At 62.2% G+C, this 57,671-nt stretch carries 29 protein-coding genes (2 of these 29 only partly in view); 15 read left to right on the top strand and 14 right to left on the bottom strand.

Translation table 11 applies throughout. The annotated features are described in order from the left end of the window. The 7 genes in view from FHW37_RS05240 to FHW37_RS05210 are tightly spaced (at most 35 nt apart) and all read right to left on the bottom strand, a layout consistent with a single transcriptional unit that may run on beyond the window. Window positions 1–1,373, bottom strand: the 5' portion of a protein-coding gene (locus FHW37_RS05240; protein WP_246690671.1) for an ABC transporter ATP-binding protein. Its footprint begins 469 nt before the window's first position; the window shows 1,373 of its 1,842 coding nt (coding positions 1–1,373); its start codon is at window positions 1,371–1,373; its stop codon lies off the left edge, out of view. Window positions 1,374–1,376: 3 nt separating this feature from the next. Next, window positions 1,377–2,315, bottom strand: a complete 939-nt coding sequence (locus tag FHW37_RS05235) for an ABC transporter permease (protein ID WP_145633414.1) — start codon at window positions 2,313–2,315, stop codon at window positions 1,377–1,379. Next, the gene (locus FHW37_RS05230) at window positions 2,315–3,289 is read right to left on the bottom strand and encodes an ABC transporter permease (protein WP_145633411.1); all 975 of its coding nucleotides are present in this window, start codon (window positions 3,287–3,289) and stop codon (window positions 2,315–2,317) included. The genes FHW37_RS05235 and FHW37_RS05230 overlap by 1 nt, the downstream gene beginning before the upstream one ends. A gap of 35 nt (window positions 3,290–3,324) precedes the next feature. Then, a complete protein-coding gene (locus FHW37_RS05225; protein ID WP_145633408.1) occupies window positions 3,325–4,266 on the bottom strand; it encodes a nucleoside hydrolase in 942 nt (313 codons plus the stop codon). Further along, window positions 4,263–5,222 (bottom strand): nucleoside hydrolase, encoded by a 960-nt coding sequence (locus FHW37_RS05220; RefSeq protein ID WP_145633405.1) that lies wholly within the window; start codon window positions 5,220–5,222, stop codon window positions 4,263–4,265. The genes FHW37_RS05225 and FHW37_RS05220 overlap by 4 nt, the downstream gene beginning before the upstream one ends. 34 nt (window positions 5,223–5,256) lie before the next feature. Beyond that, the gene (locus FHW37_RS05215) at window positions 5,257–6,138 is read right to left on the bottom strand and encodes a dihydrodipicolinate synthase family protein (protein ID WP_145633402.1); all 882 of its coding nucleotides are present in this window, start codon (window positions 6,136–6,138) and stop codon (window positions 5,257–5,259) included. Between the two features lie 24 nt (window positions 6,139–6,162). Next, entirely contained in the window at window positions 6,163–7,725 is a 1,563-nt protein-coding gene (locus tag FHW37_RS05210) for an ABC transporter substrate-binding protein (RefSeq protein ID WP_145633399.1), read from the bottom strand. 131 nt (window positions 7,726–7,856) lie between these two features. Here FHW37_RS05210 and FHW37_RS05205 point away from each other — a divergent pair, with 131 nt between their 5' ends. Then, a complete protein-coding gene (locus FHW37_RS05205) occupies window positions 7,857–8,765 on the top strand; it encodes a LysR substrate-binding domain-containing protein (RefSeq protein ID WP_145633396.1) in 909 nt (302 codons plus the stop codon). A 33-nt stretch (window positions 8,766–8,798) separates the two neighbouring features. On the opposite strand, the gene FHW37_RS05200 is transcribed toward FHW37_RS05205, so the two are convergent. Further along, window positions 8,799–10,769: an ABC transporter ATP-binding protein/permease gene (locus tag FHW37_RS05200; protein WP_145633870.1), complete on the bottom strand. Its 1,971-nt coding sequence runs from the start codon at window positions 10,767–10,769 to the stop codon at window positions 8,799–8,801. A gap of 646 nt (window positions 10,770–11,415) precedes the next feature. Here FHW37_RS05200 and proV point away from each other — a divergent pair. The 4 genes from proV to FHW37_RS05180 all read left to right on the top strand — a co-directional run bounded on the left by proV (window position 11,416) and on the right by FHW37_RS05180 (window position 14,929). Then, window positions 11,416–12,648, top strand: coding sequence for a glycine betaine/L-proline ABC transporter ATP-binding protein ProV (gene proV / locus FHW37_RS05195; RefSeq protein ID WP_145633393.1), 1,233 nt, complete (start codon window positions 11,416–11,418; stop codon window positions 12,646–12,648). 90 nt (window positions 12,649–12,738) lie between these two features. Then, window positions 12,739–13,629: an ABC transporter permease gene (locus FHW37_RS05190; RefSeq protein ID WP_145633390.1), complete on the top strand. Its 891-nt coding sequence runs from the start codon at window positions 12,739–12,741 to the stop codon at window positions 13,627–13,629. A 65-nt stretch (window positions 13,630–13,694) separates the two neighbouring features. Then, window positions 13,695–14,594, top strand: a complete 900-nt coding sequence (locus tag FHW37_RS05185) for a glycine betaine ABC transporter substrate-binding protein (RefSeq protein WP_145633387.1) — start codon at window positions 13,695–13,697, stop codon at window positions 14,592–14,594. 59 nt (window positions 14,595–14,653) lie between these two features. After that, entirely contained in the window at window positions 14,654–14,929 is a 276-nt protein-coding gene (locus FHW37_RS05180) for a helix-turn-helix domain-containing protein (protein ID WP_145633384.1), read from the top strand. 53 nt (window positions 14,930–14,982) lie between these two features. Here FHW37_RS05180 and FHW37_RS05175 read toward each other — a convergent pair whose 3' ends face one another. The 4 genes from FHW37_RS05175 to FHW37_RS05160 are packed head-to-tail and all read right to left on the bottom strand — an operon-like array spanning window position 14,983 to window position 20,831. Continuing rightward, the gene (locus FHW37_RS05175; protein ID WP_246690670.1) at window positions 14,983–17,157 is read right to left on the bottom strand and encodes a site-2 protease family protein; all 2,175 of its coding nucleotides are present in this window, start codon (window positions 17,155–17,157) and stop codon (window positions 14,983–14,985) included. Further along, on the bottom strand, window positions 17,154–18,563 hold the full coding sequence (locus FHW37_RS05170; RefSeq protein WP_145633381.1) for an efflux RND transporter periplasmic adaptor subunit: 1,410 nt from the start codon (window positions 18,561–18,563) through the stop codon (window positions 17,154–17,156). The genes FHW37_RS05175 and FHW37_RS05170 overlap by 4 nt, the downstream gene beginning before the upstream one ends. A gap of 3 nt (window positions 18,564–18,566) precedes the next feature. Next, a complete protein-coding gene (locus FHW37_RS05165; RefSeq protein ID WP_145633379.1) occupies window positions 18,567–19,322 on the bottom strand; it encodes an efflux RND transporter periplasmic adaptor subunit in 756 nt (251 codons plus the stop codon). A gap of 42 nt (window positions 19,323–19,364) precedes the next feature. After that, window positions 19,365–20,831: a TolC family protein gene (locus FHW37_RS05160; RefSeq protein WP_145633376.1), complete on the bottom strand. Its 1,467-nt coding sequence runs from the start codon at window positions 20,829–20,831 to the stop codon at window positions 19,365–19,367. A gap of 528 nt (window positions 20,832–21,359) precedes the next feature. On the opposite strand from FHW37_RS05160, the gene FHW37_RS05155 reads away from it, so the two are divergent. Continuing rightward, window positions 21,360–46,247, top strand: a complete 24,888-nt coding sequence (locus FHW37_RS05155; protein WP_186458149.1) for an Ig-like domain-containing protein — start codon at window positions 21,360–21,362, stop codon at window positions 46,245–46,247. A gap of 6 nt (window positions 46,248–46,253) precedes the next feature. Further along, window positions 46,254–46,550: a hypothetical protein gene (locus FHW37_RS05150; RefSeq protein WP_145633370.1), complete on the top strand. Its 297-nt coding sequence runs from the start codon at window positions 46,254–46,256 to the stop codon at window positions 46,548–46,550. Between the two features lie 84 nt (window positions 46,551–46,634). On the opposite strand, the gene FHW37_RS05145 is transcribed toward FHW37_RS05150, so the two are convergent. Next, window positions 46,635–49,424 (bottom strand): bifunctional aconitate hydratase 2/2-methylisocitrate dehydratase, encoded by a 2,790-nt coding sequence (locus FHW37_RS05145; RefSeq protein ID WP_145633368.1) that lies wholly within the window; start codon window positions 49,422–49,424, stop codon window positions 46,635–46,637. Between the two features lie 364 nt (window positions 49,425–49,788). Next, the gene (gene phnF / locus FHW37_RS05140; protein WP_145633366.1) at window positions 49,789–50,547 is read right to left on the bottom strand and encodes a phosphonate metabolism transcriptional regulator PhnF; all 759 of its coding nucleotides are present in this window, start codon (window positions 50,545–50,547) and stop codon (window positions 49,789–49,791) included. 236 nt (window positions 50,548–50,783) lie between these two features. On the opposite strand from phnF, the gene FHW37_RS05135 reads away from it, so the two are divergent. The 8 genes from FHW37_RS05135 to FHW37_RS05100 form a co-directional block, all read left to right on the top strand. Further along, window positions 50,784–52,031 carry an extracellular solute-binding protein gene (locus FHW37_RS05135; protein WP_145633363.1) on the top strand — a complete coding sequence of 416 codons (1,248 nt, stop codon included), beginning with the start codon at window positions 50,784–50,786 and terminating at the stop codon, window positions 52,029–52,031. Next, window positions 52,000–52,920 (top strand): carbohydrate ABC transporter permease, encoded by a 921-nt coding sequence (locus tag FHW37_RS05130; RefSeq protein WP_186458148.1) that lies wholly within the window; start codon window positions 52,000–52,002, stop codon window positions 52,918–52,920. Before FHW37_RS05135 ends, FHW37_RS05130 begins: the two co-directional genes overlap by 32 nt. Beyond that, window positions 52,917–53,753 (top strand): carbohydrate ABC transporter permease, encoded by an 837-nt coding sequence (locus FHW37_RS05125; protein ID WP_145633358.1) that lies wholly within the window; start codon window positions 52,917–52,919, stop codon window positions 53,751–53,753. Before FHW37_RS05130 ends, FHW37_RS05125 begins: the two co-directional genes overlap by 4 nt. A gap of 6 nt (window positions 53,754–53,759) precedes the next feature. Continuing rightward, on the top strand, window positions 53,760–54,566 hold the full coding sequence (locus FHW37_RS05120) for a PfkB family carbohydrate kinase (protein ID WP_145633355.1): 807 nt from the start codon (window positions 53,760–53,762) through the stop codon (window positions 54,564–54,566). A 217-nt stretch (window positions 54,567–54,783) separates the two neighbouring features. Then, complete coding sequence (phnG, locus tag FHW37_RS05115; RefSeq protein WP_145633352.1) at window positions 54,784–55,242, top strand: phosphonate C-P lyase system protein PhnG; 459 nt, start codon at window positions 54,784–54,786, stop codon at window positions 55,240–55,242. A 2-nt stretch (window positions 55,243–55,244) separates the two neighbouring features. After that, window positions 55,245–55,814 carry a phosphonate C-P lyase system protein PhnH gene (gene phnH, locus FHW37_RS05110; RefSeq protein WP_145633349.1) on the top strand — a complete coding sequence of 190 codons (570 nt, stop codon included), beginning with the start codon at window positions 55,245–55,247 and terminating at the stop codon, window positions 55,812–55,814. Next, complete coding sequence (locus tag FHW37_RS05105) at window positions 55,814–56,902, top strand: carbon-phosphorus lyase complex subunit PhnI (protein WP_145633346.1); 1,089 nt, start codon at window positions 55,814–55,816, stop codon at window positions 56,900–56,902. Before phnH ends, FHW37_RS05105 begins: the two co-directional genes overlap by 1 nt. Next, window positions 56,899–57,671: the 5' portion of an alpha-D-ribose 1-methylphosphonate 5-phosphate C-P-lyase PhnJ gene (locus FHW37_RS05100; protein WP_145633343.1), read on the top strand. Its footprint extends 139 nt past the window's final position; the window shows 773 of its 912 coding nt (coding positions 1–773); its start codon is at window positions 56,899–56,901; the stop codon falls past the right edge of the window. Before FHW37_RS05105 ends, FHW37_RS05100 begins: the two co-directional genes overlap by 4 nt.

Below are 57,671 nucleotides of genomic sequence, written 5' to 3'. Positions count from 1 at the left end.
TCCCCCATCGAGGCCGATAGCCCAACACGCTCCAGAAGCTCACCGACACGGTTTTTCGCTTCGGAGGCGCGTACGAGGCCATGGGTGATCATCGGTTCGGCAATCGCCTGGCCGACGCGGATACGCGGATTGAGACTTTCGAACGGATCCTGGAAGATCATCTGCGCTTCGCGGCGGATATCGGCGAGCTCACTCTTGCCGGCATCCAGCACGTTCTTGCCGTCGATACGGATATCGCCCGAAAGTGCCGGCGTCAGCCGGATGATCGAACGGCCGGTCGTCGACTTTCCGCAACCGCTTTCGCCGACGAGCGAAAGGGTCTCGCCCTGGCGCAATTCCAGAGACACGCCCTCGACCGCATGAATGCGGCCGATCGTCTTGCGCAGAAAACCGCGCTTGATCGGGAAACGGGTCACGAGGTTATCCACCTTCAGGATCGGCGGCTGATCGCGCTTGATCGTGTCCTCGGTCGGCTTCGGCGGTGCAATTTCGCCGGTTGCCATGTCCACATGCGGAAAGCGCAGCGGCCGGTCCTTGCCGGTCATCGAGCCGAGCTGTGGCACAGCCGACAGAAGCGCCCGCGTATACGGATGTTTTGCGCCGGCAAAGAGGTTTTGCGTCGTATCGGTCTCGACCTGCTCGCCACGGAACATCACGACCGTACGGTCGGAAATTTCGGCAACGACACCCATGTCGTGGGTGATGAAGAGGACGGACATGCCCTCCTCTTCCTGCAGCGTCTTGATCAGTTCAAGGATCTGCGCCTGGATCGTCACGTCGAGCGCCGTGGTCGGCTCGTCGGCGATCAGCAGTTTCGGATCGCAGGCAAGTGCGATGGCGATGACCACACGCTGGCGCATGCCGCCGGAAAAATTCATCGGGTATTCGGCAAGGCGCGATTTCGCCGAAGGAATCCGCACCTTTTCAAGCAGCCGGACGGCTTCCGCTTCCGCCTGCGTTTGCGACATGCCGCGATGCTGAACGAGCACCTCAGTGATCTGCGCGCCGATCTTGAGAACAGGATTGAGCGAGGTCATCGGCTCCTGAAAAATCATGCCGATGCGGTTGCCGCGGATTTTCTGCATGGCATCGAGCGGCAGCGACAGGAGATTCTGTCCTTCGAAGTCGATCGTGCCGGTAATCCGCGAATTGCCGGGCGACAGGAGGCGCATGATCGACATGGCCGTGACGCTCTTGCCGGAACCGGATTCGCCAACCACGGCGACCGTTTCCTTCGGGCCGATATCGAAGCTGATATCGTTGACGACATTGCGCCACTCGCCGCCGACACGAAACGCCGTCGAGACGTTCTGGAGCGAGAGGATGGGTTTGTTAACGGTGTTGATCATCGTCTTGTTCATCGTATCGGTCATGGCTCAGCCCTCCCGGCGCGGATTGAGGATATCGCGCAGGGCATCGCCGATCAGGTTGATCGCAACGATGAGCAGAAGCAGCGCGAGGCCCGGGAAGAAGCTGATCCAGTAATCGCCGGACAGCAGGTATTCGAAGCCATTGGAGATCAGGAGACCGAGCGACGGCTCCGTCACAGGCAGGCCGATGCCGAGGAAGGACAAGGTGGCTTCCAGCATGATCGCATAGGCGACACGCATGGTAACGACGACGATCAGCGGCGGCAGGCAGTTGGGCAGGATATGGCGGAAGAGGACGCTACGGTCGGGCAGTGCCATCGAACGGGCGGCATCCACATAGGCACGCTTGCGCTCCACCAGTGCCGAGCCGCGGATGGTACGGGCGTAATAGGCCCATTGCGTCACCACCAGCGCCAGGATGATCTTGTCGACGCCCTGGCCGAGAATGGCGAGGAAGATGAGCGCGATCAGGATGGCGGGAAAGCTGAGCTGGATATCGACGATACGCATCAGCACCGAGTCAAGCCGGCCGCCGACATAGGCGCTCATCAGGCCGAGAGAGGCGCCGATCACAAGGGCGATCAGCGCGCTGGTGATGCCGACGAGAAGGCTGGTGCGCAGGCCGTAAAGGATGGCGCTCAGGAGATCGCGGCCCTGGTCGTCGGTGCCGAGCAGATAGACGCTTCCACCCATGCTCTGCGATCCCGGCGCGAGGCGACCGTCCATGATGTCGAGCTGTGCGAGGTCATAAGGGTTCTGCGGCGCGATCAGCGGCGCGAACAATGCCGCCAGAAGAAAGATCGTGACGATGACGAGCCCGACGACAGCCAGCTTGTCATGCAGTAGCGCCGAAAGCATCTGACGGAACGGCGAGCGCGAGGCGGTCTTGGCCGCGCCACCCTGCCCGGCATGCACCGAGCTCGTGGTTGCAGTATCCTTGCTCATCACGAATTTCCTTCAAGGCGAACGCGGGGATCGACGATCGAGTAGAGGATGTCGACCAGGAGATTGATGACCGAGAACATCACGACCGTGATCATCAGGTAGGCGAGGATGATCGGGCGATCGAGAACGCCGATGGCATCGATGATCAGCTTGCCCATGCCCGGCCAGGCGAAGATCGTCTCGGTCACGACCGCAAAGGCGATGACGGAGCCGAGTTCGAGGCCGATCACGGTGATCAGCGGGATCAGTGTGTTCTTCAGAACGTGGACGGTGACGATCCGCCGCTCGGTCAGCCCCTTGGCGCGGGCGAAGCGGACGAAATCGAGCTGCATCGTTTCCATCACGCCGGCGCGGGTGAGCCGGATGACGAGCGAGATCTTGAACAGCGCCAGATTGAACGCCGGCAGCAGCAGGTGTGACAGACCATCGAGTGTCAGGAAGCTGACGGGAACACCGAAGAGCGGCACGGTCTCGCCGCGGCCCGATGCCGGCAGCCAGCCGAGCTTGACGCTGAACAGCATGACCATAACGAGGCCGATCCAGAATGTCGGCAGGCTGAAACCGAGGATCGAGAAGGTCATGATCGACTTGGAAACGAGCCCCTTCGGCTTCAATCCGGCATAAACGCCGAGCGGAATGCCGATAACGAGCGCCATGATCAGGGCGACGAAGGCAAGCTCCAGCGTTGCCGGCATGCGGCGAAGGATGAGCGTCAGCGCCGGCTGGTTGAAGACGAAGGAATTGCCGAGATCACCGGTGAGCGCGCGCGACAGGAACAGCCAGTATTGCTCCCAGACCGGCTTGTCCAACCCGAAGGACTGGATGACCTGAAGCCGCTCCGCCGGCGTCGCCGTCGGGCTCAACAGCACGTCGACCGGGTTGCCGACGAGGTAGAGCCCCGCGAAAACCAGTACGGACATGACGAAAAGCGTAAGCACGGTCTGGAGCGACCGGCTGAGCAAATATCCGCCCATGAATTTCAACCTCCCTGCGGTTGGCCGCCGATCCGCTATGGCCCGTGACGGGCGATGCGTTCGATCAGCAGCGCGATGAACCCGGCCTCGTCGACGTCGGTGACGACGGTGGCGTTCGGCTCGCGGTCCATCTTCTGGTAAAAGTCGGCATAGGTGTAGCCCTTGGTAAAGCCCGTCACCTGGACGCCGACGAAAGCCTTGCGGCTGGTGAACAGTTGCGGCCGGATCAGCCACGCGATCGTCGTCGCGTCGTGGATCGGCCCGCCCGGCCTGCCGAAGCGTTTCACATCGCTACGGTCGAAGGTCGTGAAGAGATTGTAGAGCGCCTCGCCCGCCGCGCCGCCTGCGCGAAAACGATCGAAATGCTCCGGCGTGAACAGCGCCTGAAAGGTCATGTCGAGTGGCATGACGACGATCGGCACGCCGGAGCGATAGACGATCTCGGCCGCATCGGGATCGGCATAGATGTTGAATTCGGCCCAGGGCGTGCGGTGGCCAAGGGCTTCAAAGGCGCCGCCCATCGAGACGATCTGGCCGATACCACGCGCTACATCAGGATGCTGGATCAGCGCCAGCGCCACATTCGTCAACGGACCGATGGCGCAGATGGTGATCGTTTCACCGGAGCGAACCGCTTCGCGCGCCGAGCGGACGATGAAGTGAACCGCATGCTCTTCCGAGACAGTGACATCGCCGGGGCGAACGAGATTGTCGTCGAAGGCGCCGATCCTGGCGTATTTGCCATAAACCTGTTCACGCACCAGCGGACCGGCAGCGCCGGCGTGAACCGGCACATCACGACGGCCACTCAGGCCGACAAGCTTGCAGGCATTGGCAACCGTATCACGCAAGGCGACATTGCCGGCCACGATCGACAGACCCAGAACGTCGAGTTCAGGCGATGCCAGCGCCATGAAGATGGCGGCGGCATCGTCCACGCCCGGATCAGCATCGATGATGACCTTATGGCGCATCACGCAACAACCTCTTCGGCATAACGCGACAGCCGCGCGAGGAAGAAGGCGATGACACCCTCGGCATCGACTTTGGTGACGATATCGGCATTCGGCTCAAGACCGCTCTTGCCGTACCAGTCGGCAATCGTCTGGCCCATACAGAGCTCGCTTTCATACTCGACGAAAACGCGGGCCTTCTGCGTTTCGAAGAGATGCGGCGCGAGGATATAGGCCATGACCAGAGGATCGTGCAGCGGGCCGCCGCGCGAACCATAACGGCGCACATCATTGCGGTCCCAGAAGGCCATCAGCTCGGCAAGCGTTTCGGAAATCCGGCCGCTGACACGGGCAAACTCTGCCACGTGCTCGGGCTTGAGCATGACCTGATGGGTTGCATCCAGAGCCAGGGCGACGATCGGAATGCCGCTCGAAAAGACCACATGGGCCGCATGGGGATCGGCCAGAACATTGAATTCCGAGGTCATCGTGCGGTTGCCCGCTTCGCGATAAGCGCCGCCCATCATGACGATCCGCTCGACGCCCTCGGCAATCTGAGGGTTCATGCGCAATGCGACGGCAAGGTTGGTCATCGGGCCGAGGCAGCAGAGCGTGATCTTCTCGCCGGTTTCCGCCGCGTTCGACAGAGCCTCGATCAGAAAGTCGACAGCAGAGAGCGTTTCCGCCGTCTTTTTCGGCTCCGGCAGCATGGTGTTGCCAAGTCCGCTCTTGCCGTGAAACTGGCCATAGATCGGTTCGCGCAGCATCGGCCGGAAACAGCCAGCGTAAACCGGCACGTCGGTGCGGTTGCCCAGTTCGCAGACCTGCAGAGCATTGCGAACGGTGCGCTCCAGAGGCTGGTTGCCACAGACCGGGGTAATGCCGCGAATATCGAGTTCCGGCGATACGAATGCGGTCAGAAGCGCAATCGTGTCGTCAATACCGGGGTCGCAGTCGACAATGATCGGAATGGGCTTCATGCTGAAATGCCTTCGATATGTGGGGAAATAAGGTTCAAAGAGCGCCGACGTCGCGCAAGACGGCGGCAATCTCGGCACGCGCGGCATCTGTGAGCGGGATCTGAGGTGCGATCGGCGGGCCGACCTTGAAACCTTGCAGATCGAGTGCAGTCTTGATGCAGGCCGCAATCGAATATTTCGCGAAGATCTCGTTGACCCGCCACATCGGCCGCTGCAGCTCCATCGCGCGCGCCCAGTCGCCCGCTTTTGCAGCCTCGTAGAGGGCAATGCTCTGCTTCGGCACGATGCAGGCCGGCCCCGCCATCCAGCCGACGCCGCCGATCATCATCACGCAGGTCGGAATATGCGCGGAGGCTGCAAACACCTCCATCCGGCCACGGGTCCGTTCGATGATGGAAAGAAGGCGCCCGGTATTGGTCGAGGCATCCTTGATGTAGCGAATGTTGTCGATCAGGCTCAGCCGCTCGATGACGGGCAGCGAGAGATCCGAGCGCTGGAACTGCGGATTGGTGTAAAGTACAACCGGCCTGCCCTTCGCGGCCTTGGCGATTGCCGTGAAATAGCTTTCCACGCCCTCATCCGAGATCGGAAAATAGGCTTCCAGGATCGCCAGAATGCCATCGGCACCGGCCTCGACCATATATTCCGTCTGCTCGACCGCATCGGCAGTCGAGGTCGACGCCACGCCGGCGATCACGGGAACCCGGTCGCGATTGGCCGCAATTACCGTGTCAACGACGTGGCGTCTTTGCTCCTGGGAGAGATAGGCAAATTCGCCGGTGCTGCCGAGCGGCGCTAGGCCATGCACGCCCGAACCGATCAGGTGATCGACCAGTTCGGTCAGCACGGGCCTGTTGATCTCGCCGGACGCATCGACCGGCGAGACGAGATAGGGAAAGACGCCGCGGAAGGACATGGCTGGCTCCTCCTTGCGCCCGGATCAGTTCAACTTCACGTAATAGGGAAGCGTGTAGCCGTCTGAGCGACCGGGATAGGAGAGATCCTTCTTCACCGCCCAGGTATTGGCGAGATAGAAGACCGGGATGACGCCCAGATCGGTCATCGCAATCTCGGTCGCCTTCTTCAGAAGCTCCTCGCGCTTGCCGTCATCCAGCGTCGAGCGGGCGTCGTTGAGCGCCTTGTCGAATTCCGGGTTGGAATAACGGCCACGATTGCCCTGCCCTGCCTTCTCCCCAAAAGTCTCGAGAATGGGGCCGAGAACGCCGGATGCTTCACCGGTTTCCACAGCTGCACCACCCATGATGAGGCTGAATTCGAGGTTCGAGGCGCGAGTGAAGAAGACGCTACCCGGAAGGGTCGCAACCTCGGTCTTGATGCCGATGCGGCTGAAGAACTGGCCGATCGCCTGCGCAACCTTGCTATCGTTCGGATAACGGTCGTTCGAGGCGTGGAAGGTCAGCGAGAAGCCGTTCGGATAACCCGCCTTGGCGAGCAGTTCCTTGGCCTTGTTCGGGTCATAGGCATCGACCTTGATCGACGGATCGTAGCCGAAATAGCCTTCCGGCACGAGCTGACCGGCAGGCACGCCCTGGCCGTCCATGATGCGATCGACGATCGCCTCGCGGTTGAGCGACATGGACAAGGCGCGGCGGACGTCGGCCTTCAGCAGCGGGTTCTTGCCATCGGGACCCTTGGCAAACGGGCTTTCCTCGCGCGCCTGGTCCATATGCAGATACATGATGCGGTTGCCGGCGACATTCACGACCTTCAGCTGGTCGGAGGCCTGCATCTTGCGGGTGTCGGCGGTCGGGATGCTCTCGATCATGTCGACATCACCAGCCAACATGGCCGCTACACGAGCGCTGGCATTCTTGAATACCTTGAAGGTCACCTTGTCCCAGCTGGCCTTTTCACCCCAGTAATCGTCATTGCGGGCGACGACGACATTGTCGTCGGGCGTCCAGGAGGTGAACTTGAACGGGCCGGTGCCGATGACACCCTTGCCGGCATTCATCTCTTCGGTCGTAACGGCTTCATCCTTGGCCGGCAGGATGGCGATGCGGCTCAGGTTGTTGAGCAGAAGCGGCGTTGGACCTGCGGTCTTGATGTGGACGGTCAGAGGATCGACGGCGGTGACCTCAGTGATCGCCTTGACATAGGCGGCAAACGAGCTCGGGCTGTTCTTCGAGGCGAGCGGTACGCGCTTGATGCTGGCGACAACATCTGCCGCGGTGAAATCGCTGCCGTCATGGAACTTGACGTTCGGCCGCAGCTTGAATTCCCAGGTCGTGTCGTCGATCGTCTTCCACGACAGAGCCAGCGCCGGCTGGATACGCTGCTTGTCGTCCTGATTGACGAGACCATCGAAAATATTGCGCGCCATCGCGCTATTGGGGCCGACGACGTAGAATTGCGGGTCCATCGACGTCGTCGATGCAGCAAGACCGACCGTCAGGTCCTTGGCATAAGCCGCGCCGATACCAGCAAACGGTACGGCGAAAACGGACGCAGCGAGCACAGCCGCGCACTTGACGAATTTCATGATGAAGCTCCTCCAGGTTCTGCAAAATTCGCGCTCTCCCCGCGAACCTGGTTGCGTGATATCGCTTTTATTAGGAGAAGAAAAATTGCATTTGGTATTCAATTCATGCCTAAATGTTATGGAGGAGAACAATGCGGCTCAAACCGAGGCAGGTCGAAGCTTTCAGGGCTGTGATGATGGCGGGTGGCATCACCTCTGCTGCCGAGGCAATGAACATCACCCAGCCGGCCGTCAGCCGCCTTATCCGCGACCTCGAAGACATCGTTAAACTGCAGCTGTTTGACCGGCAAGGGACGCGGCTCGTACCGACTGCCGAGGCAACACGTTTGTATCGCGAAGTGGAAAGGCTCTATCTCGGGCTCGACCAGATCGCCCAGGCGGCGGATGATATCCGCGAGCACAAGAACACGGTGTTGCGGATCGGCAGCGTCACATCGCTGGTGCGGCCTTACCTGCAGCAGGCCATAACCGACATATTGGGTGAACGGCTGGACGTGCCTCTGGTGATCGATGTCGAGAATAGCCGCTATATCTGGGATATGGTGGAGCAGAACCGCTACGATCTCGGTCTGGTTTTCAGCTCCTCCCGCATGGCGGACAAGAATGCCACCCTTCTCTTCAGCTCGGATGCCGTGGCAGCAATGCCGAGAGGTCACCGGCTTGCATCACGCGCCATCATCACGCCGTCCGATCTTCTCGATGAGCGCGTGCTGATCCCGGGCCGCAACTCGCCTTTGAGATTGGCGCTCGACCGCGCCTTTTCCCGTGAAGACCGGTTGCCGGTGAGCACGATGGAAACCTCCATGCTGAACAGCTGCTGCTTCGCTGCGTCGGGCGTTGGTATCGGCATTGTCGATCGGATCAGCATTCATTCCGCCGGTGCGGATGTTGTTGCAATTCCTTTCGAGCCCCGGATCGAGGTTTCATACTATGCCATTCGCCCGACCAGCGCGCACCGTATCGCCGTCCTGGACGAACTGATCGGCCGCCTGCAGGAGATCATACAGTCCTTGCTGCGTGACAACAGCCCGAAGCCCTGAAAGGGTGCTCCGCACCCCGCGCAAGCGATTGTCCTACTTCTCCCTGACCGGCCTGGATGCCTTTCCGACCATGCGCCTCAACAGTGAGCGCCCTGCCTTTCTTCCCGGCATCAGCTCGATATCGCTCACGAGTTTCGCCCCGCCATCGCGGCGTTCGAGTGTGATCTTGCGGCTGTGAAACGCCTCCAGTTCGGCTCTATGCGCAACACTGACGATTGTTGCGTCTGGCAATTCGCGGGTCACGGTTTCCATCATTGCATCCTGACTCTTGTCGTCCAGCGCTGCGGTCGCCTCGTCCATGACGATGATGTCCGGATCGTGAAGGAGCAGTCGCGCGAAGGTAAGCCTCTGTTTCTCACCACCGGAAAGGGTCTGATCCCAGGGCGCCTCTTCCTCGATTTTTTCCTTGAGATGACCCAGCCCCACCTTGTCGAGGGCGGCTCCAATCTCCTCCGCTGACCAGTCATCGGCATCACGAGGATAGGCGACAGCCCTGCGAAGCGAGCCCGAGGGAATATAGGGACGTTGCGGCAGCATGAACATGCGACTGCCTTCCCGAAAATTCACGCTTCCGCCACCCCATGGCCAGAGGCCGGCAATCGCCCGAACCAGCGTGCTTTTGCCGGAACCGGATTCGCCCGCAACCAGAACCCGCTCGCCCTGCTTGATCTCGACCTCCGTCTCCTTGACCACCGCAGTGCCATCGCCGAGCGATACGGATACATCGTTGAGGCTAAGCATCGCGTCGCCGCTGGTTTCGCCGCGCGTGATCCGCCCAAGCGTATCGCTCTGTTCGGCACGCTCCAGCCCATCGAGCGACATCATCAAGGAGGCGACGCGACGAGCGCTGGCATTCCAGTCGGCGAGACGGGGATAGTTGTCGACCAGCCAGCCGAATGCGGCCTGCACGATGGTAAAGGCCGATGCGGCCTGCATCACCTGACCGAGAGACATGCTGCCATCCAGAAATTTCGGCGCGCATAGCAGCACCGGCACAACAGGCGCGATCAGCATGGACGCGGTCGAGACCAGTGAAGTGCGCATATATTGGTGGGCAAGCAGGCGCCACTGACGCCTGACATTGCCGAACCGCCGATCGAGATCGTTGCGCTCTTCCTCCTCGCCACCGAGGAGAGCAATGCTTTCGCCATTCTCGCGAACGCGGGTGAGCGTATAGCGAAACTCCGCTTCGACCTGGTTCTTGACCTCGGACACCTGAACGAAGTTTCGGCCGATGAAGGCGATCGAACTCGACGTGATGCCGGCATAGCAGATCGCTGCGACCACGAGAAAACCCGGGATTGTTACATAGGTGCCGGCGATCGGAAGCGTCAGCGCACCACCGATGGTCCACAGGACAAGAATGAACGTCGAAGCGGAGACGAATGCCGAAATGACGCCGGCGACGAAATCCACGGGAGATTCGGTTGCGATCCGCATGTCCTCCGAAAGACGCGCCTCCGGGTTCTGGTGGTCGCCACCGATCAGATTGAGCTGGTAATAGCGGCCATTGGCCAGCCAGCGGCCGATCAGCGATCGTGTCAGCCAGGACCGCCAGCGGCGCTGGATCAGCATTCGGACATAGACCTGGAAGGTGACCAGAGCGACGCTCCCAAGCACAAGTGGCGGAAACAGGGAGGCGAGATGATAGACCGTTGATGCGTTGCGCTGCTCGATCGCGTCAAAAAGACTGCGGTTCCAGACATTGATGCCATATTGAAAACCGACATTCATGCCGATGAGAGCCAGGAGCCCGATGGAGCATGGCCAGGCGAACCCGTCTCCACGGCGGCTCCAGTAGCCGCGTGCGCTGATCCAGAACCGTTTCAGCAGATAGCGCTTGCGGGCCTTTTCTGCTTCTTCCGGAGAAAGCCTGGCGTCTGGCTCGATGACATCCGGCGGAGGAGGCTCGGCGGCATCATCACCTGTTTCGGGGCGGGCACTCTTCGTACCCTCTTGCTCGGTAGCATCAACCGGCTTCGGCTTCATTTCGGTATCGATCATGAGCGCTTGAACGGACTTGTGATCGAAAGGTTTCACCGAAGGCGTTTCATCTCGTCTGACGATGAGAGGCGTGGCCATCAATCCTTTCTTAAAGCTCACTCTTTGCCCGGCAGCTTTCTTCTAAAACCCTTGATGCATATCTCACGAAGCGGATCGAAACGTAGCCGACGACCGGCAAAAAACTGCCATCACGATTATCAAAAATGGCGCAAACAGGATATTCTTTGCCGGTGATGCTCGACGTCGTTTCGGCCTATCACAAAAAAATCATGACGACTTCAAATCTGCGAAAACCACCGTGTGGCAAGGCCTAACGCAAGACACAGCACTGCCGGACACACGCCGGAAACCTTGCGAAATATGTTTTTTTATGGACAAATTGGGCTCTGGCCCATAGATAGGCCCTACATTTCCTACCGGATCTCACTCGAACCGGGCATTTGACGCGATGATACGCCGTCAACCGGACCGGCTGCCAACACCCCGTCTTCGGCAGCCGAATTTTACAATCGCCGGCATTGGTTTGTCGCAAATGAAACAGAGAGCGGATGCTCGCCGATCGCTTGGCCTTCTGGCCAGCTGAGACTTTCGGCTGCACCGAGCGAAGAAGGAGAATGCCCTCGCCACGTGCTGGGCTGATTGATGTATGGCTTTTCAAACTGAAAATGACGCGTCGGCAAAACCGGCTTCGACCAAGATCAGTCTCAAGAACGTCTACAAGATTTTCGGCGAAAGGCCTGACAAGGCCATGGACATGATCCGCGCCGGCAAGACGAAATCTGAAATCCACGCCGCCACCGGATGCTCGGTCGGCGTCAACAATGCCAGCTTCGACATCAAGGCGGGCGAGATCTTCGTCATCATGGGCCTGTCGGGCTCGGGCAAATCCACCCTTTTGCGCCTTCTGAACCGTCTGATCGAACCGAGTGCAGGCTCGATCGAAATCGATGGCACGGACATAACCCGGATGTCGCGCCGCGAGCTGATCCAGGTCCGTCGCCGCGATATCAGCATGGTCTTCCAGTCTTTTGCGCTTCTGCCCAATCGCACCGTTCTCAACAATGCCGCCTTCGGCCTCGAGGTCGCCGGCATCGGCGAGGCAGAACGCAGGCAGAAGGCGCTGGATGCCTTGAAAGCCGTCGGCCTCGACGGTTATGCCGACAGCCATCCGGACCAGCTTTCCGGCGGCATGAAACAGCGTGTCGGGCTTGCCCGCGCTCTCGCCAGCGAGCCGACCATCCTTCTGATGGACGAAGCGTTTTCGGCGCTCGACCCGTTGATCCGCACAGAAATGCAGGACGAGCTCGTGCGCCTGCAGGCCGAACAGAGCCGTACGATCGTCTTCGTCAGCCATGATCTCGACGAGGCAATGCGGATCGGCGACCGGATCTGCATCATGCAGAACGGCAATGTCATCCAGGTCGGCACGCCGGACGAAATCGTCTCAAGCCCGGCCAACGACTACGTTCGTTCCTTCTTCCGCAATGTCGATGTCAGCCAGGTGTTCAAGGCCGGCGACGTCGCTCGCAAGACCCAGATCACCATCATCGAGCGTCAGGGCACGACTGCAGCCGCAGCACTTGAACGGATGAAGAATTTCGACCGCGAATATGCGATCATCCTTGGCCGCGACAAGCGTTACCACGGCGTTGTCAGCCAGACCTCGCTCATCGAGAAATTGCGCGCTCGAACCGAAGATCCCTATCGCGGCGCATTCCTTTCGGAAATCGAGCCGGTTCCCGCCGACGAACCGCTGTCGAATATTCTCGGCAAGGTCGCGGCCAGCCCCTGGCCGGTGCCGGTCATCGACGATGACAAGCGCTATCTCGGCTCGATCAGCAAATCGACGCTGCTCGAAACGCTCGACCGCGCCAGCTGATCCTCTTCCCCCTTGTTACCATGTTGCAGCGCTTTGGCGCGCCATTTGGCGTGCAGCGCTGTGGCCGGCCTGAAAACACCGGAGACAGACATGAACTTCGATATTGGTGACGGCGTCGATACCGCCGTCAATTACGTCCTCGACAATTTTTCGCCCGTTCTCGACTTCATCGCTGCCGTGATCGGCTTCGTGACCAGTACGATCCTGGATGCGCTTGCCGCTCTTCCGATGCCGGTCGGCATTGCCATCTTCGTCCTCCTGTCCCTCTGGCGCGTCGGCTTCGGATTTGCCGTGCTGACGGGTCTGGCGCTCTGGCTCGTCGACCATATGGGTCTCTGGGCTGCGATGATGGAAACCTTGTCACTCGTCATCGCCTCGACATTGATGGCGATGATCATCGGCCTACCGCTCGGCATTGCCATGGCCCGCAAGGATTCGGTCGCCACCGTCGTCCGCCCCATCCTCGACTTGATGCAGACCATGCCGGCCTTCGTTTACCTCATTCCGGCCGCGATGTTTTTTGGCCTCGGCGCCGTGCCGGGCGCGATAGCAACGGTGATCTTTTCCATGCCGCCCGTTGTGCGGCTGACCAATCTCGGCATCCGTCAGGTGCATAACGAGTTCATCGAGGCCGGCAATGCCTTTGGCTGCACCGGCACGCAACTTCTCTTCAAGATTCAGCTGCCGAATGCCCTGCCCTCGATCATGGCCGGTATCAACCAGACGATCATGCTGTCCCTCTCCATGGTGGTGATCGCCTCGATGATTGGCGCCGGCGGCATCGGCAATACCGTTCTGACCGGCATCCAGCGTCTCGATGTCGGCACCGGCTTCGAAGGTGGTCTTGCCGTCGTCATCCTCGCCGTCATCCTCGACCGCATCACCCAGTCCCTGGGGCAGAAAACCACAAAGCGCACCGCCCTCTGGGCAACGCTTTTCAGGAAGAACGAGCGCGAAGAACTGGCGACGGCAAACGCCTGACCCCTCTCGCGCCGATCCATGCGGGTGCTGAACCCGCGAACCCGAACTCCCAAGAAGGAGAAACCATGTTCAAGACACGTTCATCGTCCCGCCGGGCAACACTGGCGGCAGGCATCGGCCTCGCCGCGGCACTGGTCGTCGGCTCCGCCGCGCCGAGTTTTGCCGAAGATGCCAAGCCGGTAAAGATCGGCTGGGCCGCCTGGTCGGATGCCGAATTCGTCACCAAGCTCGCCGCCAAGCTGATCAACGACCAGCTCGGCCAGAAAGTCGAGCTGGTACAGACCGACGTTGCGCCGCTCTATCAGGGCGTCAGCCGTGGCGATCTCGACGCGATGATGATGGCATGGCTGCCGCAGACCCATGCGGATTATTTCGCCAAGGTGAAGAACCGCGTCGAGACACTCGGCACCGTCTATGACGGGGCAAAGCTCGGCTGGGTCGTTCCGGCCTCCATTCCGGAAAGCGAAATCTCGTCCATCGAGGATCTGAAGAAGCCGGAAGTGCAGAAGAAGCTCGCCGGCACGGTTCAGGGCATCGATCCGGGTGCGGGCCTGACGCGGCTGTCCGAAAAGGCGCTGAAGGATTACGGCCTGTCCGATTACAAGCTGCAGATCTCCAGCGAAGCCGGCATGCTGACCACGGTCGACAGGGCCATGCGCGGCGAAAAATGGTTCGTCGCGACTTCCTGGAGCCCCCACTGGATGTTCGGCAAATACAAGCTCCGTTACCTCGCCGACCCGAAGAAATCGCTCGGTGAAGCCGAACATGTCGACATCCTCGCCCGCAAGGATTTCAAGACCGAGAACCCGAAGGTCGCCGGCTTCCTGTCGCGCATGAAACTGCCGATCGCCGATCTCGAGGCGGCGATGTTCGACGCGCAGCAGACCTCCTACGACGAGGCGATTGCGAAATACATCAAGGCCCATCCGGACCAGATCAATGACTGGATCGGCGACAAGAGCTGATCTGATCCGGCCTTCTGCGCAACCGCGTCAGGGGGCCGGACCACTGGAAGGAATCCCCGATGAATGGAAATGGTAACTCGCCCATGCTGTTTGACCAGGACACGCTCGGCGGCCGCATCTCGCTTGCCCGCGACGCCTGTTCCCTGTCGATCGACGATGCGGCAGAGATGACCGGCGTCAACCGTGAAGTCTGGTGCGCATGGGAGAATGACCGCAGCGATCCGGGCGTCTCTCATATCGACAATGTCGCGGCGTCACTGAAGGTCAGCCTGTTATGGCTGGCAATCGGACGCGGCCCCGGACCGGAATGGCCGGAAGATAATCTGCTTGGGTAAAACGTGATGGCGCAGTCTTGGCTGCGCCGTCTCTATCCGGCAGCGGCAAGGCCTCAGAACCCTGCCTCGCGGAAGAGCACGGTCAACACACGACGCCAGGCCTGTTCGGCAAAACTGATGCCCTTGGCATCGAGCATCATCACGCCCTGCAGCGACCGTCCCGGCAAGCCGTTCGTTTCACTGACGTGCGCCATAACCGCATATTGCGCCGCGACTGGCGCAAGCCTCTGACGCTTGCCACCGGACACGGCATGCACGGCGATCGCACCGTGATATTGCGAGGTAAGCTGCGGCACGTCGATTTCCTGAGCGCCGGATTCGGCGATAGCCGCCAAAGTGACGGGAAATCTCGGCAGCGACAGGTCGTCGGGGATGAACCAGCCGGGCGCTTCGACGGCAATCCGGCCGCTGTCATTGCCCGCCACATAACCGCGCGCCACCGAACCCGTGCCGGCGGACAGGAAGGCGATCTGCTCGTTGCGCCCGACCCATTGGCCGGGCAGGATTTCGGGATTGATATCGGTGATCACGCCATCGAATGGGGCAGTGACCACCAGCGCCGACTTGCGCTCCGCCAGCCCTTCGGCGCGGGCTTTCAGGCTGCCGAGCTCGCTTTCAATAATGCTTCTTTGCGCCAGATCGTCCGGATTGGCGGCGATGCGGGCGAGACGCGAACGGGCAAGCTCGGCCTCGACCTCGGCAATTCTCAGCTCCTCGTCGATCTCCGGCGCATCGATCGCAAACAGGACGTCGCCGGCTCTTACTTTCTGGCCGACAAAGATCCCGACGCTTTCGATCCGGCCGGGCTCATGCGGATAAAGCCGCACGAATTGCTGCGGATAGATCACCGCCGGCGCCGAAACGCGTGTCGAGATCGGCAGGAAAGCGAGGAGCACCAGAAGGGCAAAGACCGAGCCGGTCAGATAGAGGCGGCGGCTTTTCAGGATATCGCTGCGCATGGCCCACCACTCCTTCATTTCGGACAGGACAGGACGAACAAGGAAGAAACCGATCTCGACCATGAACAGCAGGATGCCGACGAGCTTGATGGTGAAGTGATAGACCAGAAGCGCGATGCCGAGATAAAGCGTCAGCCGGTAGATCGCGGTCGCGACGGCATAGACCGTCAGGATCACGTCAAGCCGGGCCGGAAAAATTTCAGGCGCGGAATAACCGGGGCGGAACAGGAATTCCCTTAAGCGCCAGCGCATGTGCCGGAACGCCCGCGGCTGCAGGTTTTCAACGCCGAGCAGGTCGGCCAGGATATAATAGCCGTCGAACCGCATGAACGGATTGAGGTTGACGAACAGGCTCAGCACCACGCCGGTTGCGGCGAGCACGAAAAGCGCGCTACGCAGCGGGCCGTCGGGCACGAACGCCCACAAGGTCAGCGCGTACGCGGCCACCGTCAATTCGGCCAGCATGCCGGCGGAATCGATACGTAGCCGCTGCCAGCGCGACTTCAGCTTCCAGGCATCGCTGACATCCGTATAGAGAAGCGGCACCATGACCATGAAGGCGACGCCCATGGTCGGGATGCGGCAGCCGAACCGGTGCGCGACGAAGGCATGCCCGAGTTCGTGAAGGCATTTGATGAAAACGATCGACAGGACCGAGACGGCGGCACCTTCCAGCGAGAAGACGAAGGGAAACGTGCCGATAAAGGCATCCCATTGCCGCGAGACGAGATAGAGGCCGAGCAGGCCGACGAGCGCGGTCACCCACCAGAACAGCCGCCCGAACAGGAAAGAGACATGCGGCCAGGCATGGCGGATGAACCGTTCGGGCCTGACGAGCGGGATCTTGAAGAAGAGGTAATTGTGAATGAGCCGCATGAACCACGGGTGATGCGGCTGCGCCTTGTGATGCAAGGCCCGCCAGTTGCCGCGGGTCGGCTGCACGAGAAGCAGGTTATGCTCCAGCATCCGCGCAATCGTGCCGATATCCTCGATCGACAGGCTGTTGCCGAACCGCGCATCGACCGACTTCATGAGATTGCCGACCGTGCGGCTGGAATTCCAGAAGCTCAGTACCTGGAACATTTCATAGGTGATGCGGAAGAAACGGTTGCGGATCGGATCGAAGACGACCCAGGTCGGGGCTCCGGAATAACTCGCGCCGACCCGCATGATCTGCAGATCTTCCCGCAGCGCCGGCAGGGGCGCGTCGGCGGGCTGGCCGACCATCATCGGCTGGGCGGCCGCGGTGGCTTGGGCAGCGGCGGTCATAATCCGAACCGTTGGCGCAGAACGGAGATGGGCTTGCGGAACAGGTAATAGGCGAGAAACACGTTTTCGCCACTGATCTGCGCCGTGCCGCGAATGCCGAGCCGCATATGGTCCGGCACATTGTCGAGCGTCGCGTAAATGCGATAGGCGAGCACGTCGCCCTCGATCATCCGCGCCTCAAAAGAAGCGGCAACGACCTTGGCGCTGGCCGGATTGAGCGGGTCGGAATCGAGAAAGGCTCGCACCTTGGCACCCTGTGCAACCGCGATCGCATCGGCAACCGGCACGTCGATGCGAAGCTGCATGCGGCTTGGATCGGCAACTTCCATGACCCGCTCGCCTGTCGTCACCGGCCGGCCCACCCAGTCGCGGCGATCGGTATAGATCGCGATGCCATCCGATGGCGCAACAACCCTGGAACGCTCCAGCATGTCGCGGGCATAATCGCGTTTGGCGGCGGCGACCGTGAGCTCGCTGCGGCTCACCGCAAGATTGGCCCGGAGCTTCGGATCACCGACAGCACCCTGTGTCACCTGCATCAGCTTTGCTTCGGCAACACGCACATCCTGTTCGGCGACGGCGAGCTCGTTGCGAAGCATGACGTCCGACATGGTGAGGAGCGGCTCGCCCTTGCGCACCGCCTGGTCGGGATTGACGGCGATGCTGTCGATCACGCCATCCATCGGGGCCGCAATGATTCTGGGCGCGATCGGTGCAACTTCGACCGGCGCCAGCACCGTCATCGGCACGGGATAGAAGCCGAGCGCGATGGTGGCGATGGCGGCTGCGGCAATCAAAGGCTTCACCTTGATACGCCGCTTCAGCTTGCCTTCGCCGGCCAATGCCGCCCAGGCATGGGCATAGGTTTCAGACAGTCGCCGGCCGATCAGCAGATCCTGTTCGCCCCAGGGAATTTCACGGGCAAGCAGCATGCCGCCGAACACGATGCCGTTGCGCAACCGGAACGGCAGCCAGGCGAAGAAGCGAAACGGATAGGTCTTGTGCTCGGGATCGTCCGGCGGGCAGAAGGCGGGCAAAGCGAAATCGCAAGGCGCGCCAAAACCCTTCTCTGCGCCGAGCGAACGGGTCATCGCCTCGATCCAGCGGATTCGCGGCGCATTGCGATCGACACTGCCGATTGATGTGACCGCCTTGACAGTGAACCGTTCACCCCGCCCCGCAAGTACGAAGGCCTGGCGGCATTTGGCGATGCGGATCGTTTCGTTGGCGATCAGGAAGGCGAGCTCTCCGACCGTTGCAGCCTGCCGCGCTTCGGCCTCCAGCCGAAGGAGAAGGTCATAGGCCCGGGCAACGGCCGCATCCTGAGCAGGAGTTGCCGGCCCAGATGCGGTTCCCGCCCCAAGCCCTTGCGACGGGCGAAGCGATGGCTTGATATTCTGTTCCATGCCTCAACCTCCGGGAACCGGGTTGAAGGCGGTCGGCCCGCTCATGCCGGGAAGAATGCCGGTCGTATCGCCGAGAAAACGCCCGGTCACCTTGACCGTCTGGCTGACCGGATCGACGACAGCGGCAATGCGGGAGACTTCCGCCTGCTTCGTCCCACCGGTCTCGTCGATGGTGACGGCAAACCGGCTACCGGGTTTCAGCCAGCGCAGCCAGTTGGAGGGCAGCAGGATCTCGATCTCGAGGTCGCCTTCGCTGACAATCTGCATCAGCGGCTGATTGGGTTCGGGAATTTCATGCTCATGGGCGCGCATGAAGGCGATCCGTCCGTCGAACGGCGCCTTGATGACACAGCGCGACATCTTGCTCTTATAGGCTTCCAGCTCGCCCGCCGCCTGATCGCTCTTGGCTTTCGACAGATCCACCTCGAAAGCGCCGACCGCCTTGGAGCGGGCGAGGCGTGCATTGTTTTCCTGGGTGATGGTTTCCGCCCTGAGCATCGCTTCGGCGGATTTCACCTGGGCGGCGAGATCGCCGCAATCAAAGGCGGCAAGCACGTCGCCCTTGGCAAATCTCTGCCCTTCGCGGAAGGGCAGAGACGCGATCGGAAAACTCAGGTCCGTTCCGATCATCGCTTCATTGGCGGCCTTCACGATGCCGCGCAAAGTCTCATGGTTCGCTTGCGCCCGCGCCGGACCGGGATCCGCCGCGAGGGCCAGGAATGCCGCAAGGACAAGACCCGTTACATGACATGTCTGCATGTCGCACTCCTTCCTTAAAGCCGGTAGCCCGAAGGCTTCCGGTTACTTGGTCGCGACCAGTTCGACCTTTGCCGGCCCGCCGGCATCGGTCCACATCGTGCGCAGCCGCGCGGCGATCTCGTCGACGCCGCCACTGCTTGTCAGCCCCGCCGGAAAGGGATCGACCCCGAGCGAGGCATAGATATTGGCATAGGCATTCTGCAGGTCCGCATAGGCCATATCGAGCTTGGCATCGGCCAGAAGCGCGTTCATTTCCTCGCGAATGAGGATCTGTTCGCTGGTCTTCTGGGCATTCGTTTCGGCCCGCACCTGTTTCAGGATCCGATGCGAGACATTGGAAAGCGCCATGGCCGTGCCATAGGACTTGTTGAGATGGGCATAGCGGATGCGGCTGATATGCACCTGCGTCATGATCGCCATGGCGACCGAGAGCGCACGCGCATCCAGAACCTGAGCCTGGGCATCGATCTTCTTTTCGATCGCCGGCATGGCGGCGAGCTTCATGGCGTTAAAGCTGACCTTGGCGCCCCAGTTGAGCCACTCGTTCGTGTCGATGAACTCGTTTGAATCGTAGTTGGCACCGGCATAGAGATTAAAACCGGGAAGAATGTCGAGAAGCGCGGCATTGACCTCCTTGTCATTGATCCGTTCTCGATAGGCGACCTCGCGCATTTCCGGCCGGTTCTGCACCGCGATGCGGAACATTTCCGGCATGTTGTCCGGCACGTTGAGCTTGGTGGAAAGCCGTGTCGGTACTGTCAGCGTGAAATCGGTACCGGGCTTGACGTTCATCAGCGCCGAAAGCTGGCTCTTGGCGACCTTCAGCTCGCCTTCCAGCATCTCCACCTCGCGCTTCACCTCGATCAACTCACGTTCATAGGTGAGCGCCACGAGCGGCGAGCTTTCGCCGCCGGAAGAAAGGCCGCGCGTATCACGAAGCGCCCGTGCCACCCGGCCTTCGAGTGCCCGCATGCGGCCGACAAGGCGCTGATAGCTGACCGCCCGCCAATAGGCGGTGCAGACGTCCTCAATCACCTTGTTGACCATGCGCCGCTTCATTTCCTCCTGGATCAGCGTCTCGTCGGCCGCCTGCTTGGCGCGCACATAAGAGAGGCCGAAATCAAGGATATTCCACGAGAAGGTCAGGTCTGCAGTCCTGACATTGTCGTCACGCGTCGAAGGCGTCGACGCATCGGCTTCGTTGCGGCCGTCATAACCGGCGCCCGCAACGACCTTGGGGAGGGCGCTGTAGCTGACGAGATCGGCCTCACGCGTCTTGAGCGCCGCCTGCATGATCTCGACTTTCGTGTCTAGATTGTACTTCAGTGCCCGGGCCATGGCCTGGTAAAGATCGATAGAGCCGGTAATCGGCTCCTGGTTCGCTGTCGCTCTTAAAAGCTTTTCGTTTGCAAATTTCGCGTTCGCCTCAGCGGAGAACGGTTCCGTCTTGACCGTGCAGCCGGTTGCAAGCAAGACGGCAGGAAGGGTCCAGACTAACAGGGACTTCACTGCTTCACCTCGTAAATCATTGCAACAAAACCCTCGCGACAAGCGGGACTGGTGAACGCGCGGCTCCGATCGTCATTGCCTCTCAACCCCAACATGGGGCTTTGGGGCGAACGGAAACCCAGGGCTGATTAATGATTTACGAATATGCTTAACAAGGAGATAACAGACTAGAGCAATCGAACTTGCAGAGCATATTCCTTTGCTCGCAGTCGGTGTAAAACAGGACAATGTATCAGCATAATGTCCCGATTTTATGCGATTTTCCAAGCTTATTATTCATTACTAAAATTTGGTATTCGCAATTAGTAATTTGTAAACAAGCCTTACCTAACGTTCGGAACTCGTTAATCAGACGACCGTTGCCCAATCGGTTTTGACCGGTTCGGGCATTACTCCGCACGGTTCGCCTGGGGTCTTAAAGCGGGAGACACACGTATGAACGAGCACTTTACTCGTCCTCAGAAATCACCCTCGGCCGACGCGCAAGGCGCGAAACCGAAGCGGGGAAATCAGGACCGGTTCAGTTCCATGCTGATGGAGCTCGAACAACGCATCGCCTTCGATGCCGCTGTGGCCACAACCATAGATCACGCCAAGGACAAACATGCGGCAGCGCCCGACGAGGCTGCACACGGCTCTCATGAGACCGATGCGAATGATCGCGACAGCGACAAGCTGGCTGCCGCCATCGTTCACGGCGCCGATCAGAGCGACACGAAAACACAACCCATAGATGAATTTCCGAAGCAGGTCGTTATCGTCGACAGCTCGGTTCCGGATTACGAATCCCTGCTGAAAGGCATAGATGGGGACTACGAGGTCATCGTCCTTGAGAAGGGCCGCGACGGTGTCGAGCAGCTGGCCGAGGCGATGTCGCACATGAAGGGCGTCGAGGCCGTCCATATCATCTCGCACGGCGACGAAGGCCGGCTTTATCTCGGTTCGGCCGAACTGACGATCGAATCCATGGCCGGCGAATATGCCGACGAGCTGCAGAGCCTGACGGCATCCTTGACCGCCGATGCCGACATCATGATCTACGGCTGCGATTTCGCCCGCGGCGAACTCGGCCAGAACGCTGCCCGGATGATGGGCTACATGACCGGTGCCGATATTGCCGCCTCCACGGACGCGACCGGCAGCGCCGCGCTCGGTGGTGACTGGGACCTGGAATATCGCAGTGGCGAGATCACCACCGCGATCGCGCCCTCGCTGGAAGCGCAGCGCGATTATGCCGAGCTTCTGAACACCCAGGCTTCCGTCGGCAATGGTGCCCTGCTCGTCGTCTCCGGCCGGACGATCTACAGCGTCGACGTCGTGACCGGAAAAGCGACGGCGATCACCACCGCTCCCGCCTCCGTCGGTGGCGTCAGCCTCAGCGACACCCTGAACTCGCTTGCCGTCGATCAGACCAACGGCCTCATCTATTACACTGACAGCAACAGCGCCAATTCCAACCGCGCGCTCTTTGCCTATGACTTCGTCAACAACACCCACATCCTGATCGACAGCGACCTGACGAACAACGGCACTGGCCTCAGCATCACGGTTGGCGATCGCGGTGTCGGCAGCGGTGCCGCAACCTATTACAACGGCTCGCTTTATCTCGGCATCGAGAACATCAACTCCGCCGGCGACGACCAGATATGGCGCATCACCTTCAGCGGCAACGGCCGCACGATCGCCTCCGCCTCCACATTCGGTGCAGCCGTGACCGGCAACAACGACTGGGGCGATTTCGCGATCGACACCACCAATAATTACCTTCTCAGCATCAACGGTGCTGCCGCGACCATCACGCGCTACAATCTGACCGGCGGCGCGATCGTTGGCACGGCGCTGACCAACCCGACCGGCACGACCCTCGTCCAGGGCGGCGGCGACATCAACGGCAATACCTATCTCGTCGGCTCCTCGATCCAACAGATCAACGCCACGACGGGCGCTGCGATCGGCTCGGCAATCACTATTACCACCAATGGCACAACCGCGATCGGCACGGTTTCCGACGGCGCCCGCTGGGTGCCGCCGACAGGGTCGATCGGCGACCAGATCTATGACGAGAACGGCACCAATACGAGTTTCGACGCCGGCGTCGACGTCGGCATCGCCAATGTCACGGTCCAGCTGATCGATGACGTCAACGGCAATGGCGTCGTCGATAGCGGCGAGCGGGTTCTGGCGACCGACACGACGGGCAGCGACGGCCGTTATCTCTTCACAGGCGTCCTGCCCGGCCAGTATATCGTCCGAGTCACGGATACGAACGGTGTGCTCGGCACCGCCCCCGCAACGACCGCCACGACCCAGGCAATTACACTGGCAACGATCGGCGCAGCCAATCTTGCCGCCGATTTCGGCTACAATGCCGCAGCACCGGTCATCGACCTCAATTCCGGCACGACGCCGACGCAGATGATCACCAATGGCGCGACACCCGGAACCTCGGGCTGGGTCATATCCGGCACGGGCGCTGTCGCGACCAGCAACAGCAATGACGGTTTTGCCTGGACGCTGAATGGTGGCACCGGCACGCTGACCCAGGCCAACGTGACAGGTTGGAACGACGGCCAGGCGCCTTCGGGCGCGGCACAGCTGACCTTCGATGTCGGCTGGAGCAACAATCTCCTGCTCGGCGTTTCCAACGACAACAACACGCCCGCGACGTTGGATGTAACGATCAACGGCGTGCTTTATGCGCGCGTCACGACCGGCACGACGGGTGGCACGCCGAACACCGCGACGATCACCTATTTCAACGGCGCGTCCGGCACGCCTTCGACCGTCGCCGCCTCGACTGCCGGCACCACGAACTGGAATCGCACAACCGTCACCATAAACCTGCCATCGACGATCGCAGCGACCGGCGATCTGGTCTTCAGCTATTCGGCCGCAGGTGGTCTGCTGACCCCGAGCACCGACGACATCTTCATCGACAATGTCAGCGCGCTCCGGAATGTCGACACAACGGCGGGCGTCAATTATGCGACGACCTATACGGAAAATGGCACAGGCGTCGCGATTGCCTCGACGGCGACCGGATTCCTCGCCGATGTACGCGACCTCGACAGCACGACGATGCGTTCGGCGACCATAGTGCTGACCAATGCCCAGGCCGGCGATCTCCTGACGCTCGGCACGCTGCCTTCGGGCATTACCGGCTCGATCGACACATCCGTTTCCGGCCAGATCACCGTGACGCTGTCCGGCACGGCCACCAAGGCCAATTATGCGGCCGCGATCCGTGCCATCACCTTTTCCAACAGCGGCGACAATCCGGGCACGACGCCGCGCACGATCAACGTCACCGTCAGCGATGGCGGCCTGACCTCGGCCGTCGCGACAGCGACGATCAACGTCATCGCGGTCAATGATGCACCGACGAACATCCTTCCCTCCGGTGGCTGGACGACCAACGAAGATACGAATGTGGCGCTGGCAGGCCTCGCCGTCGCCGATCTCGATGCCGGCAGCGGCGCGATGACCGTGACCCTGAACGTCGCCTCCGGTTCGATCACGGCGGCAGCCGGAACCGGCGTAACGATCACCGGCTCCGGCACGGCCACCGTCACCCTTACGGGCACGCTCACCAGCCTCAATGCCTATCTCGGCACGGCCTCCAGCCTCACCTATGTCCCGGTCGCGGATGCCAACGGCACGGTAGTGCTGACGATGACGACCAACGATAACGGCAATACCGGCATCGGCGGCGCGCTCTCGACCTCTTCCACCCGCAATATCAATATTACGCCCGTCAACGACGCGCCGGTTCTCGATCTCGACGGCTCGACGGCAGGCGCGAACTATTCGATCGGCTACACGGAAAATGCCGCAGGCGTGGCGATCGCCAATACCAACAATTCCGTCATCGACGTCGACAACACCAATATGGCATCGGCCACGATCGTCATCACCAATGGCCAGGCCGGCGACGTGCTGTCGGCAACCGGCCTGCCGGCCGGCATTACCGCCTCCTATAATGCCACCACTTTTACCCTGACGCTGACCGGCTCCGCCAGCAAGGCCAATTACCAGACCGCCCTTTCGCAGGTCCTCTATTCCTCCACCTCGGACAATCCGACCCTTGGCGGCACGGTGACCGGCCGCACGATCAGTGTCAGCGTCAATGACGGCGCGCTTGCCTCCAACACGGCCGTCACGACTGTTGCCGTCACCGCCGTCAACGATGCGCCGGTCAACACCCTGCCGGCCTCCGGCTGGGCGACCAACGAGGATACGAATGTCGCGCTGACCGGCCTTTCGATCAGCGATCTCGATGCAGCGAGCGGCAATATGAGTGTCACGCTCAATGTCGCATCCGGCACGCTGACGGCAACCGGCGCAGGCGGCGTCACGGTGATCGGTTCCGGCACCGCAACCGTGGTGCTGACCGGCACGCTGACGAATATAAACGCCTATCTCGCCTCGGCCTCCGCGCCGATCTACGTTCCCGTGCCGGATGCGAACGGCAACGTCACGCTGACGATGACGACCAGTGACAACGGCAATACCGGCACAGGCGGCGCGCTGACGGCTGTCAGCAACCGCGTCATCGCGATCGCTGCTGTCAACGATCCGCCGATCCTCGATCTCGATACCGGCTCGACCGGAACCGGTTACGCGACGAGCTATACGGAAAAGGGCGCCGCCGTCGTGATTACCGGCGCAGGCAGCCTGATCACCGATGTCGACAATGCCAACATGGCCTCGCTCACCATCGTCATCTCCAACGGTCAGGCCGGTGACGTGCTTGCGGCCGGCACCCTGCCGGGCGGCATCGTCGCGACCTACAATGCCGCGAACTTCACCCTGACACTCTCCGGTTCGGCCACCAAGGCGGATTACCAGACGGCGCTGCAGGCAGTCCGTTATTCGACCACATCGGACAATCCCTCGACCATTGCCCGCACGATCAACGTCACCACCAATGACGGCGCGGCCAATTCCAACACGGCGGTCGCGACCGTCAACGTCATCGCCGTGAACGACGCGCCGGTCAACACGGTGCCCGGCCCGGTCACGCTACAGGAAGACGTGCTGACGGCCATTACCGGCCTTTCCGTCAACGATGTCGACAGCACCAATCTGACCGTCACGCTGACGGTGGCAAACGGCATCCTCTCGCCCTCCGTCACGGCTGGCACGGTAACCGGCTCGGGCACTGCGACGGTGACGATTTCCGGCACGCAGGCGCAAGTCAACAGCGTGCTCGCCTCGCTGCGTTATCAGGGCAATGCCGACTATAACGGTTCCGACACGCTGACGATCGTCACCTCGGACGGGTCGCTCACCGACACCGATACGGTTGCGATCACCATTAACGCGGTCGCAGACATCACGCCGGACACGGTCACGACGGCGGAAGATACCGCAATCAGCTTCAACGTCCTTACGGGCACGAATGGGGCAACGGCCGACACCTTCAAGAACCCTCTGCGGGCAGTGACGTCAGTCACCCAGCCGCCGGCCGGCCAGGGCACCGTCACCTTCGCCGCCGACGGCACGATCAATTACGTGCCGACCGCCAATTTCAACGGCCAGACCACCTTCACCTACACGGTCACGTCCGGCGGCGTCACCGAGACGGCTCTGGTCACCGTCAATGTCACCGCCGTCAACGATGCGCCGGTCAACAGCCTGCCCGCGTCCGGCTGGGCAACCAACGAGGATACCGGGATTGCCCTGACAGGCCTGTCGATTTCCGACGTCGATGCCGGCAATGGCACGATGACGGTGACGTTTGCCGTGCCGACCGGCGTGATCGCCGCCACTTCCGGCGGCAGTGTCACCGTCACCGGCTCGGGAACTGGTACGATCGTGCTCTCCGGCACGCTTGCCAATATCAACACCTATCTCGCCTCGGCCGCCGCCCCGGTCTACACGCCTGTCGCCAATGCCAACGGCACGGTGACGCTCACCATGACCACCAGCGATGGCGGCAATACCGGCACGGGCGGCACGCTCACCGATATCGACACGCGCCCGATTACCATCGCGGCCGTCAACGATGCCCCGGTCAACCAGCTGCCGGCCACCTATTCGATCGCCGAGGACACGTCGCTTGGCCTGACCGGCATCCAGATCAGCGATGTCGATGCCGGCACGAGCACGATGACGATCACGCTCGGCGTCAATTCCGGCATCCTGACCGCAAGTGCGGCCTCCGGCGTCACCGTCTCCGGTTCGGGAACCGGCACGATCGTGCTCTCGGGCACGCTCGCCAACCTCAACATTTTCCTCGCCGGCACCGCCCGGCCGACCTTCACACCCGTCGCCGATTTCAACGGCGCGGTGACGCTTACCATGACCACCAATGACGGCGGCAATACCGGCTCAGGCGGCGCGCTGACCGATGTCGATATCTCGACGATCACCGTCACGCCGGTCAACGATGCCCCGGTCCTCGATCTCGACGCCTCCGGCGCCGGCACCGGCTTCACGACGAGCTACACGGAAAACGGCACCGGCGTCGCCATCGTCGATACCGACGTGCTGGTCACCGATGTCGACAACACGACCATGGCATCCGCCACGATCACCCTCACCAATCCGCAGGCCGGCGACCTCCTGTCCGTCGCAGCCGGGCTGCCCGGCACGATCACCGCCAACTACAATGCCGCGACCTTCACCCTGACCCTGACCGGCACGGCGACCAAGGCGGATTATCAGGCCGCCTTGCAGCTCGTCCGTTATTCCTCCACGTCCGACGATCCCGGCTCGACCGCCCGCATCATCACCGTCGTGGTCAATGACGGCGCGGCCAATTCCAATACGGCGGTCGCCACCGTCTCGGTCATCCCCGTCAACGATCCGCCGGTCAACGGCCTGCCCGCAGGCTATACGATGGCGGAAGATGCGACGCTCGCCCTGAGCGGCCTCTCTCTGGCAGATCCCGATGCCGGCAGCGGCACGATGACCGTATCGCTCTCCGTCAATTCCGGCACGATCGCAGCCGCCTCCGCATCCGGCGTCACCATCACCGGCTCGGGCACCGCAACGATCACGCTCACCGGCTCGCTTGCCAATATCAATGCCTATCTCGCGAACGGCTCGAGCCAGCCGGTCTATACGCCGGTTGCCGATTTCAACGGCGCGGTCACGCTGACCATGACGAGCAGCGACGGATCGCTGACCGACACGGACAGCCGCACGATCAGCATTTCCGCCGTCTCGGATATCGCCGACGATACCGTCACGACCAACGAGGACACGAGCGTCGGCATCAATGTCAACGCCAATGACAGCTTTGAAAATGCAGGCCATGCGATCACCGCCATCAACGGCACCTCGATCGTCGCCAATGGCGTCGTTACCGTCGGCAACGGCACGGTGCGCCTGAACGCCGACGGCACGCTGACCTTCACGCCGGCCGCCGATTACAACGGCCAGACGACCTTCACCTACACCGTCACCTCGGCCGGCGTCACCGAAACGGCGACCGTTACCGTCAACGTCACCCCCGTCAACGACGCGCCGGTCAATACCGTGCCCGGAGCCCAGACGACGGCCGAGGATACGACGCTCGCGATCTCGGGCGTCAGCGTCAACGATGTCGATGGCGGCACCTTGACGACGACGGTCAGCGTCACCCACGGCGCCCTGTCGGTAACCGCCGCAGCCGGCGCCACGATCACCAACAACGGCACCGCGACCGTGACGATTTCAGGCACGGCCGCACAGATCAACGCCGCGCTTGCCGGCCTCGCCTATGCGCCGACCGCCGATTACAACGGCTCCGCCCAGCTGACCCTCGTCACCTCCGACGGCGCGCTCTCCGATACGGACACGATCGCCATTTCGGTCACCGCCGTCGCCGATATCGCCAACGACACCGTGACGACGAACGAAGACACGGCGATCACCATCGACGTCAATCTCAACGACAGCTTCGAAAACACCGGCCACTCGATCACCGCCATCAACGGCACGGCCATCGCCGTCAATGGCACCGTCGCCGTTGCCAATGGCACGGTACGGCTTGAAGCCAATGGCCGGCTGACCTTTACGCCAACCGCCGATTACAACGGCCAGACCAGCTTCACCTACACGGTCACGTCAGGCGGCGTCACCGAAACGGCGACCGTCACCGTCAATGTCACGCCCGTCAACGATGCCCCGGTCAACACCGTGCCCGGCCCGCAGACGATTGCCGAAGACGGCACGATCGTCTTTTCGGCCGGTGCAGGGAACGCGATTTCCGTTGCCGATATCGACAGCGGCACGCTGACGGTGACGCTCACCGTCACCAACGGCGCCTTCACCCTGTCCGGCCTGACCGGCCTCACCTTCACCGCCGGCGACGGCACGGCCGACGCGACCATGACCTTCTCCGGCTCGGCTGCGGCGATCAATGCCGCCCTTGCCGGCGCGACCTATGTGCCGACCCGCGATTATAATGGTGCAGCACAGATCACCCTCACCACCTCGGACGGCGCGCTGTCCGATACCGACACGATCGGCGTCACCATCACCGCCGTTGCCGATATCGCCAATGATTCCATCTCGACCGATGAGGATGCGGCCGTCACCATCGCGGTCCTTGCCAATGACACGTTCGACAATCCCGGCCGCACGATCACCGCGATCAACGATATCGCCATTGCCACGGGCGGCTCGATTGCCGTCGCAAACGGCACGGTGCAGCTGACGGCGGGCGGCCAGCTCGTCTTCACCCCAACGCTCGATTACAACGGCGTCACCACCTTCACCTACACCGTCACTTCAGGCGGCGTCACGGAACGGGCGAAGGTCACTGTCGCCGTCGCCTCGGTCAACACGCCGCCGGTCAACACGATCCCGACCAGCTATGCCGCGGTCGAGGATATCCCGCTCAGCCTGACCGGCCTTTCCATCGCCGATGCGGATGCCGGCACGGGCACGGTCTCGGTGACGCTTGGCGTCGATGCCGGCACGCTCTCGGCGGCATCGGCAGCCGGCGTCACGGTGACAGGCACCGGCACCCGGCAGATCGTCCTGTCCGGCACGATCACCGCCATCAACAGCTACCTTGCCGGAACATCGCGCCCCACCTTCACGCCGCTTTCCAATTCGACCGCCACCGTCACCCTGACGATGACGACCAATGACAACGGCAATACCGGCGGCCCGGCACTGACCGATATCGACACCTCGACCATCTCGATCACCCCCGTCAACGACGCGCCTGCCGGCACCGACAAGACGATCACGCTCAACGAGGATGGCGCCTATACGTTCAGCGCCGCCGATTTCGGCTTCACCGATCCGAACGACACCCCGGCCAATGCGCTTTCGGCCGTCGTCATCACCACGCTTCCGGCCAATGGCGTCCTGTCGCTCGGCGGCGTTCCGGTCACGGTCGGCCAGGTGGTCAATGCCGCAAGCATTGGCAGCCTGGTCTTCACGCCGACCGCCAATGCCAACGGGGTTGCGCTTGCCGCCTTCACCTTCCAGGTGCGCGACAATGGCGGCACGGCCAATGGCGGGATCGATACCGATCCGACGCCGAACACGATCACCTTCAACGTCACCGCCGTCAACGACGCACCGGTGAACACGCTGCCGGCCGGTTTCGCCACCAATGAGGACACGGCACTGGTGCTGACCGGCCTTGCCATCACCGACATCGATGCCGGCAACGGCAATGTGACAGTGACGCTCTCGGTTGGTTCCGGCACGCTTGCCGCCACTGCCGGCGGCAATGTCGCGGTCTCCGGTTCGGGGTCTGGCACGATCGTGCTGACCGGTACGGTCGCCAATATCAACGCCTATCTCGCCGGCAATTCACGGCCCGTCTACAACCCGGCCGCCAATGCCAACGGGACGGTGACGCTCACCATGGTGACGAATGACGGCGGCAATTCCGGCACGGGCGGCGCGCTGACTGATACGGATACGGCGACGATCGCCATTGCCCCGGTCAACGATGCGCCGGTCGGATCGAACGGCGCCATTACCATCAACGAGGACACCCCGTTCTCCGGCACGCTGCCGGTCGCGACCGATGTCGATGGCGACGCGCTCACCTATTCGGCCGGCACGACCGGGCCGTCGCATGGCGTCGTCGTCATCGATGCGAACGGCACCTATACCTATGCGCCCGCGGCCAATTTCAACGGCACGGACAGCTTTACCTATCGCGTCAGCGACGGTACGGCGACGGTCGAATATACGGTCTCGGTCACCGTCAACGCCGTCAACGACCTGCCGGTCGCCGCAAACGATAGCGCGCCGACCGCCGCCAACAGCAATGTCTCGCTCAACGTGCTTGCCAACGACACCGATGTCGATGGCGACACGCTGACCGTCTCGCAGGTGAATGGCGCAGCCGGCAATGTCGGCATCGGTGTGGCCGGCACCAATGGCGGCACGTTCACGATCGGCGCCAATGGCGCGGCCGTTTTCAACCCCGGCAATGCCTTTATCGGCCTTGCCGCCGGCCAGACCGCCACGACGGCCGTGACCTACCAGGTTTCGGACGGCAATGGCGGCTTCTCGACCGCGACCTTTACGGTGACGGTCACCGGCGTCAACGACGCCCCGGTCGGCACGCCGATCGCCAACCAGAGTTCCAGCGATGCGCAGGCAGTCTCTTTCAACATCGCCGGCAATTTCAGCGATCCCGATGCGGGCGACAGCCTGACCTTTACCGCAACCGGCCTGCCGCCGGGCCTTTCGATCAGCGCCGCCGGCCTGATTACCGGCACGATCGACCGCAGCGCCAGCGTGACCGGCCCCTATTCGGTCACCGTCACCGCCACCGACCGTTCGGGCGCACAGGCAAGCCGCAGCTTTACCTGGGCCGTCGCCAATCCGGCACCGGTCGCGGGGAACGACACGGCGACGACGACAGAAAACGCCGCCATCAGCGGCTCGGTGCTGACCAATGACAGCGACCCGGACAATGATCCGATCACCGTTTCCGCCGTCGGCGGCAGCGGTGCCGGCGTCGGCGCGGCGGTGGCCGGCTCGAACGGCGGCACGTTCACCATCAATGCCGATGGCACCTATGCCTTCAATCCCGGCACGAGTTTCGACAATCTCGCCGCCGGCCAGAGCCGCACGACCTCGGTCACCTACACGATATCGGATGGCCAGGGCGGCACCGCGACCGCGACCGTGAGCATCACCGTCACCGGCGAGAACGATGCCCCCATCGCCGTCAACGACGCGTTCGTCACCAATGAGGACACCGCCGTCACCTTCGACGTGCTCGCCAATGACAGCGATGTCGATGGCGGCACGCTTGCCGTTACGGCGATCAATGGCCAGGCGATCGCATCAGGCGGCTCCGTCACCGTGACCGGCGGTGTCGTGACCTTGAACGCCGACCGCACCCTGACCTTCACGCCATCTGCCAATTACAATGGCAGCCCGAGCTTCACCTATACCGTCTCCGACGGCCAGGGCGGCGCGACCGTGGCAACCGTTTCCGGCACCGTCAACCCGGTCGAGGATGCACCGGTTGCCGGTGACGACACGTTCAGCACCCCGGAAGATACGCCGATCACCTTCGACGTGCGCGGCAATGATAGCGATGTCGACGGCGATCCGCTGACTGTCACCCAGATCAACGGCACGGCGATTTCGGTCGGCGGTTCGGTCACCGTCATCGGCGGCCGGGTGATACTCAATGCCGATGGCCGTCTCACCTTCACGCCTTCCGCCAACTATAACGGCAGCCCGAGCTTCACCTACACGATTTCGGACGGCCAGGGCGGCACGGCGACGGCCACCGTCAACGGCACCGTTACACCGGTGCAGGACCCGCCAGTCGCCGGTGACGACACGTTCACCACCGCGGAAGACACGCCGACGACGATTACCGTCCTTGCCAATGACAGCGACCCCGATGGCGACACGCTGACCATCACCCGCATCAATACGACGGCAATCGTTGCCGGCGGTTCTGTGGCCGTTACCGGCGGCACGGTGACGCTCAACAATGACGGCACGCTGACCTTCACGCCATCGGCCGATTACAACGGCAACCCGAGCTTCACCTACACCGTCTCCGATGGAAACGGGAACTCGGTCGATGCCACCGTTCGCGGCACGGTAACCCCGGTCAACGACGCGCCGGTTGCCGTCAACGACACGTTCACGACACCGGAAGACACGGCCATCACCTTCGACGTGCGCGGCAATGACAGCGATGTCGATGGCGACACGCTGACCGTCACCCAGATCAATGGCACTGCAATCGTCTCCGGCGCCACGGTCGCGGTCACCGGCGGCACGGTGACGCTCGGTTCCGATGGCCGGCTGACCTTCACGCCGGCGGCCAATTACAACGGCACGCCGAGCTTCACCTATACCGTCTCTGATGGCCATGGCGGCACGGCGACCGCCACCGTCAACGGCACGGTCACGCCCGTCGAGGACGCGCCGATCGCCGTCAACGACACGTTCACGACGCTTGAGGATACGGCGATCACCATCGACGTGCGGGCCAATGACATCGATCCGGATGGCGATGCGCTGACCGTGACCGCGATCGACGGACAGGCGATCGCGACCGGCCAGACGATCACTGTTACCGGCGGCAGCGTCCGGCTCGAGGCGGACGGCCGGCTCACCTTCACGCCCTCGGCCAATTTCAACGGCACGGTCGGTTTTGCCTACACGGTCTCCGACGGCATACTGTCCGCAAACGGCAGCGTCAGCGGCACGGTCACGGCCGTCAACGACGCACCTGTCTCATCCGACATCGTCGTCTCGACGCCGGAAGACGTGTCCCTTCAGGGCACGCTCACCGCAAGCGATGCGGATGGCGATGCGATCACCTTCTCGGCCGGCACGACGACGCCGGCCAATGGCGCAGTCACCATCAATGCCGACGGCACCTATACCTACACGCCGAAACCGGATTTCAACGGCACGGACCGTTTCAGCTTCGTCGTCACCGATCCGAGCGGCGCGCGCAACGAATATACGGTGACGGTGACCGTTACCGCCGTCAACGACCTGCCGGTCGGCACGCCGCTTCCGACCCGCTCCGCCAATGACGGCGCCAGCGTCAATCTCGATCTCTCCGGCTTCTTCAGCGATGTCGATGGCGATACGCTCGCCTATTCGCAGACCGGCCTTCCGAGCGGCCTCAGCATCAGCCCTTCCGGCGTCATCTCGGGCACGATCGACAACCAGGCAAGCCGCGGCGGCCCGAACGGCAACGGCATCTACACCGTCACCGTCAGCGTCGCCGACGGGCATGGCGGCACGGCGCAGCAATCCTTCACGCTGACCGTCTCCAACCCGGCCCCGATCGCCGTCAACGACACGGCGGTGACCGACGAGGATAGACCGGTCACCATCAACGTGCTCGCCAATGACAGCGACCCGGACGGCGATCCCCTGACCATCGTCTCGGCAACCGCGGCGAATGGCTCGGTGACGATCCTGACGGATGGCGAGATTTCCTATCAGCCTTCCGCCAATTTCAACGGCACGGATACGATCACCTACACGATCTCGGACGGCAATGGCGGCACCGCGACCGGCACCGTGACCGTGACCGTCAATCCGGTCAATGACGAGCCGGTCGGCAGCCCAATCGCCGACCGCACCCGCAATGACGGCGATACGGACAGTTTTGACCTCAGCGCCTTCTTCTCCGATCCCGAAGGCGGGGCGCTGACCTACAGCATCGACCCGAATACACCGCTGCCGCCGGGCCTGACCCTGGTCGGCTCCACGATCACAGGCAGGATCACGCCCGACGCATCCGGCCCGGACGGTGAAAAGACCTATCACATCCGTATCATCGCGACCGATGACGGCAACCTCTCGACCGATATCGAGTTCAACTACACCGTCCTCAACATCGCGCCGATCGCCAATGACGACAGCGCCGAGACCAACGAGGACACGCCGGTCGATATCAACATCCTCGCCAATGACAGCGACCCGGATGGCGATACGGTCGAGGTCATCCGCGTCAACAATGTCGTTCTGATCCCGAATGGCGCAGCGATACCGACGACCAACGGCTCTGTGCGGCTGATCGAAAATGCCGATGGCAGCCAGTTCCTGCGGTTCACGCCGAACCCGGACTATAACGGCCAGGAAAGCTTCACCTACTCGGTCGATGACGGCAATGGCGGTGTCGATACGGCCACCGTGACGATCAAGATCAATCCGGTCAACGACCTGCCGGTCGGCCAGCAATTGCCGGACCGGGTGCGGGCCGATGGCCAGTCCTTCACCTATGATGTCGGCGATTTCTTCTCCGATCCCGATGGAGACAGCCTCGCATTTACCGTCGACGGCCTGCCGGCCGGCCTGCAGATGAACGCAAACGGCCTCATCTTCGGCAATATCGACCACAATGCCAGCCAGGGCGGCCCGGATGGCGACGGCGTCTACACGGTCACGATCATCGCCTCGGACGGCAAGGGCGGAACAGCGACCCAGACTTTCGAGCTGCAGGTCACCAATCCCGCGCCGACCGCCCATAACGACCTCGTCACCATTGATGAGGACGTGGCCGGCGGCTACACGTTCAATCCGATCACCGGCGAAGGCACGGACAATCCGACGGCCGGCGCCGATATCGACCCGGACGGCGATCCGCTGACGATTATCGCCGCCAGCGCAGGCTCCGGCACCGTCACCATCAATGGCGACGGAACGCTGACCTATGTCCCCGCGCTGAATTTCAACGGCATCGATACGATCGTCTACACGATCTCCGACGGCAATCTCGGCGTCTCGACCGCGACCGTGCGGGTCACCGTCAACCCGGTCAACGACCGCCCGACCGCCACCCCGATCCCCGACCAGTATGACAGCGACGCCCAAGCGGTCGATTACGATGTCAGTCCCTATTTCGACGATGTCGACGGCGACACGCTGAGCTTTTCCGCGACCGGCCTGCCGGCAGGCCTCTCCATCGACGCCAGCGGCCGCATCACAGGCACGCTCGCGGCAGACGCATCCAATAACGGCCCCTATACAATCGCGATCACCGCCACGGACGGCGTTCTCTCCGTGACCCAGAACCTCACCTGGATCGTCACCAACCTTCCGCCGAAAGCCTATCACGATACGCTGACCGTCGATGAGGATACATCCGGTACCGGCAATGTGCTCACCAACGACGCCGATCCGGACGGCGACAGGCTGACGATCGATCAGGTCGAAGGTTCCGCGACCAATGTCGGTACCGCGATCAGAGGCTCGAACGGCGGCACCTTCCTGATCAATGCCGACGGCACCTATACATTCGACCCCGGCACGGATTTCGACGACATGTCGGCCGGCGATCCGCCGCGCACGACGACGATCACCTATCGCGTCACCGACGGCACCGGTTTCGACACCGCGACGCTGACGGTCACCGTCACCGGCGTCAACGACGACCCGACCGCTGACCCCATTCCGGACTATACCCGTGCGGACGGTGAATCGCTCGACGACCACCCGCTGCATCTCGGCGCCTTCTTCCAGGATGTCGATGCCAATGACCGCCTGACCTTCTCCGCCTCATCCTTGCCGGCGGGTCTTTCCATGGATCAGGATGGGACCATTACCGGCACCATCGCCAGCAATGCCTCGCAGGGCGGCAATGACGGCGTCTATACGGTCACCGTCACGGCAACCGATCCCAGTGGTGCATTCGTCACCCAGGACTTTACCTTCACCGTCACCAATCCGGCGCCGATCGCCGTAAACGATACGGTCGAGACGGGCGAGGACCAGCCGGTCACCTTCGACCCGATCACCGGTCTCGGCACGACAAGCGGCGCAGCCGGCGTAGATATCGATCCCGATGGCGATACGCTTTCGCTCGACCCCGATTTCACCCCGGTCGCCGGCCATGGCACGGTCACCGTCAACGCGGACGGCACGCTGACCTATACGCCGAACCCGGACTATAACGGCACCGACACGATCGTCTATCGCATCACCGACGGCCAGGGCGGTCTCAGCACCGGGATCATCACCGTCTCCGTCGATGCGGAGAATGATGCGCCGGTCTCCTCCGTCATTGCCGATATCGATCGCAATGACGGCGAGGCGATCAGCATGGATCTCTCCGGCCATTTCGTCGATCCGGAAGGCGATACGCTGACCTATTCGGCAGCAGGCCTGCCGCCGGGTCTCCAGATCAATCCCGCAACGGGCGTCATCACCGGCCGCATCACCCATGATGCCTCCGGCCCGATGGGCGTGCAGAATTATATCGTCGAGATCACCGCCACCGATCCGGACGGCGCCTCCGCCACGGCAAGGTTCACCTATACCGTCCGCAACATTCCGCCGATCGCCGAAAACGACATCGCAACGACGCCCGAGGATACGCCGGTCGATATCGACATTCTTGCCAACGATCGCGATCCGGATGGCGACAGCGACACCGTCATCCTGATCGACGGCGTCAACCTGACGGTCGGCGGCGGCGCTGTCCGCACCGCCAACGGCTCCGTCCAGCTCGTGCTCGATGCCGCGGGCCGGGAAATACTCCGCTTTACCCCGAACCCGGATTATAATGGCACCGAACAGTTCACCTACACGATCAGCGACGGCAATGGCGGCTCCGACACGGCAACCGTCACCATCATCGTCCAGCCGGTCAACGATGCGCCGGTCGCCACCACCATTCCCGACCGGACCCTGACCGACAGTGCAGATTTCAGCCTTGATGTCCGGCCTTTCTTCAGCGATGTCGACGGCCAGGCGCTGACGATCACCGTCAGCGGCCTGCCGCAGGGACTGACATTCGATCCGGCGACCGGCGTCATCAGCGGCACGCTCGGTGCCGCCGCCTCGCAGGCGAGCCCCTATACGATCACCGTCACCGCCAGCGACGGCACCGCCTCGGCGGCAGCCACCTTCCGCCTCACCGTCACCAATCCGGCCCCGGAAGCGGCAAACGACACGGTCGATACGCAGGAAGATACGCCCGTCACGTTCAACCCGATCACCGGCAGCGGGACGACGATCGGCGCGGACGGTATCGACCGCGATCCGGACGGCGATCCGCTGACCATCACCCAGATCGACGGCCAGGCCATCGCCATCAACCAGACGATCGCCGTTGCCGGCGGCAGTGTCACGCTCATCGACGCCTCCGGCACCCTCACCTTCATCCCGGCGGCCGATTTCAACGGCACGGTCGGTTTCACCTACCGGCTGAGCGACGGCAATGGCGGCTTTTCGGACGCCTCGGTCACGCTGAATATCGCTGCGGTGAACGACCTGCCGGTCGTCGACCTCAACGGCACGGCAACCGCCGGCACCGACAACCAGGTGAGCTTCACCGAAGGCGGCGGCTCGGTGCCGGTCGTCACGCCGGATGCGATCATCTCCGATGTCGAGGGCGGCATTACCTCGGTCGATATCGATCTTGGCGGCTTCCGCGATACGGGCAGCGAAGTCATCCATCTGAACGGCTCGGTGGATCTCGTCTTCGGCACCGCCTCCTCGGGTACGATCGCCTTCGGCGGCACGACCTTCTTCTACCGTTATGACGGTGCCGCCGCGCTGCATTTCGAAAATGCGGCCGGCAATACCGTGCCGATGCCGGATGCGGCGGCGAGCGCGCTGCTGCGCGCCATCCAGTACGAAAACCGCAGCAACAACCTGACAGCCGGCGACCGCACCCTGACGGTGACCGTCACCGACAACCAGGGCGGCGAGACCGACGCCGTCGTCACCGTCAGCGTCGGCGCGGTCAACGATCCGCCGGTCGCGGTCGCCGATACCGCCGTGACCGAGGAAAACACGGCGATCGTCAACGGCCCGAGCGTGCTTGCCAATGACAGCGATCCCGAAGGATCGGCGCTGACGGTCGTTGCCGTCGGCACCGGCAATCCCGGCGATGCCATTACAGGCTCGGCGGGCGGCACCTTCATCATGGCCGCCGACGGCACCTGGCAATTCAATCCGGGCACCGCCTTCGACAATCTTCAGGTCGGCCAGACCCGCGACACGGTCGTCACCTATACCGTGGCCGATGCGTCCGGCGCGACCTCGACGGCGACGCTGACGGTGACCGTCACCGGCAGCAATGACGACCCCGCCGGCGGCAGCTTCACGCTGAACGCGGTCGAAGACACGGTCGCGACTGGCTTCTTGCCCGTCACGGATGCCGATGGCGATACGCTGACCTATGCGCTTGCAAGCCAGCCCGCCCATGGCAGCGTGACGATCGGCGCCGATGGCAGCTATGCTTACGTGCCTGCCGCCGATTTCGCCGGCGCCGACAGCTTTACCTACACGGTCGGCGATGGCCGCACATCGGTCACCTTCACCGTGTCCGTCAATGTCGCCAATGTACAGGATCCCCCGGCCGGCTCGGTTCCCGACCAGGCCTTCAGCGATGCGCAGAGCGTCAATCTTAACATTGCGCAATTCTTCTCGGATGCCGATGGCGACACGCTCGCCTATAGCCATTCCGGCCTGCCGACCGGGCTTTCCATGAGCACGACCGGCCTCATCACCGGCACGCTGCGCAGCGACGCATCGCAGCTTAACGGCGGCGCCTATGTCGTGACGGTTAGCGTCAGCGACGGCCAGGGCAATACGATCAGCCGCGATTTCACCATCACCGTCTCCAACCCGGCGCCGGTTGCGCAGAACGATGCGATCACCACGGAGGAGAACACGGTCGCCACCGGTTCCGTCTTCGCGGACCATGGTTCCGGCGTGGATTTCGATCCCGATGGCGACCAGCTTTCCGTCTCGGCCGTCAATGGCGCGGCGGCAGGTGTCGGCGCGTCGGTCACCGGCACGGCCGGCGGCGCATTCGTGATCGGCGCGGATGGCAGCTACAGGTTCGATCCGGGCACCGATTTCGATGATCTTGCCGCCGGCCAGACCCGCGCGACCAGCATCACCTACACGCTTTCCGACGGCCAGGGCGGCACGTCGACCGCCACGTTTACGGTCACCGTCACCGGCACCAATGATGCGCCTGCCGGCCAGGACTTCACGCTCAATGTGACGGAAGACACGCCCGTCAACGCGACGCTTCCGACCGCAACCGATGCGGAAGGCCAACCGCTCACCTATGCGGCCGGCAGCCAGCCTGCGCATGGCAGCGTCACCATCAATGCCAACGGCACCTATACCTACACGCCGGCCCCGGACTTCTTTGGCACCGACACATTCACCTATACGGTGAGCGACGGCACCTCCGTCTCGACCTATACCGTCACCGTCAATGTCGCCGGCGTCAACGATGCCCCGGCGCTCGGCAATGACACGTTCACCATCGACGAGGACGGCAGCGGCATTGTCGACGTGCTCGCCAACGACCGCGATGCGGATGGCGATACGCTGACCATCACCGCCATCGACGGCCAGGCGATTGCCACGGGTGGCAGCGTCGCGGTGACCGGCGGCACCGTCACCCTCAATGCCGACAGGACGCTGACCTTCACGGCCGCCCCCAATTTCAACGGCCCGCTTTCCTTCACCTATACGGTGTCGGACGGCACGGGCGGCCCCAATTCGGCCTCCACGGCAACGGTCTCTGGCTTCATCAACCCCGTCAACGATGCGCCGATTGCCCAGAACGATAGCGCGGCGACCGATGAAAACACCATCGTCGGCGGCAATGTCATCATCGGCAGCGACAGCGACCCCGATGGCGATACGCTGACCGTCATCCAGGTCGGCGCCGGTCCCGATGGCGTCGGCGCGACGCTTGCCGGCGACAATGGCGGCCGCTTCGTGATCCTTGCGGATGGTTCCTACAGCTTCGATCCGGGCGCGGATTTCAAGGACCTGCAGGCGGGCGAAACCCGCGCAACGGCCATCACCTATACCGTTTCGGACGGCAATGGCGGTACGGCACTCGCAACCCTCACCGTCACCGTCAGCGGCGTCAATGACGCACCGCAGGCCCCGACCCTGCCGCCGCGCAGCGATGCGGACAACACGGCGGTGACGCTCGATCTCGGCGCCCTCTTCTCCGATGTCGATGGCGATGCCCTGTCCTTTACCATTTCCGGCCTGCCGACCGGGCTGACCTATGATCCGGCAACCGGCCTGATCTCGGGCACGATCGACCGCTCGGCCTCCGGCCCGACCGGCAGCCAGGCCTTCACCGTCACGGCCACGGCAACCGATGGCCATGGCGGATCGGCGGAACGGCTGTTCGTCTGGACCGTCACCAACCCGGCTCCGGTCGCACAGAACGACAGCTTCTCGATCAACGAGGGACAGTCGCTCACCGGCTCCGTGCTCGCCAACAACGGCAATGGCGTGGACAGCGATCCCGATGGCGATCCGCTGACGGTCTCGCCGGTCAGCGGCCCGGCCCACGGCACGCTGACACTCAATACAGATGGCACGTTCACCTACCAGCCGGCCGCCTTCTTCAACGGCACGGACAGCTTCACCTACCAGATTTCGGACGGCAATGGCGGCGTCTCGACAGCGACCGTGACGATCAGCATTGCCGCCGTCAACGACGCGCCGCAACCCGGGAATGATACGTTCACGATCGACGAGGACGGCAGCACGGTGATTGCCGTTCTCGCCAACGACATCGATCCCGATGGCGACGCGCTGACAGTGACCGCCATCGACAACCGGCCGATCACCACGGGCGCATCGGTTGCCGTGACGGGCGGCATCGTGACCCTCAATGCCGGTGGCACGCTGACCTTTACCGCCAACCCCGATTTCAACGGAACGCCGAGCTTCACCTATACCGTCTCGGACGGAACAGTGACGCGCGACGCCACGGTGTTCGGCACGGTCAATGCCGTCAACGACGCGCCGGTCAACACCCTGCCCGGCAGCTTTGCGGGCCGCGAGGATACCGACCTGCAGCTGACCGGCATCGCGATCTCCGATGTCGACGCCGGCAATGGCACGATGACGGTGACGCTGGGCGTCAATGCAGGTTCACTGATCGCGTTTTCAGGCGGCAATGTCGTCGCCTCGGGCACAGGCACGGCCAGCATCACGCTCACCGGCACGCTTGCCGATATCAACGCCTATCTCGCCGGCCCGACCGCGCCGACCTATCGCCCGGTCACCGACAGCAATGCCGCCGTGACACTGACGATGACCACCGATGACGGTGGCAATAGCGGCGCGGGCGGCGCCCTTACCGCAACCAGCGTCGCGACCATCCTGATCGACCCGGTCAACAACGCCCCGGTCGCGTTTGACGAGCGCATCTCGACGGCCGAGGATACACCGGTCGAAGGCACGATCGCAGCCTCGGATGTCGATGGTGATCCGCTGAGCTATGTCGTCGCCACCCAACCGGCCAATGGCCGGGTGACGATCGATGCGGATGGCCGTTACGTCTACACGCCCGGCAGCAATTTCAACGGCACGGACAGTTTTGTCGTCACCATCTCGGATGGCCATGGCGGCATTGCAACCGCAACGGTCACGATCGATGTCGCACCGGTCAACGATGCACCGGTCGGCGCCGATCTCGCGATCACCATCAAAGAGGACCAGCCGCTTTCCGGCCGGCTGCCGGTCGCGACGGATCCCGAAGGCGCGCAGGTTACCTACGGCACCGGCACGCAGCCGATGCACGGCACCCTCACCGTCAATCAGGATGGCACCTACAGCTACAGCCCGGCTGCGAATTTCAACGGCACCGACAGTTTTACCTATACGGTGAGCGACGGTACGGCTGTTTCGACCTACACGGTGACGATCACCATCGACCCGGTCAATGACGCCCCCATCGGCGCCGACCTGCAGATCGCGGTCGCCAATGGCGCGACCGCCAGCGGCACGCTGCCGCCGGCGACGGATCCGGAAGGTGGTACGGTCGCCTACGCAGTCGGCACCGTCAACAACGGCGCGACCGTGGTGATCGGCCCGAATGGCAGCTACCTCTATACGCCGGGCACGGGCTTCAGCGGCGTCGATACTTTCACCTACACCGTCAGCGACGGCACCGATGCCAGCACCTACACGGTGACGGTAACAGTCGGTGCGGCCAACCAGCCGCCGACGGCCGGCAATGACAGCGTCGATGCGGTCGAAGACACGCCGCTCGACGGAGAGCTTCCCGCTGCAATCGACAATGAAGGCCAGCCGATAACCTATGCGCTCGGAGCCCAGGCCGCGCATGGCCAGGTCACCGTCAATGCCGACGGCACCTATCGCTACGTGCCGAATCCGAATTTCAACGGCATAGACAGCTTCACCTTTACGGTCAGCGACGGCACCGCCTCGTCGGTCTATACGATCACCATCCGGGTCGCGGCCGTGGACGACGCGCCGGTCGGCTCCGGCACAAGCATTGCCGTGACCGAAGACGTGCCGGCAACCGGCACGCTGCCCCGCGCCTTCGACCCAGAAGGCCTGCCGGTCACCTATTCTGCGGACACCCAGCCTGCCAATGGTTCGGTCACCGTCAATCCCGACGGCACCTATCGCTACGTGCCCAACGCCAATTTCCACGGCACGGACAGCTTTACCTTCAAGGTCAGCGACGGGCAGAAAACCTCGGTCTTCACCGTCAACGTCACCGTTACGGCCACCAACGACGTCCCGGTCGGCGCCAATGTCTCGATCTCGACCAACGAGGACACCGCTTTCAACGGCCAGTTTTCCGCGACCGACAGCGACAATGACCCGCTGACCTACAGCCTCGGCAGCGGACCGGCGCATGGCAACGTCACGATCGAGAACGACGGCCGGTACACCTACACGCCGAATGCGGATTTCCACGGCACCGACACCTTTACCTACAAGGTCAGCGACGGCACGGCGACGGTGACCTATACGGTGACGGTGACGGTCCTGCCCATCAATGACGCCCCGACAGGCGCCGATGGCACCGCCGCGACGGACGAGGATACGGTCCTTCAAGGCAGGCTGCCGATCGGCTCCGACCCGGATGGCGACCCGCTGTTCTACAGCCTCGCCCAGGCGGCCCAGCATGGAACCGTCACCATCAATCTCGACGGAACCTACACCTACCAGCCGAACCCGGATTTCAACGGCACCGACACGTTCCAATATACGGTGAGCGACGGCCAGGTTCCGAAGACCTATACGATCACAGTCACCGTGCGCCCGGTCAACGATGCGCCGGTCGGAACCGATATTTCCGATAGCGTCAACGAGGACGGCCGCCTGACCGGCACGATCCCGCCCGCAACCGATGTCGATAACGACACGCTGACTTACGGGCTTGGCCGCGCACCGGCCCATGGCACCGCCACCGTCAGCGCCACCGGCCAGTATAGCTATGTGCCGAACCCGGATTTCAACGGCACCGACACGTTTACCTACGGCGTCAACGACGGCACGGTGACAGTGTTCTACACGATCACAGTCACCGTCCGCCCTGTCAATGACGCACCTGTCGGGCGCGATACGACGGTTCTGACTCCGGAAGACACGCCGCTTTCCGGCCGGCTGCCGGTCGCGACGGATGTCGATGGCGATACGCTGACCTATGGCCTCGGCCAGCGGGCCGGCCATGGCACCGTCGTGATCAATGCCGATGGCACCTATCGCTATGTTCCGGCTGAAAATTTCAACGGCACGGACAGCTTCGTCTATACGGTGAGTGACGGAACAGAGACCCTGCGCTACACCGTCACCATCTCCGTCATTCCCGTCAACGATCCGCCGGTCGGCTCCGACGTGACGATATCGGCGACGGAAGACACCGTCGCGACCGGCCGGCTGCCGCTGGCGACCGACGCGGAGGGAAGCCCGCTTACCTACGGTCTCGGCGCCGGCCCGAACCACGGGACAGTGACGATCAATGCCGATGGCACCTATCGTTACGTGCCCGCCCTCAATTTCAACGGTACCGACACCTTCACCTATACGGTAAGCGACGGAACGGCGACCTCGACCTATACGGTGACCGTCGCGGTCGCGGCGGTGAACGACGCCCCGGTCGGCTCCGATACGGCGATCTCGGTCACCGAAGGCACGACCACCACCGGCAGCCTGCCGCCGGCAATCGACCCCGAGGGCGATGCGGTTACCTACGGACTTGGGCAGGCCGCCCAGCACGGCACGGTGACGATCAATGCCGACGGCACCTATCGCTACACGCCGGATGCCGGTTACCGCGGCAGCGACAGCTTTACCTATACCGTGGGCGATGGCCGCGATTCCGCGACTTATACGGTCACCATTTCGGTCGGCGCCGCAAACCGGGCGCCGGTCGGCTCCGACACCCGCATCACCGTGACCGAGGACACGCGCTTTACCGGCCGCCTGCCGGTCGCGATCGATGCAGATGGCGACGATCTTGCCTATGGCGTCGGCGCAAGGCCCGTGCATGGCACCGTCACGATCAACGAAAACGGCACCTATGCCTATGTGCCGGCCCGCAATTTCAGTGGCGTCGACACGTTCACCTATACGGTCAGCGACGGAAAGGCGGTTTCGACCTACACGGTTACGGTCGTCGTCGATCCGGTCAACGATGCCCCGATCGCCTCCGACACGAAGATCTCGGTGACAGAAGGCACGTCTTCGACCGGTAAATTGCCGCCGGCCATCGATGCCGAGGGCGATCCGATCACCTATGGCCTAGGACGCGGCGCACAGCACGGCAGTGTGACAGTCAATCCCGACGGCAGCTATCGTTATACGCCGGATTCCGACTACAGCGGCAGCGATACCTTCACCTACACGGTCAGCGACGGAAGCGGCAGCTCGACCTATACGGTGACCGTAACAGTCGATCCGGCAGAACCGGCAACACCGCCACGGCCGCCGCTTGAAATCGATCCGCCGACGCCCATCCCAACGGAGCCGACAGTCTCCTGGACACCGATGTCGCCGTCGCAAACCGTCTCCGCAGGTTCGCCCCTGTCGTCTGAGATCACCTCCGATCTCAATGGTATCGCCGACCTCACCGCGCAGGGCCCGATCGTCAATGTCGTTAATTCCATCCGCTCCCTGAATGGCATGGGCTGGCTTCCGGATCGCGGCGCCGTCGTCCATGTCGCCGGCCAGATTGGCGAATGGCAGGAAAGCGGCCGGATCATAGACGAGGTCACGGCCGGTTTCTTCAAGGGCGGATCCAACATCCACCTTGCCCGTGGCAATGGTGAAACGACGTGGTTCCAGATCGATACGATGGTCTATAACGACTATCTCTACATCATGCCGTCATCCGACGGCGGCGTGGAGAACGCCAGTTTCGGTGTGACGCTTGCCGATGGCAGCCCGCTGCCGGTCTGGCTGAAGCCGACCCGCCAGGGCCTCGTCGTCGGCCGCCCGCCGGCCGGCCTGCCCTTCATCGATTTGCGTATCCATGGATCATCGCAGGACGGCGTGATCTCGGACACGGTCCGCATCGACCTGCATACCGGCGCGGTGCTGGACCATATCAGCGACCGTCGCTCCGAGCTCGATCCGGGCCAGGGTCTGTTTTCCGATCATCTTTATGCGGCAGCCAATGGTGACGAGGAAGGCAGCCTGTCGATGCTGGCCTATGCGCTTGAAAACTGGAGCGAACTGCCGGAACGGTGAGGAAGGATGCCGGGCGGCGTTCGTCTACGAATAGCCCGGCATAGCGATGCTGTCATCCTCGTCGGCGACAGTCTCGATGTTGCCCTGCACGACGGACGCAGGATCACCGCCGGCGCGAACCTTACTTCTGGAACCGGCAGCGATCCAATGGCATTCGGCCATGACCTGCATCGCCGGCTCATCGAAGATTTCCTGAAGGCGATCACGTCCACGGATCATCCGCTGACAGTCGATGGTGAGGCCGCATTGCAGGCGCAGGCTTTTATCAGTGATATCCTGAGTGCTGGAAAACAGTCGCTCTGAGATTGCCGATCCGCACATGCGTCGGTACCAATAAAAATGACCCCGGAGTTGCCTCCGGGGTCACGATCTTCATGCCACCGGCAATCAGTATTGGACCGAAAGGGCGTCGATGCGGGGGGCCTTCGGCGGCGCGAACTTGGTCAGGTCGATGCCATCGACGGCAGCCCGGTATTCCTCGACGCTCGGCGTACGGCCGAGGATTGCCGAGAGAACCACGACCGGCGTCGAGGCGAGCAGCGATTCACCCTTCTTCTCGGCAGTGTCTTCCACCACGCGACCCTGGAACAGGCGCGTCGAAGTCGCGAGAACCGTATCGCCCTTCTCGGCCTTTTCCTGGTTGCCCATGCACAGGTTGCAGCCCGGGCGCTCGAGATAGAGGATGTTCTCGTAAGCGGTGCGGTTGGCCGTCTTGGGCTTCAGGTCGTCGAACTCGTAGCCGGAATACTTCTGGAGGATCTCCCAGTCGCCTTCGGCCTTCAACTCATCGATGATGTTGTAGGTCGGAGCAGCAACGACGAGCGGTGCCTTGAACTCGACATGGCCTTCGGCCTTCTCGATGTTCTTCAGCATCTGGGCGACGATCTTCATGTCGCCCTTGTGCACCATGCAGGACCCGACGAAGCCGAGATCGACCTTCTTGGTACCGCCGTAATAGGACACCGGGCGGATCGTGTCGTGAGTGTAACGGCGGGAGACGTCGGCATTGTTGACGTCCGGATCGGCGATCATCGGTTCGTCGATAATGTCCAGATCGACGACGACCTCGGCGAAATATTTCGCATTGTCGTCAGGAACCAGAGCCGGCTTTTCGCCCGAGCGGATTTCGGCAATACGCGCATCCGCCTTGGCGATCAGGCCCTTCAAGGTCTGTGCCGCATTGTCCATACCCTTGTCGATCATGATCTGGATGCGCGACTTGGCGATTTCCAGCGATTCGATCAGGGTGTCGTCCTGGCTGATACAGATCGACGCCTTGGCCTTCATCTCGGCCGTCCAGTCGGTGAAGGTGAAGGCCTGGTCGGCCAGCAGCGTACCAATGTGGACTTCGATGATGCGGCCCTGGAAGACGTTGTCGCCGTGCTGCTTCAGCATCTGCGCCTGGGTGGCGTGAACGACGTCGCGGAAGTCCATGTAAGGCTGCATCGAGCCCTTGAACGTGACCTTGACCGACTGCGGGATCGGCATGGTTGCCTCACCCGTGGCAAGCGCCAGTGCGACGGTGCCGGAGTCGGCGCCGAAGGCGACGCCCTTCGACATGCGCGTATGGCTGTCGCCGCCGATGATGATCGCCCAGTCGTCCACGGTGATGTCGTTCAGCACCTTGTGGATGACGTCGGTCATCGAATGATAGACGCCCTTCGGATCGCGGGCGGTGATGACGCCGAAATTGTTCATGAAGGACATGAGCTTCGGAATGTTCGCCTCAGCCTTCTTGTCCCAGACGGAGGCGGTGTGGCAGCCCGACTGATAGGCGCCATCGACCAGCGGCGAAATGACGGTGGCCGCCATCGCTTCCAGTTCCTGCGCGGTCATCAGACCTGTCGTATCCTGCGAACCAACGATGTTGACCTTGACGCGCACGTCGGAACCCGCATGCAGGACCTTGCCCGGCGTCACGCCGACGGCATTGCGGTTGAAGATCTTCTCGACCGCGGTAAGACCCTGGCCCTCGATCGCGATTTCCTTGTTCGCTGCGAAAACCGGGGTCGGCTCAACACCGAGGGTCTGGGCGGCAAACGTCTGGAGCTTCTTGCCGAACACGATGGCATAGGAGCTGCCGGCCTTCATGAACTCCATCTTCTGAGGCGTGAAGGCGCTGGCGACATCAACGAGCTCGTTGCCGTCCTCGTCGCGCAGCTTCCTGCCCTTCGCATCGATGCGGAGCACGGTGCCGGTTTCGACCGAGAATTTCTGCTCGAGGATCGGGTTGCCATCGTTGTTGAGGATCGGCTTGCCGTCCTCGCCGAGCTTCTTGACCCAGTTCTTCAGATTGATGCCGATACCACCGGTCACATCGACCGTCGTTGCGAAGATCGGCGAGATGCCGTTGGTGCCGGCGACGATCGGGGCAAAGTTGACGAAGGGCACGTAGGGGCTGGCCTGCTTGCCGGTCCAGAGCGCCACGTTGTTGACGCCTGACATGCGCGACGAGCCGACGCCCATCGTGCCTTTTTCGGCGATCATCATCACCCGCTTGTCCGGATGCTGCTTCTGCAGCGCGACGATCTGCTGCTGGGCCTCCGGCGTGATCATGCACTGGCCGTGCAATTCACGGTCGGAGCGCGAATGCGCCTGGTTGCCGGGAGACAGAAGGTCGGTCGAGATATCGCCTTCTGCGGCGATGAATGTCACGACCTTGATTTCGTCTTCCACGTCCGGAAGCTTGGTGAAGAACTCGGCCTTGGCGTAGCTTTCAAGGACGTCTTTGGCGACGGCATTGCCGGCCTTGTAGGCATCGCGCAGGCGGAACATGTCGGCGTCGTAAAGGAAAACCTGGGTCTTCAGGACATCGCCGGCCTCAGCCGCAATCGCCGCATTGTCACCGAGCGCAACGTCGAGAAGCGTCTTGACCGACGGGCCACCCTTCATGTGCGACAGCAGCTCAAGGGCGAATTTGGGCGAGATTTCCGGAACGACGACTTCGCCGAGAACGATCTTGCCCAGGAAGGCCGCCTTCACACCAGCGGCGCTCGTGGTGCCGGGGAGCGTGTTGTAGATGAAGAATTTCAGGGCGTCGGCGCGATGTTCGCTGCCGGTATCTTCGATCAGGCTGATGATCTCGGCAACCAGCTTGCCGTCATCTATCGGCTTCGGCGCAAGGCCCTGACCTTTTCTGCTTTCGATCTCGCTCAGATAATCCAGATACAAGTTCATTGCCGTCCCAACGTCATAATATTGATGCGTTCCACATGAGACCCCTGAACGGCATTACCGATCCGCCTGAGGCGCTTAGGGCCTGTATCCCGCAAACCGACCCCCTGTGGCAAGATAGCGCATGATATTTTAAAAGTGGTATTTTTTCTTCATGTTTATTCGGTTAAGGCTGCGGGTTTGGCCGGGATCGGCACAATGCAATCTTCGGATGAAACCCACTCGTTTCCCCGGTTCGGCGAACCATGAGACAAGCGTCGCCACATGCCCCTGCCAGCCTGCTCATGGCCGGGTTTCAGGGACTGTCGGCGGCCTTGCAGACGGCTTCAGCCGACGGTTGAGATCACGCGGCCTATTTACCGAACGCCTAAAATTCCTGATTTCGCGCCAGCGCATCGAGAAGCTGGCTCGTATTGTCGATCGAAAACTGCACTCTCTCGCCTGGCCAGATCGTCTCCGAATAGGCGATCGGCGTTCCCTTCATGTCGACATCGACCTTTTTCAACGCAATCACCGGCAGCGACATGGCCTGGTCGAGCTGCCGTGCCTCTTCGGCAGTCGGCATGCGCACGATGATATCCGTCCTCAGGCGGATATAGTCGGGAACACCATATTCCGCGAAGATCACCGAAATGCTGCGGCCACTGCGCCGTGCATCATCGAAACCGGGAAAGCGGCGGACGGGGTAAAAGGCATTCGAAAAGTTGATTGGCTCGTCGTCGGCGAAACCGCGGCGAACGATGTGGTAGACGGGCTCCCCCTGCGGCAGGCGCAGGGCTTCGGCGACCACGCTTGGCGCTGCAATCAGCTCTTCACGCACCGCCTGCCCTAAAGGCTCGCGCCCCTGCTCCAGCAGATTCTGCGAAAATCGTGTCCGTTCCGACAGACGGTAGTCGAGCCGGCCTTCACGCACGAAGGTGCCACGCCCCTGTTCCACCTGCACCAGGCCGCGGCTTTCCAGATTGGAGATCGCCCTGCGGATCGTATGGCGGCCGACGCCGAAGCGCTCCATCAGATCCGCCTCCTTGGGAAGCTGGGTCTTCGGAGACAGGCGGCCGGTCAGGATATCTCCGGCGATATCTTCTTCAACCTGCTGCCACTGCCCGTGCACCGATTTGCCAACCATTCCGCCATCCAATTCTTTTTATATGATCTTTGAAACATTCGAATGTTCGAACCGTACCCGGCTATGGTGTCGCAATCAAGAGATACACCCGAACGCCTGTCATAAACCCGTCAGATAACACACTTATCGCTTGCCAAGAGCGAGAAGTGCCAAGTGACCTTCACATGATTGTCACCGATGCCTCCTAAGAAAACATCCGAATATTTTTCCTTTCATCCGAATATTTGGAGTGACAGATGGTGGATATGAATCGTCGGCAGTTCGTGGCCGGAGCAACAGCAGCGGTCGGCGCGAGCCTGGCCTTCACAGATGCCGCTCGCTCCGCCGATGCGACAATCGAGGTCTCGAGCACCTGGGGTTCGGACAAGCCGTTCCAGAAGGTCGTCGACGCCTTCAACGCCAAGAAGCTGGGCGTGACCGTCGTCAACCGCTTTGACGGCGACTACGAAACCGCGACGGCCAAGGCAGTTGCCAGCGTCGCCGCTGGCCGCCCGCCGGCAATGATGATCACCGGCTGGAAGTTCGGCTATTTTGCCAAGCGCACGCTCGGCGCCCGCGATCTGCGCGAAATCAACGCCACCAAGGCGGACGCGATCATCGGCAATTTCCGTTCGTCCGTGCATCCGCTGGTGACGATCGACGGTTCGCTGATCGGCCTTCCCTGGGCGATGTCCACGCCGATCACCTTCATCAACAGCGAATTGTGGAAGGCCGCCGGTCTCGACCCCAATCTTCCGGAGACGATCGACAGCACATGGCTGTACGAGAATGCCCGCAAGCTCGACGCAGCGCTGAAGGGCAAGCACCCGACCTATCGCTCAGCGCTGGCGCTTTCCAACAACGAGTGGACCAGCCAGTCCTTCATCCAGAACGCTGGCGGCTACATCATCGATCCGGCCGGCAAGCTCGCGCTGAACAGTGCCGAAGCGATCGCCGGCATGACGGAATATTGCAAGCCGGCATTCGACGGCCTGTGGACGCCGGTCAGCGCCAAGGAACAGGATGCCGCATTCGAAGCCGGTGCGCTCGCCATCTGCACGACCAGCTCGACCCGCGCTGTCACCTTCCCGCTTGGCGCCGCCAAGGCGATCACCACCAAGTTCCCGGGCATGCCGGGCCACGCCCGCAACATGAACAGCGGCGGCAACTTCCTCGCCGTCTACACGAAGAACAAGGAACAGGCCGAGGCCTCGCTCGCCTTCCTGGAATTCTGCGCATCAAAGGAAGGCCAGACGATCTGGTCGCAGGTCGGTTACCTCAACACTTCGGTTCATGATGTGCCGCTGATCAACGACTTCATGAAGCCGGCGGCTGCCCAGCTCGGCGACGGCCTGACGGCAGAGACCATCTGGCCCGGCAAGCGTGGCCTCGAAGGCCAGGATGTCTGGCGCAAGTGGGTTTCGCGCATGCTGCTCAAAGAAGCCAGTATTGCCGACGGCATCAAGGGCGCGCATGACGAGCTGGCGGCGCTGGTCGCGGCCTGATCCGATGCATTCCCGCCTTCGACTGCTGGCCCCCTACCTGTTCGTGGGGCCAGCCGTTCTGTCCGTCGCGATCTTCCTCTACGGCCCGCTCATCGCTTCCGCGCTGTTGTCGGTGCTCGACTGGAATCTCCTATCTTCCGATATCAGTTTCGTTGGAACAGCCAATTATACGGCGGCTTTCGGCAATGCCGACTTCCGCCTGGCGGCCTGGAACACCGTTCTCTACTGCGCGATCCTCATTCCCGCCGAGATCGTCCTGCCGCTTATCCTGGCGCTGATGATCCATTCGGTGCGCAAGAGCCCGATCCAGGGCCTCTATCGCGGCAGCCTTTTCCTGCCGACGATCGTCGCCTATTCGGTCGCCAGCATTGCCTGGTCCTGGCTGTTCAACCCGGTCAACGGCCTGTTCAACGAGATTCTCGGGTTTTTCGGCTTTCCGCCGTCGCGTTGGCATACAGATCCGAACCTCGCACTTCTCTGCGTCTGCCTCGTCACCTTCTGGAAGACGTTCGGGCTCAACATGCTGCTCTGGCTCGCCGCCCTCAGCAACCTGCCGCATGAGCTGCGTGAAGCCTCGCAGCTCGATGGCGCAGGCCCGCGGCGGCATTTCTTCACGATCAGCCTGCCGCTGATGGCGCCGACCGCCTTCTTCATCAGCGTCACCACCTTTTTCCATGTTCTGGACGATATTGTCGGCGTCATCGACGTGCTGACCCATGGCGGTCCGGCCGGGCGAAGCTCGAGCGTGCTTTATTTCCTCTGGCAGCAGGGGCTGCGTTTCTTCCAGTTCGGACCGGCCAGCGCCATTGCGATGATCATCATCGTTCTGGTCCTCACGGTCACGTGGCTGCAGTTCCGCGTTGCCGAAAGGGAGACGCATAAGGCATGAGCACCCGGATTTCGCTGCATCGGCTTTTCATCCATGCTGTCCTGCTGGTCACCTGTTTCATGACGCTGTTTCCGCTCGTCTGGATGGTGTCTTCTGCCTTCACGCCGGACGATCTGATTGCCGGCAAGGCGATCCGTTTCTGGCCGGAACATCCGACGCTCGCGAACTTCACCCTGGCAGCCGAGCGTCATCCGATCTGGCTGTGGCTGTGGAACTCCATTTTTACGGCGACGCTGATCACCCTCGGCAAGCTTCTGCTTGCCATCCCGGCCGGTTTCGCCTTCGGGCGCATGGAGTTTCGCGGCAGGCAGGCGCTTTTCTGGTTCGTCATCGCCACCATGTCATTCCCGACCGTGCTTGCCATCATCCCGACCTATATCGGCGTGGTGAAGCTGCAGGCTTTCGACACCTATGGGGCGATGATCATCCCTTCCATTCCCTATATCGGCTTCTATGTCTTCTACATGCGGCAGGCGTTTCGTTCACTGCCAGGGGCAATGTTCGAGGCGGCACGGATCGACGGTGCGGGCCTTTGGCGGCAGTTTGCCGGCATCGGCATCCCCAATGTCATCCCGTCGATCGCCGCACTTTCGGTGATTTCCTTCATGGGTGCCTGGAACATCTATCTTTGGGGTCAGCTTGTGCTCGAAGATTCCTCGAAAAAGACCTTGACGACCGGCATCGCAGCCTTTGCCGATCTCGACGGAACGGGGCAGGCCTGGGGACCATTGATGGCGACCAGCCTGCTTTCGATCCTGCCCGTCCTGGTGATCTTCCTGTTTGCCCAGCGCTACATCGTCGACGCGCTGGCGCCGGGCATGGACGAAAGATAACCGGCCATGCCCCGCGTCATCGTCATCGGCGGCGTCAACCATGACCGCATCTGGCGACTCAGCGACCCGTTGGTGCGGGGCGGCCGCCTGCATGTGGCATCGCAAGAGATCCAGCTCGGCGGCGGCGGCTTCTTCACCGGCAGCCAGCTTCTCGACCTTGGCGCCGAAGTTTCCATGGTCACCTGGCTGAGAAGCGACGCGCAAGGTTATGCGGCCCTCGATACACTCAAGCAGATGGGCTTCGAGACGCGCGAGGTGGCGATGGAGGCCGGCGAGACGTCGCTGCTCGAAATCCTGCTTGAACCGAATGGCGAACGCACGATCATGGGACTACCCAGCCATGCCCGTCCGCCGTTTACGATCGCAGCGCCACTGACCGGCAACGCCGCCTATATCAACGCGCTGAGCCTCGATGCAGGCCTCGTGCATGCGCTTGACGACATTCCGATCGTCGTCACGCAATTGCCGCTGCGGCCGGCGACGCCCCGCCCGGCAGATTATGTCATCTCCTCCCGCGACGACGTCGATGGCGATCTCGACACCGCCTGGCAGCGGGCCGGAGCCATTGCCGGATCGCGGCTGAAAATGCTGGTCCTGACGGACGGCCCCGAACCGATCACCCTTTTCGACGGCAAGGACACAGTGAAGGTCGTGCCGCAGCAGCGGATCGAGGTCAAAAGCGCCATCGGCGCCGGAGACCGTTTCAGCGGCGCCATGCTGTTCGCGCTTCTTGAGGGAAAGAGCGTAACCGCGGCAGCGGCCTTCGCCAGCACGCTGACTGCCGACTGGCTGCGCCGGCGCGACGGCCTTTAATCCACGCTGGCAACCTCGCTCATCTCACTTCGTCACACAAACATCACGAAACTGCCGTGGACATATTCATTCGCATATCATAGTAATTCATCCGAATGAATATGATCGAGCCACCCACGAATCTCCCGAGCCGGGACGCGTGATGAGGCGTGACCCATGCCGCAGGAACATCCGCAACGCGGGCGCGCTGCTGCTGCATCGGAAGAAAGGAAGACGCATGAGTGAGCTTGCGACCGGCGAACCGGTCATCGGCGCCTATTCTCACGAACAGGCGCTCAATATTCTTGCAGCCAGCGATGCCAGGTCACTCAAGGCCTGTGCGGAACAGGTTCTGACTGGGCTCGGTGACGTGACCGTGCTGAACAACCGGACCGGTCTCGTCATGTTGCCCTTCGAGGACACGGTCAAGGGAACAGCCTTCCACCTTGGCGAAGTGCTCGTGGCGGAAGCCCATATCCGCTTGGCGGTAAGCGGCATTGAAGGTTTTGGCGCCGTGACGGGTCGCGATCTGGAACAGGCAATGGCAATGGCCGTGATCGATGCCGCAATCGCTATCGGTCATGATAGCGGGCCAATCCTCGCCTTTATCGAGGCCGAGGACGCCCGGCAGCAACAGGCCGACCGTGAGCGACTGCGCAAGGTCGAGGCTACCCGTGTCCAGATGGAGACGTTCTGATCATGTCGCTTTCCATCCTTCCCACCGCCGATGACAGCCGCACCAATGCCATCTTCGAGGAACTGATATGGGCGCTTTCGCGGCCAGGCCTGCTCCGCACCATGCCTGCCGGCGGTTTTACCGCCATCGCGGAAAGCCTGCTTGACCGTGAATGCACATTTCACGTTCTCGGCGACCGCGTGCTTGATGGCGAAAGCGCTGGTGATCTGGAGCGCGATCTCGCCGCAACCGGCGCACGCCGTGCCGATCTTGCGCAGGCGGACTATGTGTTTGCGGCGCTCCGCTCGGCACAGGCGGTTGATGACCTCTCGCGTCTTCGCATCGGCACGCTCGCTTATCCCGACGAGGCCGCGACGGTTTTCACGCCGGCGAACTTCGGCACCGGCCAGCAGCTTCGGCTCTCCGGCCCCGGCATTCGTGACAGCGTGACGATCACGGTCGGCGGCATCGATGCGTCCTTCTGGCAAATGCGCGCCAAAGCGATCCGCTATCCGCTGGGCTTCGATCTCTACCTTGTCGATGGCGACGATGTCGTCGGCATTCCCCGTTCCACAAAAGTCGAGGTGCTCTGATGGCCTATGTGGCAACGCGTGGCGGCGAACACGCCATCGAACAGGCCGAACGGCTTTATCGCGACGATCTCGGTACGATCGGCAAGGACAGGGTCGATGCGATCCGCATCAGCCTGCCCTATCTTGTCGATCGGCTGATGGGCGAGGCCTCGCTCTATGAGCCCGATCTGGCTGCGCTTGCTCTGGCACAAACCGGCGGCGATCTCTATGAGGCCGTTCTCTTGCTGCGCGCCTATCGCACGACACAGCCGCGCATCGCGGTGGCCGAGCCGGTGAAGCAGCCAGATCTGTTCACGCTGCGCCGCATCTCCGCCGCCTTCAAGGATATTCCGGGCGGCCAGATCCTTGGCCCGACGCTCGATTATTCCCATCGCCTGCTGCAGGTTGGCGTCCTCATGGGAGAGGATTATGTGCCTGCCCCGGTGACCGCAGCTGCCGAACCCGCACCGGCAACCCAGCCCTCGCTCGCTGCCTGGCAGAAGACGCAAGGGTTGATCGCAGATCACAAGTCAGAGGCGGTCGCCCCCGACGACATACCCGATCTTACCCGTGAGCCGCTGCTCTTTCCCGCACCGCGCGCCCACAAGCTGCAAAGCCTTGCCCGCGCCGATACCGGCGGAACGCTGGCACTGGGTTATTCGACCATGCGCGGTTATGGCTCGGTGCATCCGACGGTCAATGAATTGCGCCTTGCCGAGGCTCCGGTTCGGATCCACCATCCGCGCGGCACGCTTTTCAGCGCCGGCAGCGTCCGCGTCAGCCAGGCGGAAATCATCTCCAAGGCGGCGGTGCTCGAACTCGGCTTTTCGGCAACCTTCGGCTGGAACGAGGTGAAGGTCATCGCCGCCGCCTCGCTCGATCTGGCGTCGAGCCAGCCCGACGCACACGCTGCCTCGACGGAGGAATTTGTGCTCTACCATACGGAACCGGTTGAAAGCTCCGGCTTCTGCATTCACTTCAAGCTTCCGCATTATGTCACCTTCCAGTCGACGCTGGACGCCTTTCGTGGCGTCAAGGCGGATCGTGCGGCTGCGGCCGCAGCGAAGGCGGCCAAACCGCAAACCCGGCAGGAAGAGGCCGCACTGTGACACTCAAGGATCTCACAAAACCCTGGGCGGCCTTCAACTACGGCTTCCTGGATGAATCGGCCAAGCGCGAACTGCGCCGCAAGATGTTGAAGGCTGTCGCGGTGCCCGGCTATCAGGTGCCCTATGCCAGCCGTGAAGTGCCGATGGCACGCGGATGGGGAACCGGCGGCCTGCAGGCGACGCTGACGCTGCTGAAGCCGACCTCCGTCGTCAAGGTGATCGACCAGGGTGCCGACGACAGCGTCAACGCCGTCAGCATCCGCAAATTCTTCGCCCGCGTCGGCGGCGCCGTCGAAACCGAGGATACGCAGAAGGCGACGATCATCCAGTCACGCCATCGCATTCCGGAAGAAAAGCTGCGCGAGGACCAGATCCTCGTCCTGCAGGTGCCGGATCCGGAGCCGCTGCGCGCCGTGCAGCCGGACATGTCAATCGCCCGCGAAATGCATGGCGATGCCGATTACGGCCAGCTTTGGCTGGTGCTTTACGAACAGCTGGTGAAATCCGGCCGCATCATACAGGGATCGAGCTATCCCAGCATGGTCAACGGCCGCTACGTCATCTCGCCGTCGCCGATCCCCCGCTGGGATGTGAAGAAACTGCATCAGGCAGACCACCTGACCATCCTTTCGGCCGGACGCGAAAAGCGCATCTATGCCGTACCGCCCTATACGAATGTCGAACCGCTGGTTTTCGACGACGTGCCCTACCGGGTCGAGGATCATCAGGACAAGACCTGCTATCGCAGCAATGTCACCGGCTTCTTCAT

The sequence above is a fragment of the Neorhizobium alkalisoli genome (assembly GCF_007829835.1).
Classification (GTDB): Bacteria; Pseudomonadota; Alphaproteobacteria; order Rhizobiales; family Rhizobiaceae; genus Neorhizobium.
The sequence above is the reverse complement of the archived record's forward strand: the minus strand, read 5'-3'. Positions and strand labels throughout refer to the sequence as shown.

Excerpts from the sequence above, each read along its gene's own strand:
- FHW37_RS05205 (WP_145633396.1), top strand. The coding sequence starts at position 7,857 with ATGCGGCTCAAACCGAGGCAGGTCGAAGCTTTCAGGGCTGTGATGATG.
- FHW37_RS05155 (WP_186458149.1), top strand. The coding sequence starts at position 21,360 with ATGCTGATGGAGCTCGAACAACGCATCGCCTTCGATGCCGCTGTGGCC.
- phnF (WP_145633366.1), bottom strand. The coding sequence starts at position 50,547 with ATGGTTGGCAAATCGGTGCACGGGCAGTGGCAGCAGGTTGAAGAAGAT.
- FHW37_RS05120 (WP_145633355.1), top strand. The coding sequence starts at position 53,760 with ATGCCCCGCGTCATCGTCATCGGCGGCGTCAACCATGACCGCATCTGG.
- FHW37_RS05190 (WP_145633390.1), top strand. The coding sequence starts at position 12,739 with ATGAACTTCGATATTGGTGACGGCGTCGATACCGCCGTCAATTACGTC.
- phnG (WP_145633352.1), top strand. The coding sequence starts at position 54,784 with ATGAGTGAGCTTGCGACCGGCGAACCGGTCATCGGCGCCTATTCTCAC.
- FHW37_RS05165 (WP_145633379.1), bottom strand. The coding sequence starts at position 19,322 with ATGCAGACATGTCATGTAACGGGTCTTGTCCTTGCGGCATTCCTGGCC.
- FHW37_RS05130 (WP_186458148.1), top strand. The coding sequence starts at position 52,000 with ATGACGAGCTGGCGGCGCTGGTCGCGGCCTGATCCGATGCATTCCCGC.
- FHW37_RS05235 (WP_145633414.1), bottom strand. The coding sequence starts at position 2,315 with ATGAGCAAGGATACTGCAACCACGAGCTCGGTGCATGCCGGGCAGGGT.
- FHW37_RS05210 (WP_145633399.1), bottom strand. The coding sequence starts at position 7,725 with ATGAAATTCGTCAAGTGCGCGGCTGTGCTCGCTGCGTCCGTTTTCGCC.
- FHW37_RS05230 (WP_145633411.1), bottom strand. The coding sequence starts at position 3,289 with ATGGGCGGATATTTGCTCAGCCGGTCGCTCCAGACCGTGCTTACGCTT.
- phnH (WP_145633349.1), top strand. The coding sequence starts at position 55,245 with ATGTCGCTTTCCATCCTTCCCACCGCCGATGACAGCCGCACCAATGCC.
- proV (WP_145633393.1), top strand. The coding sequence starts at position 11,416 with ATGGCTTTTCAAACTGAAAATGACGCGTCGGCAAAACCGGCTTCGACC.
- FHW37_RS05150 (WP_145633370.1), top strand. The coding sequence starts at position 46,254 with ATGCCGGGCGGCGTTCGTCTACGAATAGCCCGGCATAGCGATGCTGTC.
- FHW37_RS05180 (WP_145633384.1), top strand. The coding sequence starts at position 14,654 with ATGAATGGAAATGGTAACTCGCCCATGCTGTTTGACCAGGACACGCTC.
- FHW37_RS05135 (WP_145633363.1), top strand. The coding sequence starts at position 50,784 with ATGGTGGATATGAATCGTCGGCAGTTCGTGGCCGGAGCAACAGCAGCG.
- FHW37_RS05145 (WP_145633368.1), bottom strand. The coding sequence starts at position 49,424 with ATGAACTTGTATCTGGATTATCTGAGCGAGATCGAAAGCAGAAAAGGT.
- FHW37_RS05185 (WP_145633387.1), top strand. The coding sequence starts at position 13,695 with ATGTTCAAGACACGTTCATCGTCCCGCCGGGCAACACTGGCGGCAGGC.
- FHW37_RS05170 (WP_145633381.1), bottom strand. The coding sequence starts at position 18,563 with ATGGAACAGAATATCAAGCCATCGCTTCGCCCGTCGCAAGGGCTTGGG.
- FHW37_RS05105 (WP_145633346.1), top strand. The coding sequence starts at position 55,814 with ATGGCCTATGTGGCAACGCGTGGCGGCGAACACGCCATCGAACAGGCC.
- FHW37_RS05200 (WP_145633870.1), bottom strand. The coding sequence starts at position 10,769 with ATGATCGATACCGAAATGAAGCCGAAGCCGGTTGATGCTACCGAGCAA.
- FHW37_RS05125 (WP_145633358.1), top strand. The coding sequence starts at position 52,917 with ATGAGCACCCGGATTTCGCTGCATCGGCTTTTCATCCATGCTGTCCTG.
- FHW37_RS05175 (WP_246690670.1), bottom strand. The coding sequence starts at position 17,157 with ATGACCGCCGCTGCCCAAGCCACCGCGGCCGCCCAGCCGATGATGGTC.
- FHW37_RS05215 (WP_145633402.1), bottom strand. The coding sequence starts at position 6,138 with ATGTCCTTCCGCGGCGTCTTTCCCTATCTCGTCTCGCCGGTCGATGCG.
- FHW37_RS05220 (WP_145633405.1), bottom strand. The coding sequence starts at position 5,222 with ATGAAGCCCATTCCGATCATTGTCGACTGCGACCCCGGTATTGACGAC.